This is a genomic window from Actinoplanes sp. NPDC051405, from assembly GCF_055586185.1.
The window spans coordinates 1-54654 of sequence record NZ_JBVJIR010000025.1 but is presented as its reverse complement, the minus strand read 5'-3'; the positions used below and the strand labels follow the sequence as shown (position 1 = coordinate 54654).

At 72.0% G+C, this 54654-nt stretch carries 56 protein-coding genes (1 of these 56 only partly in view); 23 read left to right on the top strand and 33 right to left on the bottom strand.

What is annotated here, in order from left to right:
- The 4 genes from ACZ6S4_RS39615 to ACZ6S4_RS39600 form a co-directional block, all read right to left on the bottom strand.
- Positions 1 to 318, bottom strand: the 5' portion of a protein-coding gene (locus ACZ6S4_RS39615; protein ID WP_465479828.1) for an MmpS family transport accessory protein. Its footprint begins 198 nt before the window's first position; 318 of the gene's 516 nt are visible here — the first part of the coding sequence; it begins with the start codon at positions 316 to 318; its stop codon lies off the left edge, out of view.
- A gap of 233 nt (positions 319 to 551) precedes the next feature.
- Positions 552 to 1118, bottom strand: coding sequence for a TetR/AcrR family transcriptional regulator (locus tag ACZ6S4_RS39610; protein ID WP_465479827.1), 567 nt, complete (start codon positions 1116 to 1118; stop codon positions 552 to 554).
- A gap of 26 nt (positions 1119 to 1144) precedes the next feature.
- The gene (locus ACZ6S4_RS39605; protein ID WP_465479826.1) at positions 1145 to 1525 is read right to left on the bottom strand and encodes a PPOX class F420-dependent oxidoreductase; all 381 of its coding nucleotides are present in this window, start codon (positions 1523 to 1525) and stop codon (positions 1145 to 1147) included.
- Positions 1526 to 1563: 38 nt separating this feature from the next.
- Positions 1564 to 2430 carry a LysR family transcriptional regulator gene (locus ACZ6S4_RS39600; protein ID WP_465479825.1) on the bottom strand — a complete coding sequence of 289 codons (867 nt, stop codon included), beginning with the start codon at positions 2428 to 2430 and terminating at the stop codon, positions 1564 to 1566.
- A gap of 68 nt (positions 2431 to 2498) precedes the next feature.
- On the opposite strand from ACZ6S4_RS39600, the gene ACZ6S4_RS39595 reads away from it, so the two are divergent.
- Positions 2499 to 2996 (top strand): hypothetical protein, encoded by a 498-nt coding sequence (locus ACZ6S4_RS39595; RefSeq protein ID WP_465479824.1) that lies wholly within the window; start codon positions 2499 to 2501, stop codon positions 2994 to 2996.
- Here the strand turns inward: ACZ6S4_RS39595 and ACZ6S4_RS39590 are convergent, their stop codons facing one another.
- Positions 2997 to 3590 (bottom strand): TetR/AcrR family transcriptional regulator, encoded by a 594-nt coding sequence (locus ACZ6S4_RS39590; protein WP_465479823.1) that lies wholly within the window; start codon positions 3588 to 3590, stop codon positions 2997 to 2999.
- A gap of 68 nt (positions 3591 to 3658) precedes the next feature.
- Between ACZ6S4_RS39590 and ACZ6S4_RS39585 the strand changes: the two genes are divergently transcribed.
- Positions 3659 to 4279 (top strand): NAD(P)-dependent oxidoreductase, encoded by a 621-nt coding sequence (locus ACZ6S4_RS39585; protein ID WP_465479822.1) that lies wholly within the window; start codon positions 3659 to 3661, stop codon positions 4277 to 4279.
- A gap of 77 nt (positions 4280 to 4356) precedes the next feature.
- On the opposite strand, the gene ACZ6S4_RS39580 is transcribed toward ACZ6S4_RS39585, so the two are convergent.
- The 5 genes from ACZ6S4_RS39580 to ACZ6S4_RS39560 all read right to left on the bottom strand — a co-directional run bounded on the left by ACZ6S4_RS39580 (position 4357) and on the right by ACZ6S4_RS39560 (position 8877).
- Positions 4357 to 5586 (bottom strand): adenylosuccinate synthetase, encoded by a 1230-nt coding sequence (locus tag ACZ6S4_RS39580; protein WP_465479821.1) that lies wholly within the window; start codon positions 5584 to 5586, stop codon positions 4357 to 4359.
- Positions 5583 to 6551, bottom strand: coding sequence for a hypothetical protein (locus ACZ6S4_RS39575; protein ID WP_465479820.1), 969 nt, complete (start codon positions 6549 to 6551; stop codon positions 5583 to 5585). Before ACZ6S4_RS39575 ends, ACZ6S4_RS39580 begins: the two co-directional genes overlap by 4 nt.
- A gap of 17 nt (positions 6552 to 6568) precedes the next feature.
- Complete coding sequence (locus tag ACZ6S4_RS39570) at positions 6569 to 7582, bottom strand: molecular chaperone DnaJ (RefSeq protein ID WP_465479819.1); 1014 nt, start codon at positions 7580 to 7582, stop codon at positions 6569 to 6571.
- Positions 7579 to 8331 (bottom strand): NUDIX hydrolase, encoded by a 753-nt coding sequence (locus ACZ6S4_RS39565; RefSeq protein ID WP_465479818.1) that lies wholly within the window; start codon positions 8329 to 8331, stop codon positions 7579 to 7581. The genes ACZ6S4_RS39570 and ACZ6S4_RS39565 overlap by 4 nt, the downstream gene beginning before the upstream one ends.
- Before the next feature lie 255 nt (positions 8332 to 8586).
- On the bottom strand, positions 8587 to 8877 hold the full coding sequence (locus ACZ6S4_RS39560) for a DUF1540 domain-containing protein (RefSeq protein ID WP_360553132.1): 291 nt from the start codon (positions 8875 to 8877) through the stop codon (positions 8587 to 8589).
- A gap of 215 nt (positions 8878 to 9092) precedes the next feature.
- On the opposite strand from ACZ6S4_RS39560, the gene ACZ6S4_RS39555 reads away from it, so the two are divergent.
- Together ACZ6S4_RS39555 and ACZ6S4_RS39550 are read left to right on the top strand one after the other, a co-directional pair.
- The gene (locus ACZ6S4_RS39555) at positions 9093 to 10238 is read left to right on the top strand and encodes a glycoside hydrolase family 26 protein (RefSeq protein ID WP_465479817.1); all 1146 of its coding nucleotides are present in this window, start codon (positions 9093 to 9095) and stop codon (positions 10236 to 10238) included.
- A 371-nt stretch (positions 10239 to 10609) separates the two neighbouring features.
- Positions 10610 to 11788, top strand: coding sequence for an IPT/TIG domain-containing protein (locus ACZ6S4_RS39550; protein WP_465479816.1), 1179 nt, complete (start codon positions 10610 to 10612; stop codon positions 11786 to 11788).
- A gap of 87 nt (positions 11789 to 11875) precedes the next feature.
- Here the strand turns inward: ACZ6S4_RS39550 and ACZ6S4_RS39545 are convergent, their stop codons facing one another.
- Positions 11876 to 12640, bottom strand: coding sequence for a hypothetical protein (locus tag ACZ6S4_RS39545; protein WP_465479815.1), 765 nt, complete (start codon positions 12638 to 12640; stop codon positions 11876 to 11878).
- A 197-nt stretch (positions 12641 to 12837) separates the two neighbouring features.
- Here ACZ6S4_RS39545 and ACZ6S4_RS39540 point away from each other — a divergent pair, with 197 nt between their 5' ends.
- The 6 genes from ACZ6S4_RS39540 (at position 12838) to ACZ6S4_RS39515 (ending at position 16659) form a co-directional block, all read left to right on the top strand.
- Positions 12838 to 13671, top strand: coding sequence for a patatin-like phospholipase family protein (locus ACZ6S4_RS39540; RefSeq protein ID WP_465479814.1), 834 nt, complete (start codon positions 12838 to 12840; stop codon positions 13669 to 13671).
- Positions 13672 to 13743: 72 nt separating this feature from the next.
- The gene (locus tag ACZ6S4_RS39535) at positions 13744 to 14250 is read left to right on the top strand and encodes a SigE family RNA polymerase sigma factor (protein ID WP_433720461.1); all 507 of its coding nucleotides are present in this window, start codon (positions 13744 to 13746) and stop codon (positions 14248 to 14250) included.
- Complete coding sequence (locus ACZ6S4_RS39530; protein WP_465479813.1) at positions 14247 to 15017, top strand: hypothetical protein; 771 nt, start codon at positions 14247 to 14249, stop codon at positions 15015 to 15017. Before ACZ6S4_RS39535 ends, ACZ6S4_RS39530 begins: the two co-directional genes overlap by 4 nt.
- Before the next feature lie 39 nt (positions 15018 to 15056).
- Entirely contained in the window at positions 15057 to 15656 is a 600-nt protein-coding gene (locus ACZ6S4_RS39525) for a sulfite oxidase-like oxidoreductase (protein ID WP_360553122.1), read from the top strand.
- A complete protein-coding gene (locus tag ACZ6S4_RS39520; protein WP_465479812.1) occupies positions 15626 to 16375 on the top strand; it encodes a ferredoxin reductase in 750 nt (249 codons plus the stop codon). The genes ACZ6S4_RS39525 and ACZ6S4_RS39520 overlap by 31 nt, the downstream gene beginning before the upstream one ends.
- Positions 16372 to 16659, top strand: coding sequence for a DUF6510 family protein (locus ACZ6S4_RS39515; protein ID WP_465479811.1), 288 nt, complete (start codon positions 16372 to 16374; stop codon positions 16657 to 16659). Before ACZ6S4_RS39520 ends, ACZ6S4_RS39515 begins: the two co-directional genes overlap by 4 nt.
- A 58-nt stretch (positions 16660 to 16717) precedes the next feature.
- On the opposite strand, the gene ACZ6S4_RS39510 is transcribed toward ACZ6S4_RS39515, so the two are convergent.
- The gene (locus ACZ6S4_RS39510; protein ID WP_465479810.1) at positions 16718 to 17116 is read right to left on the bottom strand and encodes a hypothetical protein; all 399 of its coding nucleotides are present in this window, start codon (positions 17114 to 17116) and stop codon (positions 16718 to 16720) included.
- A 239-nt stretch (positions 17117 to 17355) separates the two neighbouring features.
- On the opposite strand from ACZ6S4_RS39510, the gene ACZ6S4_RS39505 reads away from it, so the two are divergent.
- Positions 17356 to 18159: an SGNH/GDSL hydrolase family protein gene (locus tag ACZ6S4_RS39505; protein WP_465479809.1), complete on the top strand. Its 804-nt coding sequence runs from the start codon at positions 17356 to 17358 to the stop codon at positions 18157 to 18159.
- Between the two features lie 42 nt (positions 18160 to 18201).
- Here the strand turns inward: ACZ6S4_RS39505 and ACZ6S4_RS39500 are convergent, their stop codons facing one another.
- Positions 18202 to 18984, bottom strand: coding sequence for a DinB family protein (locus ACZ6S4_RS39500; protein ID WP_465479808.1), 783 nt, complete (start codon positions 18982 to 18984; stop codon positions 18202 to 18204).
- Between the two features lie 88 nt (positions 18985 to 19072).
- On the opposite strand from ACZ6S4_RS39500, the gene ACZ6S4_RS39495 reads away from it, so the two are divergent.
- Positions 19073 to 19468, top strand: coding sequence for a PLD nuclease N-terminal domain-containing protein (locus ACZ6S4_RS39495; RefSeq protein ID WP_465479807.1), 396 nt, complete (start codon positions 19073 to 19075; stop codon positions 19466 to 19468).
- A 36-nt stretch (positions 19469 to 19504) separates the two neighbouring features.
- On the opposite strand, the gene tuf is transcribed toward ACZ6S4_RS39495, so the two are convergent.
- The 3 genes from tuf to ACZ6S4_RS39480 form a co-directional block, all read right to left on the bottom strand.
- Complete coding sequence (gene tuf, locus ACZ6S4_RS39490; RefSeq protein WP_465479806.1) at positions 19505 to 20692, bottom strand: elongation factor Tu; 1188 nt, start codon at positions 20690 to 20692, stop codon at positions 19505 to 19507.
- A gap of 248 nt (positions 20693 to 20940) precedes the next feature.
- Positions 20941 to 21723 carry a L,D-transpeptidase family protein gene (locus ACZ6S4_RS39485; protein WP_465479805.1) on the bottom strand — a complete coding sequence of 261 codons (783 nt, stop codon included), beginning with the start codon at positions 21721 to 21723 and terminating at the stop codon, positions 20941 to 20943.
- A gap of 19 nt (positions 21724 to 21742) precedes the next feature.
- The gene (locus ACZ6S4_RS39480; protein WP_465479804.1) at positions 21743 to 23620 is read right to left on the bottom strand and encodes a serine/threonine-protein kinase; all 1878 of its coding nucleotides are present in this window, start codon (positions 23618 to 23620) and stop codon (positions 21743 to 21745) included.
- A 333-nt stretch (positions 23621 to 23953) separates the two neighbouring features.
- Between ACZ6S4_RS39480 and ACZ6S4_RS39475 the strand changes: the two genes are divergently transcribed.
- Positions 23954 to 26050 carry a hybrid sensor histidine kinase/response regulator gene (locus tag ACZ6S4_RS39475; protein WP_465479803.1) on the top strand — a complete coding sequence of 699 codons (2097 nt, stop codon included), beginning with the start codon at positions 23954 to 23956 and terminating at the stop codon, positions 26048 to 26050.
- Here the strand turns inward: ACZ6S4_RS39475 and ACZ6S4_RS39470 are convergent.
- Genes ACZ6S4_RS39470 through ACZ6S4_RS39460 form a run of 3 tightly spaced genes read right to left on the bottom strand, consistent with a single transcriptional unit; the run spans position 26035 to position 28078 of the window.
- Positions 26035 to 26202, bottom strand: coding sequence for a hypothetical protein (locus ACZ6S4_RS39470; protein ID WP_465479802.1), 168 nt, complete (start codon positions 26200 to 26202; stop codon positions 26035 to 26037). The genes ACZ6S4_RS39475 and ACZ6S4_RS39470 overlap by 16 nt on opposite strands.
- The gene (locus ACZ6S4_RS39465) at positions 26202 to 27143 is read right to left on the bottom strand and encodes a glycoside hydrolase family 88 protein (protein ID WP_465479801.1); all 942 of its coding nucleotides are present in this window, start codon (positions 27141 to 27143) and stop codon (positions 26202 to 26204) included. The genes ACZ6S4_RS39470 and ACZ6S4_RS39465 overlap by 1 nt, the downstream gene beginning before the upstream one ends.
- Complete coding sequence (locus ACZ6S4_RS39460) at positions 27140 to 28078, bottom strand: ribose-phosphate diphosphokinase (protein WP_465479800.1); 939 nt, start codon at positions 28076 to 28078, stop codon at positions 27140 to 27142. The genes ACZ6S4_RS39465 and ACZ6S4_RS39460 overlap by 4 nt, the downstream gene beginning before the upstream one ends.
- Before the next feature lie 99 nt (positions 28079 to 28177).
- Here ACZ6S4_RS39460 and ACZ6S4_RS39455 point away from each other — a divergent pair, with 99 nt between their 5' ends.
- Positions 28178 to 29005, top strand: coding sequence for an ABC transporter ATP-binding protein (locus tag ACZ6S4_RS39455; RefSeq protein ID WP_433720486.1), 828 nt, complete (start codon positions 28178 to 28180; stop codon positions 29003 to 29005).
- On the opposite strand, the gene ACZ6S4_RS39450 is transcribed toward ACZ6S4_RS39455, so the two are convergent.
- Positions 29002 to 29475, bottom strand: coding sequence for an OsmC family protein (locus ACZ6S4_RS39450; RefSeq protein WP_465479799.1), 474 nt, complete (start codon positions 29473 to 29475; stop codon positions 29002 to 29004). The two genes, ACZ6S4_RS39455 and ACZ6S4_RS39450, sit on opposite strands and share 4 nt — an antisense overlap.
- Positions 29476 to 29485: 10 nt before the next feature.
- On the bottom strand, positions 29486 to 30094 hold the full coding sequence (locus tag ACZ6S4_RS39445) for a hypothetical protein (protein WP_465479798.1): 609 nt from the start codon (positions 30092 to 30094) through the stop codon (positions 29486 to 29488).
- A 27-nt stretch (positions 30095 to 30121) separates the two neighbouring features.
- On the opposite strand from ACZ6S4_RS39445, the gene ACZ6S4_RS39440 reads away from it, so the two are divergent.
- Together ACZ6S4_RS39440 and ACZ6S4_RS39435 are read left to right on the top strand one after the other, a co-directional pair.
- Entirely contained in the window at positions 30122 to 30841 is a 720-nt protein-coding gene (locus ACZ6S4_RS39440) for an MBL fold metallo-hydrolase (RefSeq protein ID WP_465479797.1), read from the top strand.
- Between the two features lie 225 nt (positions 30842 to 31066).
- Positions 31067 to 31810, top strand: a complete 744-nt coding sequence (locus tag ACZ6S4_RS39435; protein WP_465479796.1) for a DUF6082 family protein — start codon at positions 31067 to 31069, stop codon at positions 31808 to 31810.
- A 3-nt stretch (positions 31811 to 31813) separates the two neighbouring features.
- On the opposite strand, the gene ACZ6S4_RS39430 is transcribed toward ACZ6S4_RS39435, so the two are convergent.
- The gene (locus ACZ6S4_RS39430) at positions 31814 to 32050 is read right to left on the bottom strand and encodes a hypothetical protein (RefSeq protein ID WP_465479795.1); all 237 of its coding nucleotides are present in this window, start codon (positions 32048 to 32050) and stop codon (positions 31814 to 31816) included.
- A gap of 291 nt (positions 32051 to 32341) precedes the next feature.
- Here ACZ6S4_RS39430 and ACZ6S4_RS39425 point away from each other — a divergent pair, with 291 nt between their 5' ends.
- The gene (locus ACZ6S4_RS39425) at positions 32342 to 33277 is read left to right on the top strand and encodes a hypothetical protein (protein ID WP_465479794.1); all 936 of its coding nucleotides are present in this window, start codon (positions 32342 to 32344) and stop codon (positions 33275 to 33277) included.
- Between the two features lie 12 nt (positions 33278 to 33289).
- On the opposite strand, the gene ACZ6S4_RS39420 is transcribed toward ACZ6S4_RS39425, so the two are convergent.
- Positions 33290 to 33667 carry a VOC family protein gene (locus ACZ6S4_RS39420; protein ID WP_465479793.1) on the bottom strand — a complete coding sequence of 126 codons (378 nt, stop codon included), beginning with the start codon at positions 33665 to 33667 and terminating at the stop codon, positions 33290 to 33292.
- Positions 33668 to 33737: 70 nt separating this feature from the next.
- Between ACZ6S4_RS39420 and nadE the strand changes: the two genes are divergently transcribed.
- A complete protein-coding gene (gene nadE, locus ACZ6S4_RS39415) occupies positions 33738 to 34586 on the top strand; it encodes an ammonia-dependent NAD(+) synthetase (RefSeq protein WP_465479792.1) in 849 nt (282 codons plus the stop codon).
- Here nadE and ACZ6S4_RS39410 read toward each other — a convergent pair whose 3' ends face one another.
- Positions 34587 to 36824 carry an ATP-binding protein gene (locus ACZ6S4_RS39410; protein ID WP_465479791.1) on the bottom strand — a complete coding sequence of 746 codons (2238 nt, stop codon included), beginning with the start codon at positions 36822 to 36824 and terminating at the stop codon, positions 34587 to 34589.
- Between the two features lie 150 nt (positions 36825 to 36974).
- Between ACZ6S4_RS39410 and ACZ6S4_RS39405 the strand changes: the two genes are divergently transcribed.
- Positions 36975 to 37412 (top strand): iron chaperone, encoded by a 438-nt coding sequence (locus ACZ6S4_RS39405; RefSeq protein WP_465479790.1) that lies wholly within the window; start codon positions 36975 to 36977, stop codon positions 37410 to 37412.
- On the opposite strand, the gene ACZ6S4_RS39400 is transcribed toward ACZ6S4_RS39405, so the two are convergent.
- Positions 37405 to 37608, bottom strand: a complete 204-nt coding sequence (locus ACZ6S4_RS39400) for a VOC family protein (RefSeq protein ID WP_465479789.1) — start codon at positions 37606 to 37608, stop codon at positions 37405 to 37407. The genes ACZ6S4_RS39405 and ACZ6S4_RS39400 overlap by 8 nt on opposite strands.
- A gap of 77 nt (positions 37609 to 37685) precedes the next feature.
- A complete protein-coding gene (locus ACZ6S4_RS39395; RefSeq protein WP_465479788.1) occupies positions 37686 to 38873 on the bottom strand; it encodes an erythromycin esterase family protein in 1188 nt (395 codons plus the stop codon).
- Between the two features lie 45 nt (positions 38874 to 38918).
- Here ACZ6S4_RS39395 and ACZ6S4_RS39390 point away from each other — a divergent pair, with 45 nt between their 5' ends.
- Complete coding sequence (locus ACZ6S4_RS39390; RefSeq protein ID WP_465479787.1) at positions 38919 to 39611, top strand: TioE family transcriptional regulator; 693 nt, start codon at positions 38919 to 38921, stop codon at positions 39609 to 39611.
- Between the two features lie 6 nt (positions 39612 to 39617).
- Here ACZ6S4_RS39390 and ACZ6S4_RS39385 read toward each other — a convergent pair whose 3' ends face one another.
- The 5 genes from ACZ6S4_RS39385 to ACZ6S4_RS39365 are packed head-to-tail and all read right to left on the bottom strand — an operon-like array spanning position 39618 to position 48181.
- Positions 39618 to 40268, bottom strand: coding sequence for an ABC transporter ATP-binding protein (locus tag ACZ6S4_RS39385; RefSeq protein ID WP_465479786.1), 651 nt, complete (start codon positions 40266 to 40268; stop codon positions 39618 to 39620).
- Positions 40265 to 43294: an FtsX-like permease family protein gene (locus ACZ6S4_RS39380; RefSeq protein ID WP_465479785.1), complete on the bottom strand. Its 3030-nt coding sequence runs from the start codon at positions 43292 to 43294 to the stop codon at positions 40265 to 40267. Before ACZ6S4_RS39380 ends, ACZ6S4_RS39385 begins: the two co-directional genes overlap by 4 nt.
- Complete coding sequence (locus ACZ6S4_RS39375; RefSeq protein WP_465479784.1) at positions 43291 to 46305, bottom strand: ABC transporter permease; 3015 nt, start codon at positions 46303 to 46305, stop codon at positions 43291 to 43293. Before ACZ6S4_RS39375 ends, ACZ6S4_RS39380 begins: the two co-directional genes overlap by 4 nt.
- A gap of 43 nt (positions 46306 to 46348) precedes the next feature.
- Positions 46349 to 47356 carry a magnesium transporter CorA family protein gene (locus ACZ6S4_RS39370; RefSeq protein WP_465479783.1) on the bottom strand — a complete coding sequence of 336 codons (1008 nt, stop codon included), beginning with the start codon at positions 47354 to 47356 and terminating at the stop codon, positions 46349 to 46351.
- A gap of 36 nt (positions 47357 to 47392) precedes the next feature.
- Positions 47393 to 48181, bottom strand: coding sequence for a polysaccharide lyase family 7 protein (locus ACZ6S4_RS39365; protein ID WP_465479782.1), 789 nt, complete (start codon positions 48179 to 48181; stop codon positions 47393 to 47395).
- Positions 48182 to 48342: 161 nt separating this feature from the next.
- Here ACZ6S4_RS39365 and ACZ6S4_RS39360 point away from each other — a divergent pair, with 161 nt between their 5' ends.
- Together ACZ6S4_RS39360 and ACZ6S4_RS39355 are read left to right on the top strand one after the other, a co-directional pair.
- On the top strand, positions 48343 to 49359 hold the full coding sequence (locus tag ACZ6S4_RS39360; protein ID WP_465479781.1) for an LLM class flavin-dependent oxidoreductase: 1017 nt from the start codon (positions 48343 to 48345) through the stop codon (positions 49357 to 49359).
- Entirely contained in the window at positions 49356 to 50420 is a 1065-nt protein-coding gene (locus tag ACZ6S4_RS39355) for a TetR family transcriptional regulator (protein ID WP_465479780.1), read from the top strand. The genes ACZ6S4_RS39360 and ACZ6S4_RS39355 overlap by 4 nt, the downstream gene beginning before the upstream one ends.
- On the opposite strand, the gene ACZ6S4_RS39350 is transcribed toward ACZ6S4_RS39355, so the two are convergent.
- Both ACZ6S4_RS39350 and ACZ6S4_RS39345 read right to left on the bottom strand, forming a co-directional pair.
- Positions 50399 to 51964: a TROVE domain-containing protein gene (locus tag ACZ6S4_RS39350; RefSeq protein ID WP_465479779.1), complete on the bottom strand. Its 1566-nt coding sequence runs from the start codon at positions 51962 to 51964 to the stop codon at positions 50399 to 50401. The genes ACZ6S4_RS39355 and ACZ6S4_RS39350 overlap by 22 nt on opposite strands.
- Before the next feature lie 372 nt (positions 51965 to 52336).
- Positions 52337 to 52900: a CGNR zinc finger domain-containing protein gene (locus ACZ6S4_RS39345; protein ID WP_465479778.1), complete on the bottom strand. Its 564-nt coding sequence runs from the start codon at positions 52898 to 52900 to the stop codon at positions 52337 to 52339.
- A gap of 86 nt (positions 52901 to 52986) precedes the next feature.
- Here ACZ6S4_RS39345 and ACZ6S4_RS39340 point away from each other — a divergent pair, with 86 nt between their 5' ends.
- The gene (locus tag ACZ6S4_RS39340; RefSeq protein ID WP_465479777.1) at positions 52987 to 54048 is read left to right on the top strand and encodes an EamA family transporter; all 1062 of its coding nucleotides are present in this window, start codon (positions 52987 to 52989) and stop codon (positions 54046 to 54048) included.
- Positions 54049 to 54654 lie beyond the last annotated feature (606 nt).

Genomic DNA, 54654 nt, shown 5'->3' with positions numbered 1-54654 from the left:
GATGTCGCCGTCCTGGTCGGTGTAGCTCACGCTGCCGGTGTTACGCGATCCGCTCGCCGTGACCTCGTAGACGACCTGGCCGCCGGAGCTGGACGGGCCGCTGCTGACCGCGACAATCGGCTTTTCGCCCGCCGGCGCAGTGCCCGCCGGCGCAGTGGTGGTGGCACGGCGGGCCGGTGCCGCGGCAACCGCCTTGGAGGTGGCTCCCACCGAGGGGGCCGGTCCCTGCGCGTCATTGTCCTCGCCGGACCCGCCGCCGAACTGGTCGATGGCCAGCATCCCGGCGATGAACAGGGCGCAGGCCGCGAGCACGGCCACGATCCACCGGGTCGCCCGGCGGCCGCGCCGCTCCTCGGGCGGGGGGGCGTGGCCGCCCAGCCGGACGGCACCGCGTCGTCGAAACGGGCCGTGTCCGCCAACGGCACCTGGCCCGCCGCACCTGGCTCGGCCGCGGCATCGCCGATGGCCGAGGTCGGTGCCTCGGTCAGCCAGGGATCCGCCGGCGGGGTGTCGCGTACGGAATCACTGTCGTCACTGCCCACAGCTCGACGCTACGGCGGGTCCGCAACCCCGTCACCGACCGCTACGGCGAGATCGGCCAGCGTCCGGAGGAACCGTTCACTGTCGACTCCGTGCGGATGCCGGCCGGCGAAGATGTCGGTGAAGATCCAGTAGTGGCTGACCGCCGCCATCAGCACCGCGGCCAGCGCGGCGGGGTCAGGATGCCGGGGTGACTCGCGGGCCACCCAGCCGGTCAGCGCCTCGTGCACCCGGGCCAGCTCCTGGGTGCGCACCTGGTCGAGCAGGTCCGGGAAGGACGCCAGGTCGCGCAGCAGCAGCCGGTTGACATCGCGTTCCTGCTCCAGCCGGCGCAGCCCGGCCCGGGCCACGGCGAGGAAGCGGTCGCGGCGGGACAGCTCCGCACCGGTCTGCTCGAGATAGGCCACCAGCGGTCGCCCGGCTTCGAACTGCCGGCGGAGGCCTTCCTCGAGCAGGGCGCGCTTGGTCTTGAAGTGCCGGTAGAGACCGCCGGCCCCGGCGGACAGCCCGGCGGCCGCCTCGATCTGGGCGATCGTGGTGGCGTGGTAGCCGTGGCGGCCGAAGAGGTCCATGGCCACGGTGACGATGGTGTCGCGGGTGCCGCTCAGCTCTGCTCCAGGGTCAGCTCGTAGTGCAGGGTGGTCCAGCCCTTGCGGCGGTGCAGCGCCGGCACGAGCCGGCCGTGCAGCCACGGATGTTTCGCGGCGAGCAGGGCGCGAACGGGCTCGGCCTCCGCCGCACTGAGCAGCCGCGCCTGACCGGGCACAGCCGGGCCGGTCGCACGGCCGCGCATCGTGCTGGGTGCCACCCGGACCTCCGGGAAGTTGCGCAGCCGCTTGACCTTGCCGGCCGCGTCGTAGCTGCGGAAATAGCCGTGGCCGCCGGACACGACCAGGCTGACGGGCGTGCCGACCCAGGAGCCGTCGCGCTTGCGGGTCTCCAGCAGCACCGTCCGCTGCCGGCCGAGGGAGTCGAGGGTGGTCATGGCGCACCTCCGCGCGTAAGTAAGTACCTACTTACAGCTTAGTTTAGGATCCGTTCCAGCAGTCCGGCCACCCGGGGATCGGACAGCGCCGAGGGCTGGTGGACCAGGTGATAGGTGACCGGCGGCAGACCCTCGACCGGTACGGCGACCAGCCCGGCCGGAGCCGGCACGCACCCGTTGACGATGGCCAGCCCCACGCCCAGGCCGACGAAGTGCGTGATCAGCGGCCAGCCCTCGGCCTCCACCGCGACCGTCCACTCCACCCCGGCGCCGCGCAGCGCCTGCTCCAGCAGCACCCGGTGCGGCCGGTGCTGCGGCGGCACGACCAGGCTCGCACCGGCCACGTCCGGCAGGGTCACCGCGCGGCGCCGGGCCAGCCGATGGCCCTCCGGCACGAGCAGCACCTGGGGGAAGGTCGCCAGCCGTACCGCGATCAGGTCCTCGGGCAGCACGTCGAGCACGCTCACCCCGAGCTGCGCCTGTCCGGTGCGGACGGCGGCGAGCATCTGCCGGTGGTCGCAGGTGATCAGGCGCAGCCGGGTCGGCTCCTCGGCCAGCACCGCCCGGATCGTGTCACCGAGCAGATAGAGGTAGGCGCCCTGTCCCGCGGCCAGCACGACCGGCCGGCCCGGCACGACACCGGCGAACTCGGCCAGGAAATCCGCGAGCCGTTCGTCGTGCGCGCGGGCGAACCGGGCGACCGCCGCGCCGTCCGCGGTGAGCACGAGCTGCCGGCCGCTGCGGTGGTAGAGCGGCCGGCCCAGGGCCTGGGCCAGCTTGCGGACCTTGACGTGCAGGGCCGGCTGGGAGATGCGCAGCTCCGCCGCCGCGCGGGTGAAGTTGAGGTGCTCGGCGAACACGGCGAAGGAAGCCAGGGCATCGCTCGACACCGCCCGCTCAGTCATAACCGCAGACTATAGCTGCATCGACATCGATAGTTCTGCTCTAGCCTGCTGCCGATCAGGCTGAGCTCATGACCACACAACAACTCAGGCTCGGCGTCGACATCGGCCGGGTCATCATCGGCGGCGGCGCTCCGGGCGGCAACGACACCCAGTTCTTCAGCGGAGACACCGCCCGGATGCTCGCGACACCGGCCGTGCCCGCGGCGATCGACACGCTGACCCGGCTGGTCCCGCTCTTCGGGCAGGTGTGGCTGGTCTCCAAGTGCGGCGAACGCGTCCAGCGCCACACCCGCCAGTGGCTCGACCACCACGACTTCGCCGCCCGGACCGGCATCCCCGGCGACCACCTGCGCTTCTGCCTGAAGCGGCCGGACAAGGCGATCCACTGTGCCCAGCTGGGGATCACCCACTTCGTCGACGACAAGCTCGACGTGCACCAGGCGCTGCGCGGTGTCGTGCCGCACCGCTACCTCTTCGGGCCGCAGCGCACCCCGCCGCCCGGCTGGGTCGAGCACACCCCGACCTGGGCGGCGGCCGAGACCGCGATCCGGCGCAGCCTCGGGTGACTACTCGCCGCGCAGACCCGCGATCACCGTACGGGCGAACGACCGCGCGGCCGTGTCGTCGTCGCGGCGGTCCACCCAGCCCATGTGCCCGAGAAAGGCGTGCTGCAGGCAGGCTCCGGCCAGCAGTCCCGCGGCCGCGTACAGGTCGGCGTCGGATCGGATGCGGCCCGCTTGCGCCTCGGCGCTCAGGTATCCCGCGATGGCCTCGTTGACCTTGTGCGGCCCCAGGCCGTGCTTGCGCAGCCCGTCGGTGTGGGCGGCGAGGATGGTGCGGTCGGAGAAGATCGACGCGAGCATCGGGAAGTTGTCGGTGTAGAACACGATCGCGGCGCCGGCCACCGCGGCCAGCCGGTCCTCGAGGTCGTCAGGGCTGTCGCCGGCCGGCCGGTCCAGCGCCGCGGACAGCTCGGCGAAGCCGGTGGAGCGTTCCTGCAGCACGGCGAGCATCAGCTCGATCTTGTCGGCGAAGTGCTTGTAGAGCGTCGCCTCCGAGAAACCGGCCGCCGCCGCGATCTGGCGGGTGGTCACGTTGGCCAGGCCGCGCTCGCGCATCACGCCGGCCGCCGCGTCCAGGATGACGTCTCGGGTTCCCACCCTTGACAGGTTAGTGAACGCTCACCACCCTGACTAGGTAGTGAGTGTTTACTAACCGAGGAGTACGCATGAAGATCACCGTGTTCGGAGCAACCGGCGGCACCGGGGTGGAGCTGGTGCGACAAGCGCTGGAGGCGGGGCACACCGTCACCGCCGTGGTGCGCTCGGCCGCCGGCTTCCCCGCCGGCGTGGAGGTCGTCCGGGCCGACGTCATGGACCCGGCGGCGATCGAGCCCGCTGTGGCCGGCCGCGACGTCGTCATCTCGGCCCTCGGTCACCGGCCGGGTGCCCACGAGCCGGTGTGCGCGCCGGCCGCGGAGTCGATCATCCAGGCGATGCGGGCGACCGGGGTCCGGCGGCTGGTCGTGGTGACCGCGGCGGGCCACATCAAGGACTCCCACGACGGCTTCGTGACCGCCCGGATCGTCAAGCCCCTCCTGTGGCGTTTTCTGCGCGCCGCGTGGACCGATTTCGTGGCCACCGACCGGATCGTCGCGGCGAGTGGTCTGGACTGGACGATCATGCGTCCACCCCGGCTGACCGACGGCGGGCCCAGGCCGTACCGCACGGCGCTCGACCACACCGTGCGCGGCGGCAGCTCGATCTCGCGCACGGACCTGGCGACGGCAACCCTGGCCGCGGCGACGGACCCGGCCACCGTCGGGCACGCCGTCGCGCTCGGCTACTGACTCGCGGCCACCGCAGGCCGCACGGCAAACGCTCGCGGCGACCGGCAGTCCGTGGGCGCGCCAAGCCACGCGGGCGCTCAAGCCACGCGGCCGACGAGACCCGCGAACGACCAGCGCTTGTCCGTGCTCCCGGGGCCGTGCGACTCCAGCACCACCGGCGCGCCCAGGAGGTCCCCGATCGCGGCCGGCCAGTTCGTGGGGCGGTGCAGGTCGCCGGGGCGGGCCCGGTCGAGCAACGCGGTCAGCGCCGCCTGGTGGCCCAGGTCGCGGGGCGGGCCGGGGGCGATCCGCTCCCAGCGGGCGCCGTCCAGGTCGTACGACGTGCAGATGCGCAGGCCGGGGACCCGGGGCGGCGCGTCGAGGTGGGTCACGGCGAGCGAGTCGACTCCGCCGGCCACCTCGATCGCGTACCGGTGGGCGACCGCGTCGAAGTGGCCGACCCGGAACGCGCCCTGCCACTCCCCCACACCGTTGTGCGCCTCGGGCAGGTCGAGCGGCGCCTCGGTCACGAACGGCCCGGCGCCGTGCCGGGTCGTGTACGTCCGCACCACCCCCAGCCGCTCGAACGACGAACACAGCGCCGCCACGTTGTCGAACGTCGTCGTGGACCACGTCGTGTACGGGTGCCAGCCCCGCCACTCGTCCAGCAGCACCCCCTGCGCCCCCTCGAAGACGCACCGCCCCCGGGTCAGCAGCCGGTCGAGGTGACGAGAGTCCACGATGGACACGACGCGGCCGAAGGCCAGGAGGGCGTCCATGACGTCCTCCAGCGGCGGCACGTCGTCGAAGGAGCCGAGCGCGTCCCGGACGGCGGCGAGCCGGGTTCGCAGCCGTCCGGGTGACAACACGTCGGCGACCCTGGGGGCGTCCGCGTGGCTCAGTGCGTACTCCATGGTCTGTCCGATGCCCATGCCGCACGAACCGTGCCGGGCCCCGCCGCGGCGCCGCTCACGGGCCTGGTTGGCCGCCCGGTGCCAGGGCGTCGCGAGCAGCGCGTCGCCGTCGACGGTGAGCAGGTGGAACGGGTTGCCCAGCGCGGCCGCCTCGGCCGCCAGCGCCAGCGGGTCGACGACCACGAAACGCGACAGGTGGGTGGGCACGCCGTGCAGCGTGCCCGCCCCGAACTGCGCGAACGTGTGGTGCCGCCCGGCGGGGTTGACCACGTTGTGGGCGGCCTGCGCTCCCCCGTTGAACCTGATCACCGCGGTGACCGGGCCCGAAGCGCAGAGCGCGTCCACCACCGTGCCCTTGCCCGCGTCGCCGTAGCCGAGATCGACCACGGCGACGTGGCCCGCCGCGCCGTTCACAGCCGTTCGTTCCCGCCCGGCGTTGCCGCGCCGCCCGTCTCCAGCGGGGAACGAACGACCGTGCCGCGGCCCGCGCCCAGCGGGGCCAGGGCCTTGCCCACCGACGGACCGGCCGGCGAGCCGACCTCGACCAGGTCGGCCAGCCCGGCGTCGAGGTCGATGGACTCCTCGCCGAGGCCGACGGTCAGCGCGATCGTCTCGCAGACCGCGTCGAGGTCGTCGAGCTCGATGACGTGCTGGCCGAGCAGCTTGCGCCAGTAGCCGAGGATCTCCGCGTCGCCGCCCCAGCCGGCCGCGGTCGGCATGATGTAGTAGACGTCGAAGCTGCGGCGCAGCTCGGCGAGCATCGCCTCGGTCGTGATGGGCTCGCGGAGGTCGTCACCGATGAACCGCCGCACCTCCTTGGGGTTGATCCGCGGGTAGGCCATCTCGTCGCCGATGATGAACAGGTAACCGCGGCGGCCGCGCTTGGCCACCGAGTCGAGGTCGGTGTGCCGGGCCATGAAGTACATCGCCAGCTCGTACGACTCGCGCCGCTGGCCGCCGCCACCGCCCTCGAGCACGATGCGGGCCAGGTCCTCGTCCATCCGGTTGTCCGACTCGAACTGCCCGATCTGCAACGGCACCCGGTCACAGGTGGCGTCGCCGATGGCCCCGAACATGACGTGCGGGTCGGTGGCGTAGCCCTTTCGGGTCAGCAGGCCGAGCAGCTGCGGCAGCTTGGTCTGCAGCACCCGCGGCACGGTGCCCATCGAGCCGGTCACGTCGAACAGGACGGCGATCGGCGTGCTGTGCGGGTGTTCGTCGCTGTCGCGGCTCTCCCGCTGGCCGACGTTCATCGGGTCCAGCGCCGGGTGGGCCTTGCGGGCCCCGCTGTCGCTGTAGGCGAAGGCGCTCGTGCCGGTCGCGGCCCGGTAGCCGGCGGCGGCGGAGTAGACATCGGTGGACCAGCGTCCGCTTCCCATTTTGTTCCTCCTGTGAGTCAGGCCGGCATCGCGAAGGGGCGAAAACGGCGGGGGCCGTACAGGTCGTCGAGGAGCTCGTCGAACTCCCGCAGCAGGCGCCAGGCGTCCTGCGGGCGCATGCGGGGCTTGTCGTAGCGGCAGCCGCGGGCGAAGCGCCGCAGCGCGACCGGCGGGTCGTGGATCAACCGCAGCATCAGGCCGGTCGCCATGAAGATGTCGGTGGCGGCGGTGGCCGGCTGCTTGCCGGTCACCTCGGGCGGATAGGCGGCGCGGTGCTTGGCCACCAGCGCCGGGACCGTCGCGCCGACCGGCACCGAGTAGCACCAGTCGACCAGGACCAGGCCGTGCTCGGCCGGGTGGACGAGCACGTGCTCGGGCAGGACCGCGCCGTGCACCAGGCCGGCGCGGTGGGCCCAGCCGAGGCCGGTGAGCAGCCGCCGCCACATCCAGGCGACGTCCCGCGGGTCGAGACCGGCCGGGTAGGCGGCGTGCACCTCGGACAGCGGGACGAAGCCGCGCTGCCGGGCGATGACGTTGGCGGTGCGGCGGACGCGCGCCGCGTCCTCGTGGGTGAAGCTCTCCAGCAGCCGCGGCGCGTAGGCGCGGAACTTCGGATCACCGTCGGCCGCCAGCGTGGTCAGCGCGGCCGCCTCGGCCCGCATCAGGTCGTTGTCACCGGGCCGGTGCGGCAGCTTGAGCAGCGCGGCTTCACCGTCGACCGCGTGCAGCCGCGCGATGTCCCCGGTCGCGACCACTCCGCCGACGCGGTAGGTGGCGCGCTTCGTGGTCAGCGGCCGGCCGTCGCGCTCGCTCCACAACATGGTCAGCCGGGCGAGGGCCGCCGTCGCGGCCGGGCTACGACCCGCGGGTGCGACATCGGGATGCACGATCTTGACCAGAATCCGGTACGCGTGCCCGGCATCAACAACCGCAACACCGGGGCCGGAGTCCGCCAGTGGGGCACAGGCTGCGACGAGATCGGCGAACGTGCCCGCCCGGCCGATGGCCGCCACCGCCTCGTCGAACGTCACCGGACACCGTCCTCACGGGTCGGCCGCAGCAGCGCCGGGTGCAGCAGGTGCGCGTCGCCGGCCCGGTAGAGGCGCGGCTTGGGACCACCACGCTCCCCGGCCCGGCTGGCCGTCTCGCCGGTGCTCTCCACGAACCCGGGCACCGACAGCACCTTGCGGTGGAAGTTGCCGGCATGCAGCTCCTCACCCCAGACCGCCGCGTAGACCGCACGCAACTCGGCGATGGTGAACTCGTCGCCGACGAAGGCCGTGGCCAGCGGGGTGTACTCCAGCTTGGCGCGGGCCCGGTCGAGCCCGTCGGCGAGGATCGCCGCGTGGTCGAAGGCCAGCTCCCCGGCCTCGTCGACCGGCACCCAGAACGCGCCCGAGGCGTCGCCACCGGCCCGCGGATCGGGCAGGCTCGGCGCGAAAGCCAGGTAGGCCACCGAGACGACCCGCATCCTCGGGTCGCGGCCGGGGTCGCCGTAGCTGCGCAGCTGCTCGAGATGCACCCGGTCGAGCACACCCTCGCCAGGACGCAGCCCGGTCTCCTCGGCGAGCTCACGCAGCGCGGCCGCATCGAGCGTCTCCTCCTGCACGAACCCACCGGGCAGCGCCCGCCAACCGGCGAACGGATGCCCGCCCCGCTCGACGAGCAGCACGTGCAGCCGCCCGTCCCGGATGGTCAGCGCGACGACATCAACCGTGACCGCGACCGGCGCGAAAGCCCCAGGGTCGTAGCCGTCGAGAAACTCCCGCTCGTCACTCATCGCCGCGCCCTTCATTCTCAGTATGAGTAAAACTCGATCTGAGAAGAACCTAGCGCAGCCTCCTGGCCGAGGTCAACCACTCACGCAGAATGAAGGGTGCGCGGATCCGTTCAGGTGCCGCCAGGCACCTGGATCCGCGCGCCCGGCCTCGGCGGGAGCGACGGTCAGCACCACGCACGGACCTACGACCGGAATTGCTTTTGACCGCAAAAGGCCGCCACCGACGAAACGGTGACGGCCTTAGGTGAGGCTCAATTACCGCGCTTCGAATGTCAGGCAGTCGGCGCGGTCCACGCCGGCACCCACCATGATCGACGGCGCGTGGCACTCGAGCTCGGTGTTGTGCACACACTCGCTCCGCTTACAGGCGCCGACCTGGGCTTCCGCCTGGCCCATGCCGCCCTTGTCGGCGGTGTCGATGAACGTGTCGCACTCCGAGCTGGCCCGGCCGATGGTGATCGCGAAGGCCGTGCAGCCGTCGTGGTTGTATCCGCATCCGCTGACCGTGCAGGTCTGCACGCGCGGCATGGCCATCATCTGAGTCATGTGAGGCCTCCCTTTCTCCCTGCCGACCATAAACCATCGGACGCCATTCCGCGGGTCGGCGACAAAGGTATTCGCGGGGTTTTGACAAATGAGGACGACCATTCTTTAGGTAAGGCAATCCTGGCTCACCGCGGGTTGGGCGACTCGGCCCCGGCCGCCCACCGAGCCTGTCAGAATAGGGCAAAACGCCCCGACCGTCCCGGAGGTCCGCGCCGATGGCCGACGAACGACCGCCCCGCAAGCGGCTGTGGCTGGGGGCCGGGGCGGCTGTGATGGCGCTGGCGGCCACCGCCGTGGGCCTTACGTCGGATCCCGAGGACCCGGTTCCCTCGGCGTCGGCGCCCCCGTCGGTCTCCGCACCGTCGGTCTCCGCACCGTCGGCGTCCGGCCCGTCCGCTTCCGCGACCGCCGGCACCCGGTCGGCCCGGGCGCTGATCGCCCTGCCCCGCGCGGACGGCACCTGGCCGGGTGTCAACGGGATGTCCGGCGTCAACGGCGACCCGCTGTTCGACACGGCGCACGTCAACAAGTTCTGCACCGCGCGGGGCCGGGCGTGCCGGGTCGCGCAGACCTACACGGACCGGACCTCGTGGGCGGCGATGACCGCGGGCTCGGGCTGGACGTTCGACCTGTTCTCCGACTTCGACGGCATGCTGGTGGTGTCCCAGGGCCTGGTGCCGATCGGCGCGAGCGCCGACCTGGCGGCCTGCGCGGCCGGCGACCATGACCAGGACTGGAAGAACTTCGGCTCGCTGATGACCCGGTACGGCCGCGGCGACTCGGTGGTACGCCTCGGCTGGGAGTTCAACGAGAAGACCTCCCCGTGGCGCGCCGACGACCCGAAGACCTGGATCACCTGTTACCGCCGGGCCGCGACGAACATCCGCGCGACGAACCCGGACGTGCTGCTGGACTGGACGATCAACGCGCACGGCACCCCGGCGGGCACGTGCGGCGGGGTGAGCACCAACTGCTACCCGGGCGACGAGTACGTGGACATCATCGGCATCGACAACTACGACCACTACCCGTGGTCGCCCTCCAAGGCGGTGTTCGACCAGGCCGCGACAGATCCGGAGGGGCTGACCTGGCTGTACGACTTCGCCCGGCAGCACGGCAAGCCATTCTCGGTGGGCGAGTGGGGCGTGGTGCCGACCGGGGACGCCGGCAAGGAGAACCCGTCGTTCGTGACCTGGATGCACGAATGGTTCGCGGCGCACGCGTCGAACCTGGCGTACGAGGCGTACTTCTCGGACTGCGGGGACGGCGGTGTGCAGTCGAGCCTGTTCCGGACGGACGCGGCCTGCCGGAAGAACCCGGGGTCCGCAGCGAGGTACCGCGCTCTCTTCGGCAGTGGTTAATCAGCCCTGACGCTTTGCTCGACGATAAGGGAGCCGAGAGATTATCCTGCGCTCTCGGCGGCATCGGGCGCCTTCGAAGGCAGCGTACGACCTGGTCGTGGCGTAATCGCGGAGCAGGCCGAAGCGACGGACATCAAACACCCTCGCGGAGTGGGGACGGAATCTCGAAAGAATCATTTTTCGGGTTTTCCGGTGGGTCGCGCCCAAACGTGGTAATAGATCGCGGGCATTTCAATGAACTTCGTGACTCTCCGCATACACCCCACTGCAGGGAAGCTACGATCTCTTGCGAGACCGGCCCGGCGATGTTCCTCATGCCAGGGCCCACCCACCCGACCAATGCGGTTCGATAAACCGCAGGAGGACATCGCATGAGTAAGTCCAGAACGTCATTCCGGCGGCACCTCCTCCGCGCCGGATTCGCTACGGCGACAACGGTCGTCACCATCGCCGCGGTTACAACAGTCGCCTCACCGGCCCATGCCGCAACTGTACCGCTGACCCTCAGCTCGACTGCCGCGGCCGACACAGTGGTCCTCTCGCCGGGCGTCACCGTCGTCGCTTCGTCTACCAGCCCGTGGCTGTCCGCGGTGGCCACCAACACCGCGAAGGTCCTTTTGAATACGGCCACCTCGTGTGCGAACACGTATGGCGCTCCGCCCTCCACGGCGATTGCCACGGCAAACAGCGGGAATGTTATCAAGTACAGCGCATACAAGGGTTCGTTCTTTGTCAGTGGTACGCCACAGCCCACCGCCACGACGACTTACCGGGTGTGCGTCTACACGAGCAGTAGCTCCACCGCCGAGCTGATCGGCAACGCCGCGTTCACCGTCTTCGTAGCGCCCGGCCTCGGCTCTGCATCAATTAGCACGGCCACCGGCCCCACTTCCGGTGGAACCCTCGTCACGGTGACGGGCGCGACCGGTCTACCGACGACGACAGCCGGATACAGCGGTGTGACCATCGCCGGTACCGCCGCTACCAACGTTACGGCCCTCGGGGCCACCTCGTTCTCCTTCGTTACGCCGCCGCATGCTCCGACCTCCGGCGCTCAGCCAATTGTGGTCAAACTGGCGAACGGCGCATCGTCAACCTTCTCCCCCGTCTTCGCGTACTACAGTACGATCACTGTTACGCCGAACAGCGGTCTATATAGCACCGACACCCCCATTTACATTACTGGGGGTTCCTTTGACACGCTCAATCCCTTCGGTGCCGTCAACGCAGCAAATGCAAACGTTTTCTTGACCCAGGGCGCCTACAACAACGCCGGAACGGTGGGTGCCGGCCCGTATACCACGGCCACGGCGCCGGTATCGAAGTGCCTCGATCCCATTGCGCTCAGCGACACTGAGATCGTCTGCACACTCAGCCTGAGTAAAGCGATGATCCCCGGCACTCCCTGGGGTGTTACTGGCAGTGCGGTTGCCAAGGGTGCATACACAGTGACTCTGGTCAACGACTCCACAATTGGAGCGGGAACCCCGGCCGCTACTCCGGTTACGCCGAGCTCCACCTTCACCGTCACAGATTACCCCTCGCTGTAGCCGGCCACGAGAACAGCATCCTGATTGATCGGCGGCCCGGAGCTGATGCTCCGGGCCGCCGCCCGTTGGCCAGTTGACGCGCGAAGGTCAGCGCAACTTCACCCATTCCTGTTGGATGACTTCGGCGTATTCTGACATCGATGGCTTGCCTTTGTACGTGACTCCCAGGGTCACCACGCTCCGGCTTGCCGATACCCGCCAGCAGATCATCATGGTGGGGATGACCTTGGGTTCGACATTGGTCGCGAAACGAAATCGCTGGGTGCAGTTCACGTTGCCGGTCCTGACGCCCTCATCGGCCGCCATCCGATGATCCCGCTGGTTCGTCAGATCCGCCCGCGCGGTGGTGGTCCGCAGGTAGCGGTTCTTCGTCTTCTTGATCCGCGTGGACACGGCACTGTCGGGCACGACCTTGCGAGGCGGCGGAAGCGCCTTCGCTACCGGATGCCCGGCGCGGGATGCTGCCGCCTGCGCCTCGTCGATCTCCTTTTGCACCCTCGGCCCAGGCGGCGCCCAGCTCGCCGTCCGAGCCGGTTTGGCCGCCGACGACGCCGAGGCATTGACTGACGGCAAGCCCGACGCGGAGACCGAAGGCGACGCGGAGACCGAAGGCGGCCCCGGGGCGACGACGGCCGACGACAACGCCGGGCCGGCCGAGACCATCGGCGCGGGCGCCCCCATGTCGCGGACCGCCGTCGAGTCCTGCCCCACGACGGACGAGGTGACGGCGTAGGTGCCCACGCCGAGCACCGCGACCGCCCCCACCACGCCCAAGGCGATCCGCCGGCGCAGATCGGAGCGGCCCGACGGCGAGATGCCTCCGGCGGGCTGATCGTCGTCATCAATGGCCATGTCAACGTCCTCCAGGGTTAATTACCGGCCCACCACATGGGGACCGAACCCCATAGTTGCAACAGATCAGACATATCGCACTAAAACTATCGAGCATCAGCTGAGAGTTTCAGGAACCCATGTGGAACTCCTGCCGTCGCGCCGATCTGTCCGGACACGGAGTGGTGATGGACGGCCGTTGGTAGTAGAGAGATGACATGGAAAAGCGCGCGCTGGTGCTGGGCGGCGGTGGCGTCACCGGCATCGCCTGGGAGATCGGTCTGCTGCACGGCCTCGCCGAGCGGGACGTCGATCTCACCACCGCCGACCTGTTCATCGGCACCTCGGCCGGGTCGGTCGTCGCCGCGCAGCTGACCGGCGGCGTCAGCCTCGACGAGCTCTATGCCCGCGAGATCGCCGATACCACCGGCGACCGCAACGCCACCATCGGCACCCGGGTCCTGCTCGGTTTCGTGCTGGCCGCGCTTTGGCCCGGTGAGCGGGCGCGCGGCCGGGCCCAGCTCGGCCGCGCGGCGTTGAAGGCCCGGACCGTGCCGGAGGCCGAGCGGCGAGCCGCTATCGCCAGCCGGGTCCAGCGTGACGACTGGCCGGACGGCCGGATGCTCGTCCCCGCCGTCCAGGCGCAGACCGGTGAGGTCACCGTCTTCGACAGCACCAGCGGGGTATCGCTCATCGACGCGGTGGCCGCGAGCTGCGCGGTGCCGCTGGTCTGGCCGCCGATGACGGTCAACGGCCGCCGCTACATCGACGGCGGCGTCCGCTCGGTGGCCAACGTGGACCTCGCCCGGGGATACGAGCGGGTCATGGTGATCGCCCCGCTCACCGCCGCTGTCCGGCGCGCCGACCGCCCGGGCGCTCAGGCTGCCGCGCTCGGCCCCGGTGTGCGTACCGCCGTGGTCAGCCCGACCGACGCCGCGCTGACGGCGATCGGGCGCAACCCCCTCGATCCGGCCCGGCGCGCGCCCGCCGCGCGGGCCGGCCGCGCGCAGGCCGCCGACGTGATCGAGCGGGTCCGGGCGGCCTGGAACTAACCGGCGGCCTGGAACCGAAACCGTGAAGACAGCAACCTTTTGCGGCGCTCGCTCGTCATGGCCGTCGTGGGAGTGAGAGGCGACGATGAGTTCGTCGAGTTCGCGCAGGCGAACTCGGCCCGGCTGCAACGCGCCGCGTACCTGTTGACCGGTGACCGGCATCAGGCCGAGGACGCGGCCCAGGCCGCCCTGGTCCGGGTGTACGCGGCCTGGGGCCGGGTGCGCCGCAAGGACCCGTACGCGTACGCCCGCACGGTCCTGGCCAACCTGGTCACGGACCAGTGGCGCCGCCCGATCCGCGAGTACGCGACCGAGGAGCTCCCCGAACGGCCATTGCCGCGCGACATGGCTGACGACGTGACCCGGCGCCGCTGGCTGATCGGCGCGCTGCAGACGCTGTCGCCCCGCGAGCGCACCGTGGTCGTGCTGCGGCACTTCTTCGACGCCACCGAGGTGGACGTGGCCCGCGAGCTCAACCTGTCCCTCGGCACGGTCAAGAGCCTCAACTCGCGGGCGCTGGCCAAGCTGCGGGTCTCCATCCCGGCACCCCGGCGCGCGGAAAGCGGAGTACGCCCATGAACAACCTCGACGAGCTGAGAGACGCCATGCACTCGACGCCGGACTTCGAACCCAAGTCGCTCGACCTGGCCGCCGTGATGACCGCCGGTGGCCGGTTGCGCCGCCGGCGCCGGGCCACGGTGGGCGCCGCCTCAGGAGTGGCGGTGCTGGTCCTGCTCGTGGGCGGTTTCCAGCTGGTCCGTCCGGAGGCGTCGCAGCCGGGGGTCGCCGCGGCGGGTCAGCCGTCGAGCGCCGCGCCGGCCAAGACCGCTGAGCCGTCGGCCACCGCGGTCCAGGAGGAACCGGACGAGCCGATCACCTCCGAGGCGTTCGGCGACGTCGTCGACACCGGGATGAAGATGGACGGGCTGGACCGGCTGCTGTGGATGCAACGGGTCGACGAACCCGTCCTGCCGGACACCACCATCGGGATCGCCACCGGCTGGCGCACCACCGCGGGCCAGCTCGTCGTCGACGTCGTCAACAACGAGGTGGAGGGCTCGGACCGGGCCCCGGGCTTCCACGCCCTGCAGATGGCGATGGTCGTCAACGACAAGCCGAGCCCCGCCTTCGGCTACTACGTCGGTGATGCGGCGAAGATCACCGTGACCGCGGACGGGCGGTCAGTCCGGGCACAACAGGCCACCTGGAGCGAGGACCGGTCGATCGTGCTGTTCTGGTTCCCCTTGAACAAGGTCAAACCGACCAGCAAGGTCGGCAAGGCGACTGCCTACGACGACAACGGCCGCAAGCTGCCGGCCGGCAACGCCACCTTCGGCGTGGGGTAAGCCTGTCGTCGTTCATGATCATCGGGTTTACTGCTGTACATGAGCATCATCTCCCCCGGGTTCGGCGGGCGGCGCCGCTCCTCGCAGCCCGACCTGCCGCCCGGGCAGTACCTCACTCATGACTTCCCGGTGCTCTCGGCCGGCCCGACGCCGCGGATCCCGCTCGACCGCTGGCAGTTCACGGTCACCGACGAGACCGGCGCCAAGCACAGCTGGTCCTGGGCCGAGTTCCAGGCCCTGCCGGCCGAGGACGTCACGGTCGACATCCACTGCGTGACCAAATGGTCCAAGCTCGGCACCACCTGGCGGGGCGTCTCGATCGACACTCTCTTCGAGAACATCGAGACCACCGCTGACTACACGATGGTGCACGGCTACGGCGGCTACACGACCAACGTGCCGCTGGAGGACCTGCTCGACGGCAAGGCCTGGGTGGCGTACCAGTTCGACGGCGAGCCGCTCGCGCCCGAGCACGGCGGCCCGGCCCGGCTGGTGGTCCCGCACCTGTACTTCTGGAAATCGGCCAAGTGGGTCAACGGCATCGAGATGCTCCAGCAGGACGAGCCGGGCTTCTGGGAAGAGGCCGGCTACCACATGTACGGAGACCCATGGCGCGAACAGCGTTACCAGGGCGACTGACGTGGCGGGCCGCCGTTCTCGAGGCGGCTCGTCAGGAGACACCGTCCGCCAGGACCCTGGTGCTGCGGGTGCCGGACTGGCCGGGGCACTTGCCCGGTCAGCACGTCGACGTGCGGCTGACCGCCCCGGACGGCTACTCGGCCCAGCGCAGCTACTCGATCGCCTCGGCCTGGCAGGACGGCGGCACGGTCGAGCTGACCGTGCAGCGCGTGGAGGACGGCGAGGTCTCGTCCTATCTGGCCGACGACCTCCAGGTGGGCCAGCCGCTGGAGCTGCGCGGCCCGGTCGGCGGCTGGTTCGTGTGGCGCAACGCTCCCCCGCCGGTGCTGCTGGTGGCCGGTGGCTCGGGCGTCGTACCGCTGATGGCGATGATCCGGGCCCGCGGCGACGTGCGCGGCCGGCAGCCGTTCCGGCTGATCTACTCGGTCCGCACCCCGCAGGACGCCCTGTACGCCGACGAGCTGGCCCGCCGGGTCCGCGACGACCCGGGGCTGGACGTCCGTTTCGTCTACACCCGCAAGGCCCCCGACGGCTGGCCCGATCCACCGGGCCGGCTCTCCGTGGCGACGATCAACACCTACGGCTGGCCGCCGGACTTCGCGCCGGACGTGTTCGTCTGCGGCCCGACGTCGTTCGTGGAGGCGTCGGCCGACATCCTCGTCGCCCTGGGGCACGACCCGAAGAAGATCCGTACGGAACGATTCGGAGGGACGTCATGACCGAGCACGAGCTGGACGGCAACGCGATGGCCGGGGATCTGCGCGAGGTCTTCGCGGTCGACGTGACCACGGCGGTGGCCACCTGCGGCGGGTGCGGGGAGCCGAGCGTCGTCGCGCGGCTGCGGGTCTGGGGGCCGGCGCCCGGCCTGGTGGCCCGCTGCCCGTCCTGCGACGACGTGGTGCTGCGGCTGGTCCGCGGCCCGGAGCGGGCCTGGCTGGACCTGCGCGGCGCGGTCAGCCTCCAGGTCCCGATGCCGCCGCTGGGTGCACCGGCCGAAAGCTGACCGGCGCGCCAGGTCCCGATGCTCCGCCGGGCGCACCGGCCGGAGGCTGACTCGGCGGTCAGTCCCGGAAGGTGCGGCGCAGGCGTTCGGCCAGCCCGAGGGGGCGTGGTGCGGTGGCGATCCGGTCGGTGCGCGGCGGTCCGGCGGTCGGCGTCGTGGGACGGGAACGGCCGATCGGCTGGTCGTAGTCGGCGGCGGCGATGGCGTCGATGATCTGCTCGTCGGTGAAGTTCTCCGACCCGGGGATGGACGACACGAAGCCGACCAGGATGCCGTTGCGCATCACCTGGGCCTCGAGCCCGGCCGTGCCGTCGTTGTCCCAGACCGCCTCGCGGCCGTCGGGCAGGACGACCCGGATGCCGTACTGGGTGATGCCGGCGTGCGGCAGCTTCACATGGGCGAAGACGTTACGTCCGCGCAGTGTCTCGACGACCCTCCGGGCCCGTTGCTCATCCATGCGGCGACGCTAGCCCGGATAGCTGAGCGCACGCTGAAGATCGACTGTGGCACCGGTGAAAACTCATCGCTCTGCGCACACGGACAATGACCGCCTGACATAGATGCAGGTCACATCGACGGATGTTACTACGAGGTAACAGGAAAGTCACTGTGTTTCTTTCCTCGGGACCTTGACTTACTGTTCGGTAACCGGAGCGCTCCGGCCCCCAGTCCCCCGCGGATCCGGAGGCCACCCCGATGAGCAGACGTACCACCGTCCTCGCCTGCCTCGTCATGTCCACCCTGCTGAGCATCGTCGCCGCGACACCCGCCGCGGCCGCCCCACCCCGTTCCGAGTGGGACTACGTCGCGCTCGGCGACTCCTACTCCTCCGGCGTCGGCGCGTCCGGCCAGACCGGACTCTGCCTGCGCAGCGCCAACGGCTACCCCGGCCTGTGGAACGCGGCCAACGACCCGAAGTCGTACCGCTCGGTCGCCTGCGGCGGCGCCACCACGCAGACCCTGCGCTCCACCCAGCTGTGGCCGCTGACCAGCGGCACCGACCTGGTGACGCTGACCATCGGCGGCAACGACGTCGGCTTCGCGTCAACGGTCATCACCTGCACCTTGTCCAGCGACAGCAAATGCGCGGCCACCGTCGCGTCGGCGATGCAGGTGCTGCGCACGGAGATGACGGCCAAGCTCGACGGCACGTACGCCGACATCCGCCGCAAGGCCCCCAACGCCCGGGTGGTCGTCCTCGGCTACCCGATCCTGTTCGACGAGACCGTGGTCAACTGCGGGATCGGCGGCATGAGCATCGCCAAGCGCAAGTCGATCAACGGCGGCGCCGCCGAGCTCAACCAGCTGATCGCGGCCCGGGCCACGGCGGCCGGCTTCACCTGGTCGGACGTGACCGACGAGTTCGCCGGCCACGGGATCTGCGCCTCCACCCCGTGGCTGAACGGCCTCACGGTGATCCCCGCGACCAACTCGTTCCACCCGAACGCCGCGGGCTACCGCAGCGGCTACCTCCCGGCGCTGAACGCGGCCCTGGGCTGACCCGCAACTGACGGCCCGGCAGTCACCCTGCCGGGCCGTCAGTCAGCGGGATTCCAGTACAGACAGATCCCTCGTGGCGAAGCGGTAGTGCTCGACCTCCTCCTCGAGCACGACGGCCAGACACTCGGCCACCACGCGGACCTCGTCGGGGTAGCCCGGAGCCGGCGCCCGGGTGCAGGGCCGGCCCAGGTCGGCGTCGGTCAGGCCGTTCAGGATGCCCGCGAGCACGGCCAGCCGATCCGCCCGTGCCGCCAGGACCTCGGCCCAGGTCGGTTCCGCCGTGAGGTCGATACCCAGAGCGGCCGCGTCCGCCGCGGCGTAGGCGGTCTGTGGAAGACCGATCCGGTGGTACGGCAGCTCCTCGTCGAGGATCGTGCGACTGGCCCAGGAGTCGGTGATGAAGACGAGGTGGCGCAGCGTCTCGGCGAAGGACCACTCGCCGTCCACCCGCTCGTCACGGGCCGGCTCGGGCAGGGCCTCCGCCCGCGCGACGGCCGCCGACCACAGCCCGGTGACCGTGTCGGCCATGGCCCGGAAGCCGTCGGCGTCGCGGATCTCGCGCAGCTGCACCCGTTCCGGATGCCTGCGGTCGAGCTCGGCCGCCACGAAATCGGTGACGTCGACGCCGTTGATGCGCAAACCGTCGACGTGACCCGACAGGTCGACGCCGGCCAGCCACGAGTCGACGACCTTCACGCCGGTGAGATCGCAGTCGATCAGGGTGACGCCGGTCAGATCGGCGACCTCGACGCGGGCGCCGCGGAATCTGGCGGTGTCCCGGTGCGCGCCGGCGGACCAGCGGTGGGGACCGAACTGTGCAGCCATCCCGCCATCCTGCCGCACCCGATCGGGCGGTGCGGACCGCGCGATCCGGGGTCACCTGGACGGCCGATCTCTGTCATGATCTCTCGCCATGATCCGGCTGTATTCGCTCTTCGTGCTGATCGACCTGGCGCTGCTCGTCGTCGCGCTGATCAGCTGCCTGTCCGCCGAGGAATTCGAGATCCGGGCGCTGCCCCGGATCGCCTGGGTCTTCCTCATCCTGCTGTTCTCCCCGATCGGCGCGATCGCCTGGTTCGTCGCCGGCCGTCCGGCGCGTCCCGTGCGGCTCAGCAGCGGCACGACCTGGCGACCGGGCAGCGGCTTCCCCGAGCAGGAGCGGCCCCGGCGCGCCGCCCCGCTCGCGCCGGACGACGACCCGGAGTTCCTCAAGAGCCTGGGTCAGGACAAGACCATGCTCGAGCGCTGGGAGGCCGACCTGCGCCGCCGGGAGGAAGAGCTGCGCAGGCAGGAGCCCAAGGAGCAATGACAGAACGGGGCCACCCGCAGGTGGCCCCGTCCCCGTTCAGTCCAGCAGTTCCTTGACCGTGCCCGCGGCGACGGTGTGGCCGCCCTCGCGGACCGCGAAGCCGAGACCGACGTCCATCGCCACCTCCTTGCCCAGGTTCACCGTCAGGTCGACCGTGTCACCCGGCATGACCATCGGCAGCTCGCCGAGGTCGATCGCGCCGGACACGTCCGTGGTGCGGAAGAAGAACTGCGGGCGGTAGTTCGCCACGAACGGCGTGTGCCGGCCACCCTCCTCCTTCGTCAGCGCGTACATGGTCGCCGTGAAGCTCTTGTGCGGCTTGACGCTGCCCGGCAGCGCCACGACCTGGCCGCGCTGCACCTGGTCGCGCTTGATCCCGCGGAGCAGGATCGCCGCGTTGTCACCGGCCTCCGCGGTCGGCAGGCTCTTGCCGAACGTCTCGAGCCCGGTCGCGACCGTGCTGAGCGTCTCGCCCAGGCCGACGACCTCGACCGGGTCGCCGACGCGCAGCGTGCCGCGCTCGATCTTGCCGGTGACCACGGTGCCGCGGCCACTGATGGTGAGCACGTTCTCGATCGGCATCAGGAACGGCTCCCCCAGCTCCCGCTCGGGCACGGGCACGTACGCGTCCACGGCGTCGAGCAGGTCCACGATGGACTGCGTCCACCGCGGGTCGCCCTCGAGGGCCTTCAGCGCGCTCACGCGCACCACCGGCACCTCGTCGCCGGGGAAGCCGTACTCGCCGAGCAGCTCACGCACCTCCAGCTCGACCAGGTCGAGCAGCTCCTCGTCCTCGACGGCGTCGCTCTTGTTGAGCGCCACGACCAGGTACGGCACCCCGACCCGCTGGGCGAGCAGCACGTGCTCGCGGGTCTGCGGCATGGCGCCGTCCTGCGCCGAGACGACGAGGATCGCCCCGTCCACCTGCGCCGCCCCCGTGATCATGTTCTTCACGTAGTCGGCGTGCCCCGGCATGTCGACGTGGGCGTAGTGCCGGGCCGCGGTCTCGTACTCGACGTGGGAGATGTTGATGGTGATGCCGCGCAGCGCCTCCTCCGGCGCCTTGTCGATGCCCTCGAAGGCGACGAACCGGTTGGCGGCCGGGTCGCGGTCGGCGAGGACCTTCGTGATGGCGGCGGTCAGGGTCGTCTTGCCGTGGTCGACGTGACCCATCGTGCCGATGTTCAGGTGTGGCTTGGTCCGGACGAACTGGCTCTTGGCCATGGTGGTATCTGTCCTCACTGGATGCGAGAAACGATCGGGTCGAAAAGGTGGAACGCGAGCCTTGCCCAGGGACGCGCGCCAGAACCGCGCAGCTACCCTTCCCCGGGTTCTGCTGCGGCTTGGGGAAGGGTCAGATTCGCGTATCGCACGCGGGAGCGGCCAGCGGGGAGAACCCCGCGGGCAGCTGCAGACCGGGTGCGAACATGCGGATCACGGTAGGCGGTAACGCCGGAACCGGCGACCTTATTTCACACCTTGCCGAGGTCGGCCGTCGGCGCCATCACGATGCGCGGCAACTGGGCCGGATCGAGCCACTGGAGCACCCGGACCACGTCGCTGCGGCTCAGCGACACGCAGCCGGCCGTCGAGCCGGAGCCCTTGACGTGCAGGAAGATCGCCGAGCCGCGCTTGACGTTCGCCGGCTTGCTGGTGACGTACTGGCCGTGAGTGGCGTCCCAGGTGATCGAGCTGGGCGCCGGGCGGTTGTAGTCGATGACGGCCGCGAACTCGTACTGCGTGGGGTACGCCGCCAGCCTTTCCGCCTCACCCGTACGCCAGGTGCGCTTGCTGGACGCCGACGGCTGGAACATGTTGTAGGTCCTGGGGTCCTTGTTGTCGCCGACCCAGTAGTCGTTGGTGTCGGCGCGGGTCCACGGCATCTTGGTGCTGGGGCCGTTCTTCAGGCCGAAGGTCTGGGTGATCCGGAAGGTGCCCATCGGCGTGGTGCCGGAATCCTGGATCCGCTGCCCCGCCCAGGCCCAGCCGGCATAGCCGTTGCGCGCCGCCATCGCCGGGAACTTGGCCGTCCAGGTCTTGCCGTCGGCGCCCAGCTGGTACGTGTACACCGTCGAGTACGAAGAGCCGCGCGACTTGCCGACCACCACGATCACCTGCCGGGAGTCGGCCACCTTGGCCAGCTTGGTCGGGTGGTACGGCGGGACAGCGGCGGCGTCGGCGGACATCGCCCGCACCACGCCGAGACCGGCCACGACAGCGCCGAGCACGATCCCGGCCGCGAGCAACCTACGCATAGTTCACGGACGATACCGCTCACCAGTCGAAGGCGCTGCCCCTCGCGACCTTGGCCCCGCCGTACCGACTCTGGCCGAAGGTCCACGACATGATCACCTGGTAGCGGCGGCCCCTGACCGGCTCGACCGTCAGCGGCCCGCAGACCCGGGTCGGCTGGGCCTTGGTGAAGGTCAGGCCGGTGCAGACCTTCGGGCTGCCGACCGTACGGCCGGAGCTGAGGTCCTGCAGGGCGACCGCGATCCGGCCCTCGCCCGGGGTGGGGGCGGTCAGCATCGCCTGGATCCGTACCCGGCTGCCCAGCGCGTGGCAGGGACTGACCACCAGCGGGGTGAAGCCGGCCATGCCGAACTCGCGCTCGCAGGCGTACGGGCCGTACGGCTGGGCCTCCTTGACCCGGGGTTTCGGGGTGCTCTTGCGGGGGGCCGCCGGCCGCGCCGGGGTCAGCGCCTGCGCGGCGACCGCAGGGCCGGCGGAACGACGCCGCTGGGCGGCGGGTTCGTGGGACGCACTGGTCCGCACGGCCGGGGCCGAGCGGGATGCGGCGACCGAGCCCGAGGGCCGGCTCGCCGGCAGCATCGGCTCGGCCGCCGCGGCACCGGCCTGCTGCCCCGGGGTACGGACGAGGTGCCAGGCCGTGGTGGCCACGCCGGAGGCCAGCATCGCGGCCGAGACCACCGCGATGGTCGCCCAGGGCCGGCCCCAGCGCCAGCTCGCCGGCTGGTTGCGGCGCCGCGGCACCGGCAGCCGCACGCCGGCCAGCGACGGGTGGACCGGCTTCGGCACGTCCGGACCGGCGGCGCGCGGCTTCCGCTCATCTCCGCGCGGCTTCCGCTCATCCCCGCCGCGGGCAGACCGGGACGACACAGGCTCATCCGCGGAGCGGGCGGACCGGGACGACACAGGCTCATCCGCGGAGCGGGCGGACCGGGACGACACAGGCTCATCCGCAGCAAGGACGAGCCGGGACGAGACGGGCTCGGCGGCGGACCGCTCGGGCCGCGGCAGCGCGGGTGCGTCCCCCGCCGCGCGGGCCACGGCGCTCAGCTCGGCGATCAGCTCGCCGGCGGTCGGGCGGAGCCGGGGCTTCTGCTCCAGGCAGCCGGTGATGATCTCCCAGAGCGGATCGGGGATGCCCGGCAACCGCTGCGGGTTGCCCTCCAGGTGCAGCCGCATCAGGTCGTGGACGGTGTCGCTGTCGTACGGCGGCCGCCCGCACACCATCTCGTAGAGCAGCACCCCGAGCGCGTAGATGTCGGCCGCGGGGCTGACCGTGGCGCTGTGGAACGCCTCCGGCGCCATGTAGTGCGGGGTGCCGACGACGGCGTGGGTCGTGGTGAGGCTCGGGGTGTTCAGGACCCGGGCGATGCCGAAGTCGGTGAGGCGGGTGTCGAGCTCGCCGTCCGTACGGTGCAGCAGGATGTTGTCGGGTTTGAGATCGCGGTGGATGATGCCCAGCTCGTGCGCCTCGGCCAGCGCGGCCGCCACCTGCGCGGCGAGGCGGGCCGCCTCGCCGGGCTTGAGGGTGTGCTGCTCGCGCAGGTATTCGCGCAGGCTGCCGCCGGGGACCAGGTCCATCACCAGGCCCAGCGACTCGCCGACGCTGAACAGGTCCCGGACCCGCACCACGTTGCGGTGCCGCAGCATCAGCAGGATCGTGCGCTCCTGCACGAAGCGGGTGACCAGCTTGGGCTGCCGGAGCAGGCTCTCGTGCAGCAGCTTGACCGCGACCGGCTCGCCGGAGGCCCGGTCGACCCCCCGCCAGACCGTGCCGGTCGCCCCCTGCCCGATGGGACGGACGAGGATGTACGAACTGCCGACGCACCGTCCGCTCAGATCGAGCGTCGACGCGCCGTCCGAATCCGGGCGTACGCCGCTGCCCGTGGGATCCTGATCCACCTGTGGTCGTGTCCTTCCGCCGCTGCGGTGCTCTGCCAACCTTCGCTGTACCGAGGCCTTCGCTGACCAGGCGGAATGATGGTGTTTGTCCGGATCAAAAGGCAAATGCATGCGTCGGAGTTCGCACCCAAGGTAGTTGTGCGGGGTCGCCCGTCACCCCGGCGGCACCTCGTCGTTCCTGGCCATCGAGAGCCCGTGAACAGCGAAAACTCCGCGGACGGCCGGCGTTGGGACGCGCCGGGCGGGTGTGACGGGTGGGAACATCCTCGGCCGGACGGTTGCTTTGCCGGGAAACGACCACGACGCCCCGCGCTATTGCAGATAGTGAACGACATGGGTGTCATGGCTTATCCCCTCCGATACGCGCTGGCCGACCTGGCCCTGGCGCTCAGCCGCGCCTCCCAGGATGCGGCGACTGTGTGCGCGACCGCGGCCCAGGCCGCGGCCGACATGCTCGGCGACGGCGCCGGTGTCCAGCTGTTGCGCGACGACGGCCGGTACGACGCGATCACGTTCCACCATCCCGACGACGAGCTGAACCGGCCGTACGCCCGGCTGCTCGACCGGGAGGGTGAACTGCCCGACGACGACTTCTCCACGGGGCTGGCCGCCAGCCGCCGGCCCGTGGTGCTGGCCGGCGAGGGCACCGAACCGCTCAGCGAGCTGCCCCGGCCCCGGCACCAGGCGTACGTGGACCCGGGCGGCCACCCGCCGGCTGTGCACTCGGCCGTGCTGTGCCCGGTGATCGTGGACAACACCTACGCCGGCTACCTGGTGCTGGTCCGCGCCACCCCGGGCTCGGCCTACACCGAGGCCGAGGTCGAGCTGGCCCGCGACATCGCCGGCGAACTGTCCCTGGCGCTGTCGTCGGCCCGGGCCATGGAACGGCTGCGGGCCAGTGAGGAACGTTACCGCCGGGTGCTGGAGACCATCCCCGAGGGCGTGCTGCAGCTCGACGCGGACGGCGTGGCCACGTACGCCAACGAGCCGATCGGTGTCGTCCTCGGCCTGCCCCGCGCCCAGCTGGTCGGGGTCTCGCTGCGCGGCTTCCTGGACGAACGCGGCCAGGCCGAGCTGATGCGCCGGCTGGCCGAGTGCCGGGCGGGGCGGTCCACGGTCGGCGGGGCCCGGCTGATGCGCGCCGACGGTTCGCAGCGCAGCGTGCGGATGAGCATGATGCCGCTGACCGACGAGCACGGCCAGCACCTCGGCGTGCTGTGCATGATCACCGACACCACCGACCACATCGACACCAAGGGGCTCAAGCGCCAGCTCGACCACCTGCGCCGGCTGGACAGCATGAGCCAGCTCATCGGCGGCATCTCGCACGACTTCAACAACCTGATGACCGTCGTGCAGGGCTCCGCCGACATGATCGCGACGACCACCGCCGAGGGCTCGCCGCAGCACCAGATGGCCAAGGACATCATGGACGCGGTCAGCACCGGCCGGACGCTGACCCATCAGCTGCTGGCGTTCGGGCGGACCGAGGGCAACCGGCCGGAGGTCATCCCGATCCCCGACCTGCTGACCGACGTGCAGAGCCTGTTCAGCCGGACCCTGGGCGAGCGGATCGGCCTGGACCTGGCCTTCGGACCGGACGTCTGGCCGGTCAAGGCCGAGCGCGGCCCGCTCGAGCAGGCGCTGGTCAACCTGGCCGCGAACGCCCGCGACGCGATGCTGCACGGCGGCATGCTGCGGGTGGCGGCGACCAACGAGGTGGTGGCGCCGGGGCAGCTCGCCGAGGGCGCGCCGACCGGCCGGCTGGTGCACATGGTCATCCAGGACACCGGTACGGGCATGTCCGACGAGACCCGGCGGCGGGCGCTGGAGCCGTTCTTCACCACCCGGCCCACCGCCGCCGGGCTGGGCCTGGCCACCGCCGCGGGCGTCGTGCAGAGCATCGGCGGGCACATCTCGCTGGAGTCGCAGCCCCGGATGGGCACGACCGTGCACCTCTACCTGCCCGCGGCCGAGGAGCGCACCACCCCGGCGGTGGACCGGCAGAGCACTCCGTCGGTGATCGGCCGGGTGCTGATCGTCGAGGACCAGCCCGAGGTGGCGCAGCTCGTGCAGCGGCTGATCGCGCCGGCCGGCTACGAGATCACCGTGGCCACCGACGCGCTGATGGCCGTGACCCAGGTGGCCGCGGGGGCGCACCCGGACCTGCTGATCACCGACGTGGTGATGCCGGCGATGACCGGGCCGGAGCTGGCCGCGGCACTGCGGACGCACCACCCGGACCTGCCGGTGCTCTACATGTCCGGCTACACGGCGGCGTCGCTGGGCCCGCAGCTGCACCTGGACGCGAACAGCATGCTGGTGGAGAAGCCGTTCACCCGGTCGACGCTGCTGGGCGCGATCCGCTCGCTGTGCGGGCCGCAGCCGGTCCCGCAAGCGGCCGCGCCGGCCCCTCAATCCGGGGCCTGACCTCCGCGGCTGAGACCGAGCAGGAGCGAGGCGAGCACGAGGACGCCCAGGCCGAGCCAGACCCAGGCGGGCGAGGCCCAGTGCTCGTTGGCCAGGTAGCCGGCGATGAGGCCGGCCCCGGCGCCGAGGAGCAGCAGACCCGCGCCGCGCATCAGCTGCGCCCCGGGTGGGCCGGGCCGACCGCGCATGCGGCCAGCAGGTGGAACGCCTGCGCCTCGGCGGACCAGCCGGGCCGGTCGAAGGACGGCGAACCGCACGCGCCACGGACGATGCCGTACCGGTCGACCTCCCGGGTGGCCGCGGCCAGCAGGTCCCGAGCGGTCGCGGCGTAGGACTCCGGCAGCCAGCCGTCGGCCGCGCCCACCGCCGCCGCGTAGGCGAACATCTGCGCCGCGTTGGTCTCCCGGAACGTCGCCGGGTCGTCCAGCACGTCGTGGAACAGCCCGTCCGGCCGGCGCAGCGCCAGGCAGGCGTCCAGCACCTCCCGGGCGTGCGCGGCCAGCCCGTCGCGCTGCGGCAGGTCCGGCACCAGCCGCAGGGTGCGCGCGATGCCCGCGACCACCCAGCCGTTGCCGCCGCCCCAGTGGTCGGCGCGGCGGAGCGTTCCGGTCTCCTCCGACCAGATCGCCGCATACAGCCCGTCCCGGCACAGCCGGCGGCGATGCCCCTCCAGCTGGGCCACGGCCAGGTCGCCCCGGCCGGAGAGCGCCAGGAAAGGCAGCACCATGTAGACGGTGTCGGCCCACATCTCGCCGGCGCCGAGCATGTGGAACAGCGTGCCGTCGGCGGCCCGCGGCGCGTCGTCGGTCAGCCAGGCGAGCTGGCGCCGGGCCGCATCGGCAAAGACCTCTTCACCGGTACGGCGATGAGCGGCCAGCACGGCCTCCCCGCAGGCAGCCCCGTTGACCACCCCGGGCTCGTCCACGTCGCCGAGCCGCCCGTCGGCCCCCTGCCGAGTCACCGCCGCCTCGGCCAGCAGCAGCGCGACGTCGTCCCGCCCCAGGTCCAGGGCGGCCTGCGCCGCGACCCCTTGCTCCCAGGACTGCCGCTGCACGGCTAGCAGCGCGGTCAGCACCCCATCGAGGCGGCTCATGCGAACAGGGCGCTGACCGACTCGCCGTTGTGGATCCGGCGCATCGCCTCGGCCAGCGCCGGGGCCACGGACAGCACGGTCAGCTTGTCGGTGTGGTGGTCCTTGGGGATCGGCACCGTGTTGGTGCAGACGATCTCCTCGATGTCCTTCTCGGCCGACAGCCGGGCCACCGCGTCCGCGGCGAACAACCCATGCGTGCAGGCCACCCGGACGCTGCGGACGTTGCGCTCGCGCAGCCGGGCCAGCAGCTCGAAGACGGTGCTGCCCTTGGCGATCTCGTCGTCCAGCACGATCACGTCCCGGTCGGCCACCTCGCCGATCACCGAGCTGATCACCACGTTGTCGTCGGCGAAGCGCTGCTTGGCGCCGGCCGCGACCTCGATGCCGAGCAGCCGGGCGAACGCCGCCGCCTCCTTGGCGTTGCCGAGGTCCGGGGAGACCACGACGGCGTTGCTCAGGTCGTAGCCCCGGAAGTGGTGGGCCAGCTCGCGCAGCGCGTGCAGGTGGTCGACCGGGACGCTGAAGAAGCCGTGGACCTGCGGAGAGTGCAAGGTCATGGCCAGGATGCGGTGCGCGCCGGCGGTCTGCAACAGGTCCGCGACGAGCCGGCCCCCGATCGAGATGCGCGGCGCGTCCTTCTTGTCGCTGCGGGCGTACGCGTAGTGCGGCAGCACCACGGTGATCCGCCCGGCGGAGGCCCCGCGGGCGGCGTCGAGCATGAAGAGCAGCTCGACCAGGTTCTCCTGGACGGGCGGCACGAGGGGCTGGATGAGGAAGACGTCCCGTTCCCGGCAGTTGCCCTGCAGTTGCACCTCTATGCAGTCGTTGGCGAACCGTGAGGTTTTGGTGGGTAGCAGCGGCACGCCCAGGTGATCACAGATCTCGGCTGCCAGCTCCGGGTGGGCACTCCCGGTGAAAACCGCGATGTCACGCACGGGCACCACCCTAAGCGCTGCGGCGCCGGCACCACGGAGCGACCTGCTCGGCGCGCGCGTGGGTACCTCCGACGAGCGGATCTTCGCTAGCGTGGGCCCATGAACGGACTTGCCGTGGCCTGCCGCCGGGTGGTGCACATCTACCGTGCCGAGGCCGGCGACGTGGTGGCGCTGGCGGGCGTCGACCTGTCCATCGCGCCCGGTGAGACCCTCGCCCTGGTCGGGCCGTCCGGCTCGGGCAAGTCGACGCTGATCGCCCTGCTCGCGGGGCTCATGCGCCCGTCAGCCGGCCGGATCAACATCGGCACGTACGACATGGGCAAGCTCTCCGACGCCGAGGTCTCCCGGCTGCGCGGCACCGAGGTGGGGGTGGTGCTGCAGGGGGCGGCGCGCAATCTGCTGCCGTACGCGTCCCTGCACCGCAACATCTGGCTGGCCCAGCGGCGCGCCGCGCACACCCGCGGCATCGAGCTCGACGACCCGGACCGCATCCTCGACCTGGTCGGGCTGCCCGGGCAGGGCCGGGCGAAGATCGCCGAGCTGACCCCGGGCGCCCGGCAGCGGGCCGCCCTCGCGGTCGGCATCGCGGCCGGACCGGGCCTGCTGCTGGTGGACGAGCCGACCAGCCGGCTGGACACGGCGGGCCGCAACGAGGTGCTGGCGGCGATGGAGACGGTCAACGCCGAACGGCAGACGACGATCGTGGTGGTCACCCACGACAACGAGGTGGGCGCCCGGCTGGGCCGGGCCGTGACGATCCGCGACGGCCGGGTCGGCGCGGAGGGCCGCGACGGCCAGGACTTCGCGGTGGTGGCCGGCGACGGCACGGTGCAGCTGCCCCCGGAGGTTCTGGGCAACTATCCGCCGGGCACGCTCTTCACCGTCGACCACGAGAACGGCACGGTCACGCTGGTCCCGGGAGGCTAGCTCCCGTCCTCCCGCTCCGGCACGGTCCGCACGGTCGGGTTGATCGTGATCGTGGAGTTCAGCGAGTTGGCGATGTAGCACTCGTGATGGGCCTGCTCGACCAGCGCGAGCACCTGCTTCTCGTCGGTGCCGGGGGCCACGTCGATCACCGGCGCCAACTCGATGAGCTCGATCCGCGCCCGCCGAAGGTCCTCGCTCAGATGCCCGACCGCCTCGTCGGTGTAGCTCACCACGTCCACGTGCCGGCGGGCGGCCAGCGACAGGAAGGACAGCAGCTGACAGGAGCTGGCCGCCATGACGACAAGCTGCTCGGGATTCAGCAGGGCGGCGTCACCACGGAAATGCGGGTCGGCGCTGAGCCGCAGGGAGTCGTCGGCCGCGGCGGCGGTGTGGGCGCGTGAGTAGAAACGGTAGCCCGCGCCGGTCGAGCCGTCCCACGCCAGCCGGGCGGTGTGCACCAACTTCTCCATGCCCCCCAAGTTAGCGGGCCGAGCGGCGGCCGCCGTGCGAAGCGACCAGGGCGTCGGCCACGAGGGCGGCGTCCGCGTCGGCGACCTCCCCCGGATACTCCGGCAGGAGGTCGTCCCAGACGACCAGCCACGAGCCGTACAGCTGGGCCTGACCTTCCGGCCGGGCGAAGATCCAGACGTGCAGATGGGCGCCGCCGTCGCCGATGCGGTAGACGTGGGCCCGCGAGATGTGCGGCAGGGCCTGCACGTGGCGGACGATCCGGGTGGTCAGCAGCCCCAGCTCGGCGGCCAGTTCGTCGGGCAGGTCGGCCATGTCGTAGTGGTCGCGCGGATACAGCATCAGGACCAGCGGCACGCCGACTCCGGGGATCCGGGCCAGCCGCCAGTGCTCGTTGAACCAGATCCCCTCGTCCCGGTTCCGGCAGTCGTTGCAGTCCGCGGGGTCCTCGCCGTGCCGTGGAGGCTCGGGCAGCACCGGCGGGCGCAGCGGGGAGACATGCAGCCCGTCCTGCTCGAACGGGCTGATGTCCCATCCCGTCATGCGGGCCAGCGGCAGCCGGCGCTCGGCGTCAGCGATGCTGAGGGCTCGGTCGTAGAACTCATCGGGTCGCAAAGCCATGCGGCGAACCCTAGACGGAGGACGCGAATGGTGAGCGCATTGCGGCATCTCGCCGGCCGGGTATGGCTCTACCCGCACGACCCGGACTCCGCCAAGGTCCAGGGCTGTGTGGCGGTGATCGCCGACGACGCCGGGAGCGTGCTGGTCGACGCGGGCAACAGCCCGGCCATGGCCCGGCGCGTGCGCGAGGCGATCGTGACCGCCGGTCTGCCCCTGCCGCGCCGGCTGGTCTACACCCACCACCACTGGGATCACGTCTGGGGCGCCTGCGCCTGGCCCGAGGTCAAGGTCGTCGGCCACCGGGCCGGGGCACGCCTTCTGCGGACCGAGGCCGGCCGGCCGTGGAGCGAGGCGTACGTGCGCGAGCTGGCCGCCGCCGACGCGCGGATGATTCCGAGCTGCACTGCCCGCACCGCGGCGATGTCGGGGCTCTGGGAGGGCTTCACAGTCGTCCCGCCGCACGTCGAGTTCGACGACACGCTGACGCTGCCCGGCGGCGTCGAGGTGCGGCACGTCGGCGGCGGCCACGCCGAGGATTCCACCGTAGTGGCCGTGCCGGATTCCGGCGTGTTGTTGCTGGGCGACTCGTTCTATCCGCCGCCCCTGCACCTGCGGCAGCCCGGCGACGGGCTGGACGTCGCGCTGATCCGTCGCCTGCTCGCCGACTATCCGCCCACGCACTACTCCTGGTACGTCGACAGCCACGACGATCCGAGACCGAGCACAACCCTGCAACGCATGGTGTGAGCATCAGCGTCGATGCGTGATCGCTTTCCCATCGCCCCGGAACCAATGCCGCGAAATTGCGTCCCGCCGCATCCGGCGAGTCCTCACGCAGGACCCTACAACGAGTATTGGACTTCCTGTTGATGCCTCTTATGGGGAGGTGGCGAATTCGTTTCACGTGCCGCATCATGTGACTTGAAAAACAGCGTCAGCCACCTCAGATACGAGGCGCTGGAGGACAGGATCATGGCAGAGGTCGATCGCTCAAACGCCAGTGCCAGGGCCAGGCCACTCCGCGCGACCCGGATCCTGATGTGGTGTCTGGCCGTCACGGTTCTCACCGGCGTGACACTCCTGGCCGGCGTCGGAGTAGCGGCACTGCTCGGTCAGCAGGGCGATGCGACCTTCTGGAACAAGCTGAGCAATGTCGGGCAGGCATTCGGCGTGCTGAGCTCCATCATCAGCGGCCTGGCCCTTGCCTACCTGGTTGTCACGAGCCGCCTGCAGTTCCGTGAACTGCAGCGAACGGCTGAGGCCAGTCGCGGCCAACTCCATCTCGACATACTCAAGCTCGCCATCGACGATCCGCAGCTCGCCGAGGTATGGCCGCCTTTCCAGCCGGGGCTCACCACGACGCAGAACCGGCAACACCTCTACGCCAACATCATCTATCAGTTCCAGCAGACCTGGATGAGGGTGGGCGGCCACAGCGACGAGGAGGTGCTCGGCACGATGCGCTACCTCTTCACCAGCCCCATCATCCGGGACTACTGGCGAGCGTCGGCACGAGCGCGGATGTCACTGGTCCCCGGCACCGACGAGTACCGACTCGCGCAGAAGGTCGACGAGCTCTGGCACGAGTACGAGGCGGTCATCGCCGCACGCCGGGATCCGACCCACGGATCGGTGAAGGACCTGCACGCGACCGGCGGGAAAGGCGAGGACCGGGATCGAGCCGAGGTCGACCCGCAAGCACCTGAGGCCGCCTGAGCCTCAACCGAGTGGGATGTCCTTCCGGGCCGCGACCAGGGTTGCCCGGCTCACCATCACGATGCGTTCGTATCCGGCAACCGCCGCGTCCGCGGGAAGCTCTCCCGCAAGCTCGGCGGTCATGTCCGTCCCGATGACAGCGAAATTGCCGTCACTCAGTTCGAAGATGTCCGGGCACGTGCCATTGGTAGCACTGCCTCGTTCGCTCGGCGGTACGCCGAGCCGGCGAATGATTTCCACTGGCCTCGCCTTTCAAGACACGGAACAAGAACTCCCGACATGCCGAGGCGACCAATCCAGGAGTGACTTGTCGGCAACAGTGTGTGCTCAACGTGCCGTAGCAGAACGTCACGAGAACCAGGGCACGCTAGCACAATAGATCGGTCCGGCCGAGATGCACGGCAGCGAGGAAAAATTTGCTCGAAAGAGGCCGCCTCTCGGTGCTGACAGTGCCGATCCGCAGCAATGGCGGGTGGTAATGCTGTCGCCGTTCGCCACTGCCGGTTGCGCGCATCGGGTTTCCTCGGACGTATGGACGAGGACCTCACCCGGCTCGCCGCCGACCTCCGCGAACGTGAGCTGCTCGCCGCCCGCCGGGCCGGCATCACCGCCGCGATCACCCGGCTCGCCTCGGATCTGGACGCCCTGCGCCGCCGGCACGCGATCGAGCAACGGGACGTGGACCGCCTGGAGAACCTCTCGCTGACCCGGCTACTGGCCGATCTGCGCGGCTCCCGCGAGCAGGCTCTGGACCGGGAACGGGCCGAGGCCGAAGCCGCGTACTACCGGGTGGCCCAGGCGCAGGACCAGCTCGACACACTGCGGACCCAGCTCGCCCAGATCGAGGCACGGCTGGTGGCCACGTCGACAGCTCCCGCGACGTACGCGGCACTGCTCGCCGAGAAAGAGCGGCAGCTGCGGGCGAGCGGCACCGGCCCGGCCGGCCGGCTGACCGAGCTGGCCGAGGAGCGCGGCCGGCTCTCCGCCGAGCTCAAGGAGCTGACCGAGGCCGAATCCGCGGCCCGGGCCGCCGCGCAGGCCCTGACCGAGGCGAACGAGCTGCTCGGATCGGCCGACAACTGGTCCACCGCCGACACGTTCCTCGGCGGTGGCGGGCTGACCAGCATGATCAAGCACAGCCGGCTGGACGACGCCGCGGCCCGGGCCGCCGAGGCCGACCGCCGGATCGCCGTACTCCGCGCCGAGCTGCGCGACGTCGACCCGGCGGTGCCCACAGTGGCCGGCGAGCTGGGTTTGGGCGGCTTCACGCGCTTCGCGGACGTGTGGCTCGACAACATCTTCACCGACCTGTCCGTACGCGGGCAGATCAAGAACGGTCTCGGCCAGCTCGGTCAGGCCGCCCAGCAGGTGGGCCGGATCCGGGCCGCGCTGGCCGCCCGGATCACCGAGAACCGCAACCGGCTCGCGGCCCTCGACCGGGAACGGGCCGCTCTGCTGCAGCCCTGACCCCGGCCCGGGTCAGCCGTTCGCCCGAGCCTCGATGGCCTGGAGCGCCCAGCTGTTGCCGTCGGGGTCCTTGAAGTGGACGAAGTTGCCCCACGGCTGCACGTCGACGTCACTGGCCTCGACGCCCGCGTCCACCAGTTGCTTGCGGGCGGCGTCCGCGTCGGGCACCACCACCTGGATCTCCTGGGTGCCCGGCACCTTCTCGGTGATGCCGTCGCCGAGCACGATCGAACACGCCGAGCCGGGCGGGGTGAGCTGCACGAACCGCAGGCCCTCGTGCACCCGGTGGTCGTGGTCGGCGTTGAAGCCGATCCGCTGGTAGAACGCCTTGGCCCGGTCGACGTCGGTCACCGGTACGGGAATGAGCTCGATCTTCCACGTCGATGTCATGAGGACATCCTGCCAACCATTGCGGTCACTTCCTGACCGCAGCGGATCTTCGGTTCAGTACAGTGCGGGCATGGCGAACCTACGGCAGCGCATCCTCGCCGAGCTCGGCGTCAGACCCGTGATCGAGCCCGCCCAGGAGATCCGGCAGCGGGTCGGCTTCCTCAAGGACTATCTGCGCTCGACCCCGGGCGAGGGCTTCGTGCTGGGGATCAGCGGGGGCCAGGACAGCACGCTCGCCGGCCGGCTGTGTCAGCTGGCCGCCGAGGAGCTGCGGGCCGAGGGGCGGGCGGCCACGTTCGTCGCGGTGCGGCTTCCGCACGGCGTGCAGGCCGACGAGCACGATGCGCTGATCGCCCTGGAGTTCATCCGGCCCGACCGGTCGATCACGGTGAACGTCCGGCCCGGCGCGGAAGCCGTCGCGGCCGAGGCCGCGCTGGGGCTGAAGGAGCTGCTGGGCGCCGAGCCACGGCTGCGGGACTTCGTCCGGGGCAACATCAAGGCCCGGGAACGGATGGTGATCCAGTACGCGATCGCCGGGCAGCTGAACCTGCTCGTGGTGGGCACCGATCACGCCGCGGAGGCGGTCACCGGCTTCTTCACCAAGTACGGCGACGGCGGCGTCGACATCACCCCGCTGACCGGCCTGAGCAAACGCCAGGGCGCCGCCCTGCTGCGGGAGCTCGGCGCCCCGGCCAGCGTCTGGGAGAAGGTGCCGACCGCCGACCTGGAGGACGACCGCCCGGCCCTGCCCGACGAAGAAGCGCTGGGCCTGACCTACCACCAGATCGACGACTACCTCGAGGGCGCCGACGTCGCACCGGACGTGGCCGCGAGGATCGAGTCGATCCACCAGGCGACCCGCCACAAGCGCGCGCTGCCCGTGACGCCCCTCGACGACTGGTGGCGCCCCGCTGTCTGATCAGCGCAGCGTTTCCCGGGCGGCGCGAGCCAGCTCCTCGTCGTACGGGCGGCCCAGCTCACCGGCCAGCGCGATGATCCGGTCCACCGCCGCCAGCGCCTCCTCGACACGGCCCACCGCCCGGCAGGTCTCCGCGTACGCGTGCAGGCAGTCGATCTCCAGCTGTACCTCGGCGAGCGGTTCGAGCAGTTCCAGGGCCCGCCGGTGCTGGCCGAGCGCCTCCTCGGGCTTGCCCATGACCCTCAGCGCCACGCCGAGACAGCTGTGGCACCACGCCTGGTTGTGCGGGAGGTTGTGCTCCTCCGCGAGCCGCAACGCGTCGTGCAGCGCCCCCAGTGACTCCGCCGGGTCGTGCCCGGCCAGCGCGACGCCGAGCGTGACGAGCCCGGTGATCCGGCCGGGCCCCTCCGCCCGGGCGACCGAGGCCCGCGCGAGCTCGACGGCTTCGCTGTGCCGCCCGAGGCGCGCTGCCACCCATCCCTCGACGGCCGTTGCCTGTGCCTGCCCGGCGCGTTGCCCGAGCTTCTCGAACAGCTCCCGGGCCCGCCGGAGCGTTGTCTGCGCCGCTTCGAGGTCTCCGGAGTCCCGGCGCACGAACCCGATGCGCAGCGCCAGGCCGGCCGCGAGGTCGTCGTCCGGCCCGGACTGCTCCGCCAGCTCGTACGCGGCGAGCGCCTCGGTGAGGCGTCCGGCGGCGGCCCGCGCGTAGCCGAGGTCTGCCAGCAGAGCAGCTCGTTGCTGGTTACGGCCGAGCCTTCCGGCGGCGGCCGCGGCGGCTGTGAGCATGCGTACCTGTTCGTCGGTCCCGCGGTGCCGGTAGAACCAGACCCGCAGGGCCTGCGGCAGCTCCGCCACCACCTCGTCCAGGCCGAGCCGTACGGCCGCGTCGAAGGCGGCGACCAGGTTGACGTACTCGGCTTCGAACCAGGCCATCGCCTTGGCCGGATCGCCCGGTGCCGGTTCGCGGCGGTGCGGTGCGGGCAGCGTCCGATCGTGGGCGGCCGCCTGGGCCAGATAGTGCCGCAGGACCCGGCGCAGGGCGGCCTCGGCCTGCGGCTCTTCGGCTGCCGCGAGGTCGGCCGCGTACTGCCGGATCAGGTCGTGCATCCGGTACCGCCCGGGCGCGGGCTCCTGGATCAGGTGGGCGTCGATCAGCTCCTCCAGCACCGCGCCGACCCGGTCGGGTGGCAGGTCGGTGAGTGCGCCCGCCACCGCCGCGTCGAAGTCCGCGCCGGGAAGCAGGCCCAGCAGCCGGAACGTGCGCCGCTGGACCGCGTCGAGCTGGTGCAGCGACATGCCGAACACGGCGTCGAAGCGGCCGGCGGTTTCACGCAGCCGCTCGGCCAGCACGGCCACCGTCCATCCCGGACGGTGCCGCAGCCGCGCACCCGCCATCCGCAAGGCCAGCGGAAGCCCGCCGCACTGCTGCAGGACCTGGCTGATCCCGGCCTCCTCGGTGAGCGCGAGCCCGGCCGCCCGGCCGAACAGCGCCGCCGCGTCGTCGCCGGTCAGCGGTTCCAGCGACACCGGCGGGACCCCGTCCAGGTCGACCAGCCGGTGGCGGCTGGTGATCAGGACCCTCGACCGGCCCGCGCCCGGCAACAGCGGGCGTACCTGCGCCGCGTCGACCGCGTTGTCGAGCACGACCAGCGCCCGCCGGCGGGACAGCTCCGAGCGCCAGTGCGCCGCGCGTTCGGCGGCGCCCGCCGGGGGATGGCTGACGTCCAGCGCGTTCAGCAGCCGGCCCAGCGCGGCCTGCGGATCCAGGGGTTGCTGACCCGGGGTGAAACCCTGCAGGTCGAGGTAGAGACCGCCGTCCGGGCAGGTGGCGGCGAGCCGATGGGCCACGTGCACGGCCAGGCTGGTCTTGCCGACGCCGGCCATGCCGTCGACAACAACCGCACCCACCGTACGGAGCAGCTCCTCGACGAGCGCGCACTCCGCCTCCCGCCCGGTGAAGTCGAACAGGTCGGCCGGCAGGTCGTTGCGCCGTGGCACGGGCGCCGCGCCCGCCTTCGCCGCCTCCGCCCACACCGCGCGCAGCGGCCGAGGATCGCGGCCGACGACCCGGCACAGCGCCACCACGGTGTCCCACGGCGGCACGAGCCGGCCGGTCAGATACCGCGACAGGGACGAGCTGCTCAGACCCGACCGGGCGGCCAGGGCGCGCAGGCTGAGCCCGCTCAGCTCCTTGATCCGGGCGAGCTGGACCACCAGCTGTTCCTGGGGGCTGGACACCTGAAACACCGTACCGTCCCACCCCGCGGCCCCGGATCAGTGACGCGTTTCCGCAGCTCACGTTGCATCAGGGTGTCCCACGGTGTCCCACGCGCCGGGCGCTGCCCGGCCCGCCGATGGTCGGATGACTCCTGTCGAGAGGAGATTGACATGCCGACCACCACGAAGACCACGGCCGTTTTCACCGAGGAGGAGCGCGGCGCGATGAAGGAGCGCGCCAAGGAGCTCAGGGCCGGCACCAAGCGGGGGGCCAAGGCCGACACCGAGAGCCAGGTGCTGGAGAAGATCGCCGAGATGGCGGAGTCCGACCGCGTCCTCGCCGAGCGGTTGCACGCCCTGATCAAGGCCGGCGCGCCGGCCCTCACCCCGAAGCTCTGGTACGGGATGCCCGCCTACGCCCGCGACGGCAAGGTGGTCTGCTTCTTCCAGAGCGCGGCGAAGTTCAAGACCCGGTACGCGGTGCTCGGCTTCAGCGACGAGGCCCGGCTCGACGACGGCGCCCTGTGGCCGACCTACTTCGCCCTGACCGAGCTCACGCCCGAGACCGAGGCGCGGGTCAGCGCCCTCGTGCGACAGGCCGTCAGCTGAGGACGGGTCGTGGGCCCTTGCTCATGTCCAGCAGGCACAGCGTGTTCCCGAACGGGTCCTCCAGCACGGCACACAAGCCGATGGCCACCTCGAACGGCGCCTCCCGTACGGTGCACCCGGCCCGCCGGCCCGTCAGCACGGCCTCGGCCACGTCGTCCACCAGGTAGTGCACGCCGCGGTCGTCCGGCAGCTCCATCGTGTGCAGGACGACCTCGGCGTCGGTCTCCGGGCACCCGCACCATCACGCAGTCAATCTTCCGCAGCATGGGTCCATCATCCGATGGTCCCGAGGAAGACGAGGGCGTCGAGCTGGTCGATGGTAGCCGGGTCCAGGGAGAGGTACGTGTGGTCGCGCGGCACCCGCGGCGTCAGCTCACGGTCCAGCGCCGCGGCGAGACGGCCGGGATCGATGACGGCGCGGTCGTACGGCAGGGTCGACAGCACGCCTTCGAGAGTGTCGGGCGGCGGGACGTCGGAGCCGCGGGTGCCGAAGGTGGTGGCGGCGAAGGCGTACTCGCCGTCGAGGCGGGTGCCGGCGATGGCCCCCGCACTCCACCACTGCAGGGGCAGCCCGGCGAAGTGCAGGTAGCTCTTGTCGCGTTGCAGGTGGCGGTTGCCGGCAAAGGCCAGCGTGGGCCCGCGCCGGCGCTCCCGGCCGACGATGGCCGTCAGATTCTCCGCCATGATCGCGTCACGGAGGCCCATGAGTGCGTTGACCCTCGTAGGCGCGGGGTCGGCCATGCCGGCGTGATAGCGCAACAGTCCGGCCGCGGTACGGGCATACAGGCCCGCACGCCACCAGTCGTCGGCGGACGTGACGGCTGTCAGGTGGGGAGCGTGGGTGCTGAGCAGCACCCGCAGGTCGTCCACGATCAGGCGCAACTCCCGGACCTCGGGGCTGCGGCCGACCGAGCGGGCCGGGTCCATGGTGGCGGCCGGGTCGGTCCAGCGCCCGTCCGATCCCAGCAGGCCGTCGAGGTGCTCGCGGTGCCAGGGCAGGTCGAGGTGGCCGGCGAGGTAGTCGTACAGGGCGGTCGCGGCGGGACGGGGGCCGGCCGGTCCGGTGACCTCCAGGGGACCGTCGAAGCCGTAGAAGCGCAGCCGCTCGGGCCGGGGCCGCTGCTCGTTGTAGGCCCGCATCCAGCGCAGGAGCTCGCGGTTGGCCGGTGAGGCGCCGAAGCCGTGGCTGAAACCCCGGCTCATCGCCGTGTCGAGCGAACCGGTGCCGTCGGTGACGTACGCGTCGGCGACCAGGCCGGCCAGGCAGTCGCTCTCGATGGTGATCGAGCGGTAGCCCTCGTGGGCGACCAGGTGGCGGAAGAGCTCGTTGCGCAGCTCCGGGAACGCTTCGACGCCGTGGGTGGGCTCGCCGAGGCCGAACAGGCGGATGCCCGGGGGCAGCAGCGCGGTGAGGGCTTCGGCGGTGAAGGGCCGGGCGGCGTCCCGGATCGAGGTTGTCATGCCCATCAACAGTATCGTTGAACTTTCCGTGTAAACTTCGGCGGAATGCGGCTGCGACCCGTCGACCTGGCGCGTGAGCACGGCCTGTCCACCCAGGCGGTGCGCAACTACGAGGAAGCGGGCATCCTCCCGCCGGCCGTGCGCTCACCGTCGGGCTACCGCGTCTACGCCCCACGGCATGCAGCGGCGTTGCGGACCTTCCTCGCTCTGATCCCCGCGCACGGCCACGCGACCGCGACGGCGATCATGCGGGCGGTGAACGAGGACGCGGTCGAGGAAGCGCTGCGCCTGATCGACGGCAGCCACGCGCAGCTGGCCGGGGACCGCCGCACGCTGGAAGCGGTGGACCTCGCCCTGAGCGGCTTGGCCCCACCGGCCGAACCGGCGCCGGGTGAGACGTTCATCGGCCCGCTCGCGCACCGGCTCGGCATCCGGCCGGCCACGCTCCGCAAGTGGCAGCGCGCCGGCCTGATCACGCCCCGCCGCGATCCGCACACCGGCTACCGCGTCTACACCGCCGCCGACGTACGCGACGTGCTGCTGGCCCACCAGCTGCGCCGCGGCGGGCACGGGCTGGCCCGGATCGCCCAGGTGCTGGAGCAGGTACGGACGGCGGGCGGACCCGAGCCCCTGCAAGCGACGATGAGCGAGTGGCGGGCACGGCTGACGGCCCGGGGCAGAGCGATGCTGTCCGGCGCGGCCGCGCTCGATGCGTACCTGAAGACACCCGGCAGCTGAGCCGGCTCAGCGCACCAAGATCGCCTCGCCGTCGGCCAGGTGCAGTTCGTGGTCGCAGGCCGCGGCGGCCTCCGGGTCGTGGGTGGCGAACACCACCGCCGCGCCCCGCACCGCCTCCGCGCGCAGCAGCTCGATCACCTTCTGCCGGTTGGCCGCGTCCAGCTCGCTGGTCACCTCGTCGGCCAGCAGCACGTCGCCGCGCAGGGCCAGCCCGCGGGCGATCGCGGCGCGCTGCTGCTGGCCCCCTGACAGCTCGTCGACGAGCTGGTCCGCCTGCCCGGCCAGGCCCACGCGTTCGAGAGACTCCGCGGTGTTGCGCCGGGCGTCGGCGGGCGTGCCGCCGGTCGCGATCACGGCGACCGCGATGTTCTCGGCCGCGGTGAGGATCGCCGCCAGCCCGTTCTCCTGCGGGATCAACACCACACCGAGCGCGACGCCCTGATCACGGTCCTCGAGCTCGCCGCCGTCGACCAGCACCCGGCCGGTGGCCGGCGGCAGCAGGCCCGCCATCGCCGCCAGCAGCGTGGTCTTACCCGCCCCGGACGGGCCGGTCACGGCCAGGATCTCGCCGGGCCGCACCGTCACGGTCACGGCCCGCAGCACCGGCACCCCGTCGCCGTACGCGACCTGCGCCGCGTCCACCGTCAGCGTCCTCATCGGCCCTCCCCCTCGTTCACCCCGGCGGCACGCACCCGGCGCCGCAGGTCCCGGCCGGTCAGCAGGGCCACCCCGGCCAGCACGATCAGCATCGCCAGCCCGGCCGCGGCCAGCACCAGCGGCCGCGGCCAGTCGGCGAACGGCAACGGCGCCGGATCGATCCCGGCCAGCGGCAGAGTCCAGCCGGTCAGTCCCCAGCCGGCCAGGGCGATGCCCAGGCCGGCGAGCACGGCGGTGACCACCAGGATCGGGTACGTCCACAGTGTCGCCTGCCCCGCCGCCCGCCGGTTGAGCCCCTGGGCGCGCAACGCCGACAGGTCCTGCACCCGCCGCGCCCGGTCCACGGCCGCGGCCAGGATCAGCGCCCCCGCCCCCAGCAGCGTCGCCAGGCACCCGGCGAGCACGTAGAACCACAGCGCCAGCGCGGGCCCCTGCTCATCGAGCTGGGCGCGCACCGCCGAAGCCCGGGTGTCGCCGGTGATGACCAGGCCCTGGGCGGCCAGCCGGTCGAGGGTGTCGGCGGGCGCGGCCGCGGACAGCCAGACCTCGGGCAGCGTCGTGGTGGTCGCGGCCGTGGCGTAGCGGTCCAGATATTCCAGGTCGGACACCGTCGCGCGGCGGCCGAGCCGGGGCACGGCGGGCAGGTCGGCGATCCGGGTGACCGGCACCAGCTGCCCGTCCAGGCCGGTGATCGTGTCGTCGGTGCTGCGCCCGGCCCCGGCCACCGGCAGCGGCGAGGGCGTGTCCGCCGGCTGGACCCAGGCGCCGTCGGGCAGCCCGCCCGGCGCGTCGAGATCGACCTGGAGGCCCTCGGGGACAGCGGTGAGCGTCCCGAACCGGGGCATCCGCCAGCGCTTCACGTCGGCGAGCCCGGCGGCCGGCAACGCCGCCCGCACCGGGTTGATGCTGCCCAGTCCGGTCAGGGTCAGCCGGCAGCGGACCCCGTTCGTCCCGCCGATGACGGTGATCTGGAGGCCGTCGACCCGGCAGCCCGCCCGGCACACCGGCACCCGTTGCCCGTACGTGTAGGGGCCGTCCTGCAGCTGGCCGAACGCGACGGTGGCCGAGCCCAGCCCGGTCACCGAGCTGACGGTGACCGTCAGCCGCAACGGCGGGTTGCCCTCGAGCCCGGTGGCGGTGACGCTGACGTTGAGGTCCCGGCCGGGAATGACGATCGGCTCGGGGGCGACCGGACGCAACGCCCCGGCGACCTCGGCAGCGTCGGGCCCGCCGGCCCAGTTGGCCACGGTGGCCAGCCGGGTGCTGTCCACGGCGAGACCGGGCGGCTCGCCGACGCCGCTGCCCGGGGTGCGGGCGACGGCCATCGCGAACGCGCCCTCCGGGTCGACCGCCCGTACGGCCGTGAGGAGCTGCTGCGGTGTGCCGGGTTCAACGGTCAGCACCCGGTCGGCGCCGGTGCCCAGGGTGGCCTGCACGGCACGGTCGCGGGCGCCCACGTCGGCGGCGCAGGCCGCGTAGCCGGCGACGGCCACGGCCGCGACCAGCATCGCGAACAGGCCCCGGGCGCCGGAGCGGCGGGACAGTTGCAGGCCGGCCAGGGCCACGCCGAGCCGGCCGCGGCGCAGCGCGCGGACCGCGAAACGGGTGACGACCGGAAGCAGGGCCCGGCCCACCACCAGGGCGAAGGCGAAGACGATCAGGGCCGGCGCGAACAGGCCGGCCCCGGTCGGGTCGCCGGACAGGTTGAGCTGGACACCGGTGATGATCGCGAGCAGGGCCACCGTCAGGTCCAGGACCGGTGGGCGGCGGCCGGTGACCGGCAGCCGGCGCAGCAACGCCGAGACCGGGCTGAGCAGCTGCCGGCGCTGGGCCAGCAGGGCGGCCAGGACGGCGGCGAGCGCGGCCAGCGGGGCGTACCGCAGCGAGGAGAAGGCCGGGGCGACGCCCACCCCGGGGAACCGCGCGGCCGCGATGGCGTTCACCAGCAGCTGCCCGGCCAGGCAGCCGAGCAGGGCGCCGAGCACGATGGCGACCAGGCTCTCGCCGGTGGCCAGCCACCAGCGTTCCCACCAGCGCGCGCCACGCAGAGCCACGACGGCCAGCTCGGGGCGGCGGCCCTCGGTGCCGTACCCGACCGCCAGGAAGATGACGAAGCAGGAGAGCAGGACCAGGGGCACGGCGATGACCGGCACGATCACCCGGGCCGAGGCGCGGCCGGCCTCGATCCGCGCGAGCAGGTCCGGGATGCCGGTCTCGGTCAGGATCGGCGCCCCGATCTTGATGGTCATGTCCCGCAACCCGTCCAGCGCGGCCTGGACCCCGGCGAGCTTGTCGACGTCCAGCGCACCCGGTCCGGCGGCGCTGTCGATGGAGAGCTGCGTCTTGCCGTGGTCCATCGTGGACAGCGTGGCGGAGTCGGCGAACACCGGCTCCCCCGCGCGCGGTCCGGGGTCGGCGGCGAAATAGCCGTGCGTGCCCCAGTACACCGCCGTGGGGTCCGGCACCCGGTACGTGCCCACCACGGTCACCCGCTTGGGCTGCCCCTTCGGCTCGAAGCGCGGGGTCCGCGGATCCGAGCTGAACTCCGCGTACGTCAGCTCGATGGCGTCGCCGGGCGCGAGTGACCGGCGCCGCGCGGTCTGCTCGCCGATGACCACCTCACCCTCACCGATGAGGCACCGCCCGGCCACGATGCTCAGGTGGCCGCAGACGTCCTGCCGGTAGACGAACCGGGACCGCAGCTTCACGTCCGGCTCGATGCCCAGCGTCGGATACTCGGCCGCGAAGACGTTGCTGAAGCCCGGGAACGCCACCAGGGCCGGACCGACGTTGGTGAAGCTGAGGCCGTCGCCCTCCCCGGACCGCGCATCCTCGATCTTGCTGACCCGCAGGCTGCGTTCCCGGGGCAGGGAGGTCTCGACCTGACCGGCGGCGACCGCCCGATCGGCGGCCTGCACGTACGCGGGCGCGGCGACCGCGGCGGCCACGCTGACCATGGCGAGCAGCGCGAGGGTGAGCGCCTGGCCCCGCCGGCTCCACATCATCGCCAGGACCAGGGCCATCATCGGCTGCTCCCGTGCAGGTCACGAACCAGCGGACGGACGGCGAGCCAGCTGGTCACGCCGAGGGTGAGCAGCGCGAGCAGCCCGGCCACGAGCAGCGCGGCCGGCCCGAGTGCACCCGGCGGCGGGATCAACGTCCAGTTGTCGGTGAACGGCCGCACGGTGACCCCCACGGCCGGGCGGGCCACGGCCGCTGCCAGCAGACCGGCCAGCAGACCCGCGACCACCAGGGCGGCGCTGCCGGCGTACCCGATGGTGACGGCCGTGCGCAGCGGCAGACCCTGCAGCCGCAGCGCGGACAGCTGATCGAGCTGCGGGCCGCGCTCGACGGCCGCGGCCACCGCGACGGCCGCCGCGGCGAGCAGCAGGCCCACCATCGCGGCCAGCATGGCGAAGGTCGCGCCGACCGCGGTGCCCTGGTCCTCCAGCCGGCCGGCCTGTTCGGCCACCGTGGCGTCGTCGAGCACGGTCAGGCCACCGGCCCGCAGCGCCGTGAGCACCGACTGCGGGGCGTCCGCGGCCAGCCAGACCTGGTACGTGCCACCGAGATCCGCCTCGGCGGCGATCCGCCGGGCGGTGTCCAGGTCCACCAGCATCCCGGCCCCGCCGACCACCGGGAGCACCGGCGCGGTGCCGGCCACCCGGACCCGGACGGGCGCACCACCGAACGCGTAGACGACCGCGTCGCTGAACTGCCAGGCCGGGGGCTGCGGCCCGGCCATCACGACCGGCAGCGGCAGCGCCGCGTCCACCGCGAACACCCGGCTGCCGAGTGGCGAGTTGCCACCGTTCTCGTTGCGGTCCATGCGCAGGGTCAGCGTGCCGGCGGTGGCGAAGACGTCCATCGCCGCGGCCGAGAAGTCCGGACGCCACCGCCGCGGGTCGCCCAGCGCGGCCGCGTCCAGAACTTCGGCGGACGGCTCCTGCTGCGACAGACCGCGGATGGTCACCGCGGCACTGCTGGAGGGCAGGCCGAGCCGGCCGTCGCTGCCGGCCGGCGACGACAGCTGCCAGCGGACCAGCCGGCATCCCGGCGCCGCGGTGCAGCCGCTGACCCGGGCGCGAGCCCGGTGCTCACCCGGGGCGACCGGTCCGAAATCGACGGTACGGCTCACGCCGGTCGCCTCGTGCTGCAGGACGGCGGTGACCACGACCGGCTGGCTGTCGGCGTTGCGCACCCGCAGGGTCAGCCGGCTGCCGGTGACCATCGTGGCGGGCGGCAACGGGGTGGTGCGGGTCGCCGCACCCAGGGCGTCCGGCGGGCCGTACTCGGGTCGCCAGGCGGCGATCGCGGCGAGCCGGGAGCTGTCGACCGCCACGACCGGCGGGAGGCTGTCGCGGTTGATCACCACGGCCATCGCCTGGGTGCCGGCCGGGTCGGCGGCACGGACCGCGTGCTGCAGGGCGGTGCGGTTGGCGGCCTGCACGGTGAGCACTCGGGGGGCGCCCAGTTCGACCTCGCTGCGCTGGGTGCGCGCCTCGCGGCCGGCGGACCAGCTGCCCGCCGTACCGGTGAAGACGGCGACCGCCACCGCGACCAGGGCGAAGACCCGGTGGGCGCCGGGCCTGCGAGCGGTCTGCGCGGCCACCAGACCGAGCCGCAGCCGGCCGGCGCGCAGGGCGGCGCTGCCGCCGCGATCGGCGATCCGGCCCAACAGCCGGGCCAGCAGCAACGCCACGGCGAGGGCGACCAGCGCGGGCGCGACCAGCGCCAGGCCGCCGGTGCTGCGCCCGGCCCGGACCTGGTACGCGGCACCGACCGCCACGGCCACGAGCACGAGGTCGATGACGTCGGCCCGCCAGTCCCGGCGGCCGGCGGAGACCCGGCTCAGCAGGTGAACGACCGGCAGCCGCAGCACGGCCGCCTCCACCGCGAACAGCACGAGCAGCCCGCCCGCGACGACCAGGCCCACCGCCGCGGCGGAGAGGCCGAGGGCCTCCAGCCGGTCGGCGGGGCCGAGCACCGGACCGGCCAGCAGGCGGGCGGCGAGGAAGCCCAGCGGCGCCCCGACCAGCGCGCCCGCCAGCAGCGGCACCACGTGCTGGCCCAGTGCCAGCCACAGCATGCCGCGCCGGGTGCTGCCGCGCAGCTTCAGCAGGGCGGCGTCACCGCGCCGCTCGCGGCCGGTGTAGCGGCCGGCCAGCCCGATCGCGAACAGGCCGAGCACCAGCACCTGGCTGAGCGCGACGGCGACGGCCTCGCGGATCGTGCGCCGGTCGCCGGCGATCGTGCGCAGCAGCTCCGCGGTCGGATTGACCAGGCGCAGCCCGGCCGCGTCGAAGTCCGCCTCCACCCCGCGGACGACCGCGCCCAGGTTGTAGCCGTCGTCCCCGCGGATCAGCGCCTGCGGCACGCCCACGTCGTAGGTCAGGGTGGGATCGGTGAGCCCGTCCTCGGTGAAGGTCCCGACCGGGGTGAACGCCGGCTCCAGACCGCCGTTGGCCCGGAACAGCTTGTTGCTCCAGTACTCGCCGGCCGGATCGCTCACCACGTAGCGCGAGACGATCCGCAGCTCGACCGGCACCGTGTTCTGCGAGGCGCGCAGCACCAGCTTGTCGCCGGGCGCCAGGCCGAGCTGCTCGGCGGTGTCCTGGCTGATCGCCACCTCACCCGGGGCCGCCGGGCACGGCCCGGTGAGGAAGACGTGGGTGCAGAACTCCTCGCGGTAGCTGATCGACATCGTCGGGCTGGCGTCGCCGCGGTCGGCGGTCAGCGCCACCGTCATGCCGAGCACCGGCCGCAGGCCGGCGATGGGCAGCAGCCGGTCGACGGTGGCCCGGAACGTGTCGAGCGCGGGCTGCGGCGCGCCGTCGGTCTCGGCGTTCTGCCGCACGGAGAGCATGCGCTGGGCCGCCGGAGCCGCGGCGACGTCGCCGTCGGCGGCGCGGGAGGAAGCGGCGATCGCGTACCAGGGGCCGGCGGCCGCCACGGCGGCGATCAGGGTGGTCAGGATCAGGACGGTCAGGACCTGCGCGGTGCGGGCGCGGACGGCCCCGAGCACCAGCGCGACCATCGAGCCCTCCCCCGTTGAAGATCCTCGGGCAGGGTACGCGATGTCACAACCACCCGCGCCGCTTCAGATACAGATACAGTCCCGCCGCGGAGCCGACGATCATTCCCAGGCTCAGCAGGAAGCCCCAGAACTTCTCGTAACCCCAGTACGGCACGTTCTGTCCGAAGAAGCCGGTCAGGGCCGTCGGTACGGCGATGATGGCGGCCCACGCGGCGAGCTTGCGGGTCACGTCGTTGAGAGCGTTGCTCTGCTCGTTGAGGTCCGCCTCGAGCAGTCCGTTGATCCGGTCCCGGGCGCTGTCGATGGTCTCGATGGCCCGCCGCGCGTGGTCGTCGACGTCGCGGTAGTACGGCTCCAGGTGCTCGACGACCATGTCGGCGTCAGCGCGCATGACGTCGGCGATGAGCCCGGCCATCGGCGCAACCGGCCGGCGCAACGCCGCCAGGGTCTTGCGCAGCGCGAAGCCGTACATCCGGACGCTGCGTGGCGCGCCGCCCTCCTCCAGCATGTCGTCCTCGGTCTTGTCCATCGCCTCGTCGAGCTGGCGGGCCGCCGCGAAGTGGCCGTCCACGATGACGTCGAGCAGGCCGTAGACGAGGAAGCCGACACCGCCGTCCGGCGCCAGCCCCGCGTCGGCGTCCCAGCGCCGGATCAGCGGGCTGAGGTCGCTCTGCGACTTGCGGACGGTGATCAGTGCCCGATCGGTGATGAAGGAACTGATCTCGGTCTTGTGCATCGCCGGACCGGGAGCCGCGGTGTCGACGTGCACGGCGTAGACGTTCATGAACAGGTGGCCGGGATAGCGGTCGACCTTGGGCCGCTGGTGGTCGTGCACGGCGTCCTCGACGGCCAGCGGGTGCAGCCGGAACTCGGCGGCGACGGCCTTCAGATCGTTCTCGTCCGGGTCGAACAGGTCCAGCCACAGCACCGCCTTGGGGTGCGCCTGCAGCTGGTCGGTGATCTCGTGCGGGTCGAAACCCTCGGCCACCACCTCCCCGGCCTCGTACAGCCGGGTGTAGGTGGGGCAGCTCGGCGCTGGTGTATCCGTCACAACGGATCACTATGCCCCGAGCCGCCCCGGGCACAATCAGCCGTGCGTCACAGTGAGCGTGTAGAACTTCACCTTGGCCCCGTTCGAGGTGCTCTCGGACGAGGACTGGTTGTACGAGCCGGCCTTGAAATACATCCCGTACGGGTTGAACGACGACGGGATGACGTAGCTCGTGGTGGTGCCGTTGATGGTCAGATTGACCCGGTTACCGCCGGACACCGCGATGGTGTAGTTCCACCGGGTACCGAGCGGGACGTTGCCGACCTTGCGGACGTCCTGACCGCCGGCCGGTGAGATCTCCGTACCGAAATAGATGTCGCCGTTGGGCCGGTAGTAGAGCTCGACCAAGGGCTTGGTCGACGGTCCGCCCGAGCCGAGGTGAATCTGGCCGACGCAGACGTTCTTGGTCACGTGCGGGATGCGCAGGTTGGCGGTGAGCTTGTGCGAGCCGGCCAGCCGCCAGTCGGCCGCGCTGCCGTCGGCGTTCATCTCGCGCAGCTCGGACCGGGCGTACTTGGAGTTGGGCGTGGTCACGCCCTTCTCCGGGGCCCAGAACGTCATCGACCCGTCGGTCTTGTCGGTGAAGAAGTACGCCGGGTTGGTGTAGCCGCCGGCCCCCTTGAGCTGGGACGGGGGGATGGTGGTGGGCTTGCCCGGCGACCCGGAGGGCAGCTGCAGGCTCCAGACGCCGAGGTTGAAGTTGCCGCCGGGGGCGACCGCCGGGTTGAGCGCGGCGGCATCGGCGCTGGTGATACCGAGGACACCGAACGTGCCCGCCACGGCGGCGGAGGTCAGGACGGCGAGGAGCGTGGAACGGCGCTTCATGCGGGGGACCTTCCTTGCGGAACGGAGGCGCCGGTGGGGACGACCTTAATAGGTAAGACGCTGAACAATAAACATTGTCATCTATGTAAAGTCAATGGCCGCTTGGCGAACGCGGCCGTACGCAGCAAGATCGGGTGAGTCGCCCGCGGAGGAGAAGCGCTGTGCCCGTTCCGTCGACCCCGCTGCGCAAGCTGGGCTTCCTGACCATCGGCCTGTTCGACGGCGACGATCCGCGCGCCGGTCACGAGTCGACCCTGGAGATCATCGAGCTGGGCGAGCGGCTGGGCTTCGACAGCGCCTGGGTCCGCCACCGGCACCTGCAGTACGGCATCTCCTCCCCGGTCGCCGTGCTGGCCGCCGCCACCCAGCGCACCACCCGGATCGAGCTCGGCACCGCGGTCATCCCGCTGGGCTGGGAGAACCCGCTGCGACTGGCCGAGGACCTGGCCACGGTCGACATCCTGTCCGGCGGCCGGCTCAACCCGGGCCTGAGCGTCGGGCCACCGATGCACTACGAGCAGGTCAAGGGCGCGCTCTATCCGGACACCGCGGACGCCGAGGACTTCAGCTACGAGCGCGTACGGCGGCTGCTCGGCTTCATCCGGGGCGAGCCGGCCACCGACTTCAGCGGCGTCGAGGGCTTCGAGGTGTTCTCCGACCGGGTCCAGCCGCACGCCGCGGGCCTGGGCCGGCGCCTCTGGTACGGCGGGGCCAGCCTGCGCTCCGCCCGCTGGGCCGGCGAGAACGGCATGAACTTCCTGACCAGCAGCGTGGTCAAGGCGGAGGAGTCGACGGACTTCGCCGAGATCCAGCTGTCGCACATCCGCGAGTTCCGCGCCCACCACCCCGACGGCGACCGCGCCCGCGTCTCGCAGGGCCTGGTGGTCATCCCGACCGACAGCGCGACCGCCGACCAGCGGGCCAGATACCAGGAGTACGCCCGCAAGCGCACCCCGCGCACCGCCACCCCGCAGGGACCGGCCCGGATGATGTTCGCCCCGGACCTGGTGGGCCCCGCGGCCGAGATCGCCGAACGGCTCTACGCGCACCCGGCGTTCCGCGAGATCGACGAGGTGGCGTTCGCCCTGCCGTTCACCTTCGGTCACGATGACTACGTACAGATCCTCACCGACATCGCGGGCGCCCTGGGACCGGCCCTGGGCTGGCACCGGGCATGACGACACCGGAGCACGACCGGGCCAGGGTGCTGGCCGCCGCCCGGGCCGAGTTCACCGAGCGGGGCTACCACGACGCCGACCTCGACCTGATCGCCGAGCGGGCCGGGCTGACCCGGCCCCCCGCCAGTAAGCAGGCGCTGTATTTCGCCGTCCTGGCCGAGATCGCCGAGCAGGCACCGGAGCCGCAGTACCCGCCGACCGCCCGCACCGCGAAGGCGGCCCTGGGCGACTTCGCCCGGGCCCGGCTGGCCCGGCTCCCGCTGGCCACCGAGAAGCAACGGCTCGACCTGCTCCCGGAGATCCTCGCCGGTGACACCCGCCAGGCCTACGCCCAGCTGAACAACCTGACCGCGATCGTGCTGGGGCTCGCGCTGGAGAATCTGCCGCCGGGCGCGCCGCGACTGGTCCGGGTCGCCGAGGCCGCCCTGACGGCCCTGCACGGCGCCGGCCGGCTCGCCGCGGTGGCACCGGGCTTCGGTGAGCCCTTCGCGATGGTCACGGTCTGCGAGATGCTCGCCGGCCTGGAACTGGACGATGACTGGGGCCCGCCGCACCTGCCCTACGTGCCCGCGGCCGAGACGGTCGACGAACCGTGGTCGCCCCCGGCGCTGCCGGACGCCCTGCGCGCCGAGCCGGCCCGGCTGAACCGGGACGGGGTGATCGCGGTGCTGGGAATGCACCGCCTCGGCGCGGTCGAGGAAGCGGTCCGGGCCGCGCCGGCCGGGGCGCAGGTCACCGTCGCGCTGGTCACCGGCACCCCCGACGAGTTGTCCTCGCTCGGCCGCCTGGTCATCGCCGAGCTGCGGGCGGACCTGCGGGCCGCTTTCCCGGCTTCGGCGCGGCCCGGCCTGCAGATCGTGCACGACGACACCGGCGCGCTCGCGGCCGCCGCGGGACTGCCGGCCCGCAGCGACGGCGCTCTCGCCCCTGGTGCTCTCCCCGCCGCTGCGGGGCTGCCGGCCCGCAGCGACGCGACCGAGTTCGCGGTCCGGGTCACTGCGGGCCGGATCGTGGCGCGCGCCGACGGCTACGGCGCCTGCTACGCCGCCGCCACCGGCTGATCCTGCTGCTCGTCCTCATCTCCGTGGGCGAACGGCCACTGTGCGCGGGCGCCGGCCTCGATCAGCGGGATCATCGAGAACGCGGCGTCGGACAGGCCACCGAAGGTGAACCGGTTCTCGGCCACCAGGGCGTGCCCGGCGCGATATCCGGCCAGGTTCCACGTGTACACCGGCACCCGCGCCGGCACCGCGGTCGCGACATCCCGAGCGCCGTGCCAGTGCGCCTGCTCGTCGGTCAGGATCACCACCCGGTCATGCTTGGCGTAGTGCTTCCGGACCGCCCGCTCGGTGTCCGTGCCCCGGCCGAGGAAGTAGCCGTCCGCCTTGAACCGGCGCACCGCGGCCAGCACCGACTCGCCGGCCACCCGCGGGAACACCTTGGTGTCGTCGGAGAACGACACCACGGTCGCGTTCCCGGCCCGCGCGCTCAACGCGAGACCGAAGACGGTGGCGGCGTCCCAGCAGCGCAGCGTGCCGTCCCGGCTGAAGCCGGTGGTCATCGACCCCGAGGTGTCGATCAGGATCAGGGTCCGTGCGCCCAGGGCCGGCACGTTCGCCAGCGCCTGCTGCAGGCCCTGCTCCAACGGGTACGCCCACCGCAGGCTCGGCGCCGCGTTGAACGCCGACAGGAACCGCATCGGCAGCGCCCGGGACCGCGCGACCTCATCGGGATCGGCGAGCCGGGCAGCCACCGTGGCGGCCACCGCGTCACTCACGCCGGCCTGGTCGAAGTTGCGCAGGTTCCGCAACAGCGCCAAGTAGCCCATGCTCGGGATGATCGACTCCCAGGCCGCCGCGTCCATGGCCGCCTGCCGCCATCCGGCGAGCGCCTCCCACGTCATCCCGGCCGCGTGCAGCACCTCGGGATCGATGACCCCACGGCGCTGCTCCACCGGCAGGGCCATCAGCCCGGCCCGCGCGGTGAGCAGGGTCAGCGCGGACGGTACGGGGTTGTCCCGCTTGTGCCGCCGGTCCAGGGCGTGCCGGAACAGCTCACCCTGCCGCTCGTCCCTCGCCGTCGGGTGGGTGAGGTCGATGACGTCACCGAAGCGCACCGGACGGCCGTCGGTGTCGTACTTGAGCAGGCTGCGCTCGTGGTAGAGCCGTACCACCGCGTCGGCGATGCCCCGCTTGACCGGCTTGGGCAGCGACCGGCCGTACCGGCCCAGCCAGTACGCGAGCGCCTCGCCCGGCTCATCCGGCCGCTGCAGCGCACTGTCCACGATGGACCGCGAACCGGGGATGCCGGCGGCAACCTGCGCGCGGGCACCCTCCAGGGCGGCGACAACCGCGGCGGACCGCACCATCGCGGCGGTCCGCAGCCACCGCACGAACCCGGCGAACCACCGCGGATCGGCGACGGCCACCTCGGCGATGAGGGCGCGGAACCGCAGGTCGCGCTCGTCGGCACCCTCGTAGAAAGTGTCCTCGCCGACCATGAGGGAGACACCGAGCAGGAACAGCTCGGCGCGCGGCTCCCGCAGGAAACCGGGTGCGCCCTGAGCTGTCGTCACCGGCTTCACCGGTCGGTTGAACTTGGCCATCACGTCCCCCTGACGTCGGGCCGGAGGAGCGACCAGCCGGCCCGCCCGAGATCGAGGTCGGCGACGGACTCATCCGCCGCTCCCGTCGAGCTGCCGGCCCGAAGGCCACGGGGATTCGAACCCCGAACGGAGCCTGAAGTAGCCGTTGCCTGCGCACCGGGCGGGCCCACTGGTCGCGCCTCCCGAGATCGAAGCGGCGACGGAGACTGGCCCTTGCGGGCCTAGGTGACCTGGGCCGCTGGTCGAACCGTCCGAGGACGGTAGCGGGATTCGAACCCGCGTCTCCCCGTTATGAGCGGAAGTAGCCGTCGCCTGCGCACCGGGAGGTGCGCACTGAAAGTAGGCGCTGCCGGCGATCACCGGCAACCGAATTCACGACGGCCGGCCGGTCCCCGAGCGCCGTTCCCGGAAAGCGATCATGTTCATCCGGTTGCCGCAGCGCACGCTGCAGAACCGCTTGAGCCCGTTGCGGGAGAGATCGAGCAGCAGGCCGATGCAGTCGTCGGCCTCGCAGACCCGCAACCGTCGCATCTCGTTCATCCGGATCACGTCGATGAGGGCCAGGGCCGCCTCGGCCCGGATACGCTCCGCGAGCGGCGCGTCGGGCGAGGTCGCGTGCAGATGCCAGTCCAGCGCGTCGTGCCGGGTGAGAAACGGCAGGGCGTTCGCGTCGCGCAGCATCCCGTTGACGGACTCGACGGCGTCGTCGCGCTCGAGGGTCCACACCCGCCGGAGCTGGGCGCGAGCCTGCCGCACCTCGCGCAGCTCCGCCTCGTCATGGTCGATGCGGCCGGTGTAGGAGAAACGGGCCAGCAGGTCGGCGAGCTGATCAACGGTCACGAGCTCGTCGTCGCCACTGCGCGACGCCCCGGCGTCGGTGTTGCCGAGCGCCACGACGAAGGCCAGCGACTCCTCCGTGTCAGGGGCAAAAAGCAATTTGACTCCTCACTCACACCGGCCTAGCGTCAGGACCGTAAGCCAATTTAGCCCATGACAGACCGACCGAGCCCCCGGGAGCCGTCATGAAAACGCCGTCGATGTCCACGGGCCTGATCGCCGCGCTGATCTCCTGCGTCTCGTTCAGCACGTCCGGCGCCTTCATCAAGCCCATGCTGGAGGCGGGCTGGTCACCGGTCGCGGCCGTCACCGCCCGAGCACTCACCGCGGGTCTCGTCCTGCTGCCGTTCGTGCTCTTCTCACTGCGCGGCAAATGGGCGGCACTGTGGCGGGCACGCTGGCGCGTGCTGGGCATGGGCCTGGTCGGCGTGGCGTTCACCCAGGCCGCCTACTTCGCGGCGATCCAGCGCATCCCGGTGGCGACGGCCCTGCTCATCGAATACCTGGCGCCACTGCTGCTGGTCGCGTTCGCCTGGGCGACCACCCGGCGGATGCCCCGGGCCACGGTCCTGCTGGGCTCGGTGCTCGCGGTCGGCGGCCTGGTCCTGGTGATCGGCCCCGGCGCCCTGCAAGCGGTCGACCCGATCGGCCTGGCCATCGCCTTCAGCGCGGCGATCGGCTGCGCGGCGTACTTCGCGATCGCCGCCCGCCCCGCCGACGGCCTCCCCCCGGTGGCCCTGGCCGGCTCAGGCCTGCTGCTGGCCGGCGTCGTCCTGGCGCTGATCAGCACAACCGGCCTGCTGCCGTTCACGGCAACCTACGGCGACCTGTCACTGTTCGACACCACCGTGCCGTGGTGGGCGCCGCTGCTGGTGGTCGCAGTCATCGGCACAGCCGTGGCGTACGCGTCGGGAATCGCCGCGTCGGCCATCCTCGGCTCCCGGCTGGCATCGTTCATCGGGCTGCTCGAAGTGGTGTCGGCGTCCATGTTCGCGTGGCTGCTGCTGGGCGAGAAGCTGACGCCGCTGCAGTTCGTGGGCGGGGCGTTGATCCTGGGCGGCATCGCGGCGGTCCGGATGGAAGGCTCGGCGCCGTCGGACGCTGCTGACGTGCCCGCCGCTGCGGACCTGCCGGACTCCGTCGGTGCGCCGGCCGCTGCTGACGTGCGCGCGGCGGCGGACGGGCCGGACGCCGGCGGCGCACCGGATGATGCGCAGCCCGCCGACCTGACTGCCGGCCGGATCTGAGTCCCCGCAGCCGGAGTCCCGCGGCGGCCAACCGCAGCCCGGCGTGCCACGCCGCTCTGCAGCTGGCCGCAGCCGGCAGCGTTACGCCCCGCGACAGCTGACCTCAACCCGACGTGCCGGGCCGCGGGCCGCGGCCCTGAGCGCGTTACGCCCGCACTGCAAGGCGTTACGCCCGCGCTGCAAGCTGGCCGCGCCGCAGCCCGGCGAGTTACGCCGTGCGGCAGCTGACCTCAACCCGGCGTGCCACGCGGCGGGCCGCAGCCCTGACCGTTATGCCCACGCCGCAGCTGCCCTCAGACCGATGGGCCACGCCGCGCCACCGGCACGCCGGCAGGCCGGCACGCCGGCAGGCCGGCAGGCCGGCAGGCCGGCCGGAGCGTTCCACCGCCATCCCGCTGGCCAGCTCGATGCCGCGCCCTCGATCCGGCTGACCGCCGCCCGGAGCGTCACGACGCGGCTGGCCGCAGCTCAGACCATCACGCCACGATCCCGGCCGGCCGCCGCCACGATCCCCGGCCGGCCGCCGCCACGATCCCCGGCCGGCCGCCGCCACGATCCCCGGCCGGCCGCCGCCACGATCCCCGGCCGGCCACCGCCACGATCCCC

Coding starts and splice junctions, on each gene's coding strand:
- ACZ6S4_RS39605 (WP_465479826.1), bottom strand. CDS start 1,525: ATGACCACCCTCGACTCCCTCGGCCGGCAGCGGACGGTGCTGCTGGAG.
- ACZ6S4_RS39600 (WP_465479825.1), bottom strand. CDS start 2,430: ATGACTGAGCGGGCGGTGTCGAGCGATGCCCTGGCTTCCTTCGCCGTG.
- ACZ6S4_RS39595 (WP_465479824.1), top strand. CDS start 2,499: ATGACCACACAACAACTCAGGCTCGGCGTCGACATCGGCCGGGTCATC.
- ACZ6S4_RS39585 (WP_465479822.1), top strand. CDS start 3,659: ATGAAGATCACCGTGTTCGGAGCAACCGGCGGCACCGGGGTGGAGCTG.
- ACZ6S4_RS39575 (WP_465479820.1), bottom strand. CDS start 6,551: ATGGGAAGCGGACGCTGGTCCACCGATGTCTACTCCGCCGCCGCCGGC.
- ACZ6S4_RS39565 (WP_465479818.1), bottom strand. CDS start 8,331: ATGAGTGACGAGCGGGAGTTTCTCGACGGCTACGACCCTGGGGCTTTC.
- ACZ6S4_RS39560 (WP_360553132.1), bottom strand. CDS start 8,877: ATGACTCAGATGATGGCCATGCCGCGCGTGCAGACCTGCACGGTCAGC.
- ACZ6S4_RS39555 (WP_465479817.1), top strand. CDS start 9,093: ATGGCCGACGAACGACCGCCCCGCAAGCGGCTGTGGCTGGGGGCCGGG.
- ACZ6S4_RS39550 (WP_465479816.1), top strand. CDS start 10,610: ATGAGTAAGTCCAGAACGTCATTCCGGCGGCACCTCCTCCGCGCCGGA.
- ACZ6S4_RS39545 (WP_465479815.1), bottom strand. CDS start 12,640: ATGGCCATTGATGACGACGATCAGCCCGCCGGAGGCATCTCGCCGTCG.
- ACZ6S4_RS39540 (WP_465479814.1), top strand. CDS start 12,838: ATGGAAAAGCGCGCGCTGGTGCTGGGCGGCGGTGGCGTCACCGGCATC.
- ACZ6S4_RS39530 (WP_465479813.1), top strand. CDS start 14,247: ATGAACAACCTCGACGAGCTGAGAGACGCCATGCACTCGACGCCGGAC.
- ACZ6S4_RS39525 (WP_360553122.1), top strand. CDS start 15,057: ATGAGCATCATCTCCCCCGGGTTCGGCGGGCGGCGCCGCTCCTCGCAG.
- ACZ6S4_RS39520 (WP_465479812.1), top strand. CDS start 15,626: ATGGCGCGAACAGCGTTACCAGGGCGACTGACGTGGCGGGCCGCCGTT.
- ACZ6S4_RS39515 (WP_465479811.1), top strand. CDS start 16,372: ATGACCGAGCACGAGCTGGACGGCAACGCGATGGCCGGGGATCTGCGC.
- ACZ6S4_RS39510 (WP_465479810.1), bottom strand. CDS start 17,116: ATGGATGAGCAACGGGCCCGGAGGGTCGTCGAGACACTGCGCGGACGT.
- ACZ6S4_RS39505 (WP_465479809.1), top strand. CDS start 17,356: ATGAGCAGACGTACCACCGTCCTCGCCTGCCTCGTCATGTCCACCCTG.
- ACZ6S4_RS39500 (WP_465479808.1), bottom strand. CDS start 18,984: ATGGCTGCACAGTTCGGTCCCCACCGCTGGTCCGCCGGCGCGCACCGG.
- ACZ6S4_RS39495 (WP_465479807.1), top strand. CDS start 19,073: ATGATCCGGCTGTATTCGCTCTTCGTGCTGATCGACCTGGCGCTGCTC.
- tuf (WP_465479806.1), bottom strand. CDS start 20,692: ATGGCCAAGAGCCAGTTCGTCCGGACCAAGCCACACCTGAACATCGGC.
- ACZ6S4_RS39485 (WP_465479805.1), bottom strand. CDS start 21,723: ATGCGTAGGTTGCTCGCGGCCGGGATCGTGCTCGGCGCTGTCGTGGCC.
- ACZ6S4_RS39475 (WP_465479803.1), top strand. CDS start 23,954: ATGGGTGTCATGGCTTATCCCCTCCGATACGCGCTGGCCGACCTGGCC.
- ACZ6S4_RS39470 (WP_465479802.1), bottom strand. CDS start 26,202: ATGCGCGGCGCGGGTCTGCTGCTCCTCGGCGCCGGGGCCGGCCTCATC.
- ACZ6S4_RS39465 (WP_465479801.1), bottom strand. CDS start 27,143: ATGAGCCGCCTCGATGGGGTGCTGACCGCGCTGCTAGCCGTGCAGCGG.
- ACZ6S4_RS39455 (WP_433720486.1), top strand. CDS start 28,178: ATGAACGGACTTGCCGTGGCCTGCCGCCGGGTGGTGCACATCTACCGT.
- ACZ6S4_RS39450 (WP_465479799.1), bottom strand. CDS start 29,475: ATGGAGAAGTTGGTGCACACCGCCCGGCTGGCGTGGGACGGCTCGACC.
- ACZ6S4_RS39445 (WP_465479798.1), bottom strand. CDS start 30,094: ATGGCTTTGCGACCCGATGAGTTCTACGACCGAGCCCTCAGCATCGCT.
- ACZ6S4_RS39440 (WP_465479797.1), top strand. CDS start 30,122: ATGGTGAGCGCATTGCGGCATCTCGCCGGCCGGGTATGGCTCTACCCG.
- ACZ6S4_RS39435 (WP_465479796.1), top strand. CDS start 31,067: ATGGCAGAGGTCGATCGCTCAAACGCCAGTGCCAGGGCCAGGCCACTC.
- ACZ6S4_RS39425 (WP_465479794.1), top strand. CDS start 32,342: ATGGACGAGGACCTCACCCGGCTCGCCGCCGACCTCCGCGAACGTGAG.
- ACZ6S4_RS39420 (WP_465479793.1), bottom strand. CDS start 33,667: ATGACATCGACGTGGAAGATCGAGCTCATTCCCGTACCGGTGACCGAC.
- nadE (WP_465479792.1), top strand. CDS start 33,738: ATGGCGAACCTACGGCAGCGCATCCTCGCCGAGCTCGGCGTCAGACCC.
- ACZ6S4_RS39405 (WP_465479790.1), top strand. CDS start 36,975: ATGCCGACCACCACGAAGACCACGGCCGTTTTCACCGAGGAGGAGCGC.
- ACZ6S4_RS39400 (WP_465479789.1), bottom strand. CDS start 37,608: ATGGAGCTGCCGGACGACCGCGGCGTGCACTACCTGGTGGACGACGTG.
- ACZ6S4_RS39395 (WP_465479788.1), bottom strand. CDS start 38,873: ATGACAACCTCGATCCGGGACGCCGCCCGGCCCTTCACCGCCGAAGCC.
- ACZ6S4_RS39390 (WP_465479787.1), top strand. CDS start 38,919: ATGCGGCTGCGACCCGTCGACCTGGCGCGTGAGCACGGCCTGTCCACC.
- ACZ6S4_RS39385 (WP_465479786.1), bottom strand. CDS start 40,268: ATGAGGACGCTGACGGTGGACGCGGCGCAGGTCGCGTACGGCGACGGG.
- ACZ6S4_RS39380 (WP_465479785.1), bottom strand. CDS start 43,294: ATGATGGCCCTGGTCCTGGCGATGATGTGGAGCCGGCGGGGCCAGGCG.
- ACZ6S4_RS39375 (WP_465479784.1), bottom strand. CDS start 46,305: ATGGTCGCGCTGGTGCTCGGGGCCGTCCGCGCCCGCACCGCGCAGGTC.
- ACZ6S4_RS39365 (WP_465479782.1), bottom strand. CDS start 48,181: ATGAAGCGCCGTTCCACGCTCCTCGCCGTCCTGACCTCCGCCGCCGTG.
- ACZ6S4_RS39355 (WP_465479780.1), top strand. CDS start 49,356: ATGACGACACCGGAGCACGACCGGGCCAGGGTGCTGGCCGCCGCCCGG.
- ACZ6S4_RS39350 (WP_465479779.1), bottom strand. CDS start 51,964: ATGGCCAAGTTCAACCGACCGGTGAAGCCGGTGACGACAGCTCAGGGC.
- ACZ6S4_RS39340 (WP_465479777.1), top strand. CDS start 52,987: ATGAAAACGCCGTCGATGTCCACGGGCCTGATCGCCGCGCTGATCTCC.